Here is a 57,671-nt window from a genome sequence, read left to right as displayed (position 1 = left end):
GCCAAAAATATTTCGTTGCCGACAAATCTGGGAAGTCTCAGCCAACAAAAATACGATTCTCTTACGCGTATACACGGAAGTGCATTTGACATCGCCTTGGCGAACGCAATGGCTCGCTCGCATCAACGGATGTATGTATTGTTTGAGAGGCAATCACTGGATGGTACAGATACAGAAATAAAATCCTGGGCAGCTGAGCAGTTGCCAGCGCTGAACAAGCGGCTGGAACTAGTAAAAAGCCTTCAAAGCGCCGAGTAATTTACGGCCAATGTCGGGATCAGGCACCCAATTCTATAAGTAAATTTAAAATAGCTTTCAGTACCATAAATGGAAATATTGATACCCAAAATGCTACGAAATAGCCAGGTAGATGAACTCAATAATGGCTTTTGCCTGAATACAAAAAATGAATGTTAGAGGCATCCATGACGAACTTTTAACAGATTCATCATGAATACATTGATGTCCCACTGATTGGCTAAGGGCTGCTGAGTATAGGGACTTTGGGGCATGTAAGGCGCCGGCCCAAATTCAGTGGTAATGGTTAGTAATGTTGCGTTTTGAAGGTGTATTTCGGCTACCTGATCCCACCACTTTAGGTGAGTGTGCAGGGCCTCACTCCATTCGGGGGCCCGGGGATCATTTACCTGTGGGCCTTGCGGATGTCCTACCCGGCTGTGAATATGGTCCGTGCGACTAAATGCCAGCGCAAGTGCCTCTGACTGATCAGTTAGCAGGGATTCGTGCACATTGCACCAATGCGAAATATCCAGACAAATACGCAAATCTGGCAAATGGCTGAGGTATTGCTGCGTTCCATGCGCTGAGAAAAGACTTTTCCCTCGATGTGTTTCATGAATAATCTTCACGCCTGACTCGGCGGAAATGCGCGTTGCGCAGGCAAATAGCCGACAATTCTGATCAAAAGTAAAATAATCCTTTCCGGTTTGGCAATTAATCAGCACCGGATTTTCTTCAATTAAATTGTGCAGATAATATTCATAGTTTCTCAAATGTTCGGTAAAATTACTTTCAAAGGACTGATAGTACTGACCAATAAACAGGAGAGAATTCTCACGAAGCACTCGTCTGAATTCGGCTTTCTGATGCGTGCCAATAGGTGCCTCCATTTCAATTCCATCGTATCCAACCTCACGCACATTTGCACAAAAGGTTTCAAAAGGCAGGGTATTTCCCCAATGAGGGGCAAAAAATTGTAAAGCCATATCGTTAGAATCCCACCAGGGAAGCCCCCCCAAAATGGGTGGGGGAGGTTTTAATAAAATTAAGTATGTATTGCGGGTGATCGTCCTTTATAAGCTACATTTCAGTTTGAAAATACATAAAAAAGCAGCAGGATATTGGAACTGTTCATTACCAGTACAAACAAAATCCGCTCCTGGTTTCCCGGTTATTTTAAAAAAAATATTTACCTCAGAAAATAAAGTTAAGTTGCTTTTTATAAATGGCCGAACTGCTTTTTTAAACGTAATTTAGTATCCGAAAAAAGCCCTGGCAACATGTGTACTACTGTTTAATCATGTAAGAATACCATTCGATGTTTACCTCCGACACTATTGGACATTTCCACCCGCTAATCATTCATCTCCCTATTGGCATTCTGCTTTTCGGATTTCTGCTTATGCTGATGCAGCACGTACGAAAAGTTGATCTTGAAGCAGCCGTTTCTCTTGCATTTCTAACGGGTAGTATAACTGCGGCAGCGGCCTGTGTTGCCGGATGGTTGCTTGCTCAATCGGGTGAATATGAGCCTAGCCTTGTCTCCTATCATCAGTGGACAGGGTTGGCCACTACGGCTCTGGGTTTTCTGACGTTTTTTGCAGGGAAGTATCGAATTTGGCTGGCTGCAATTACCGTAATTGTACTGAGTGTCGCCGGGCATTTTGGTGGTTCTTTAACCCACGGAGAAGATTATCTTTTTTCATCAAAATCTGTATCTGAAATCGATCAGAAAGCAGCCTTTGCCGAGTTCCAGGCTCTGGATTCCGGCGCGGTTCACTCGCAGGTAGCCAACACGCAGAAATCCGCCCCTATGGTCTTTGTGTACCGGGATGAAGTTGTGCCGATTTTGAAAAATAAATGTTACAGCTGTCATTCGGCCACAAAAATGAAAGGGGGATTACGGCTAGATTCAGAAGAATTTATAAAAAAAGGAGGCAAAAATGGTCGGGTGCTTCTGGAAGGGCATCCGACGGATAGTCCGCTAATTAAAAACCTGTTACTTCCCATCGAACATGAGGATCACATGCCCCCCAAAGGCAAACCTCAGCTTACCCGGCGGGAGATTTCTATCCTGCATGCCTGGGTTAGCCGTGGGGCATCTTTTGTGCCGCAGAAGGAAAAGGCAGAAAGGCAACTCCTTGCAGTTTCTGGTGTGCCGGTATTGTTGGATTCCGGGATAACTAGCGAGGTAATAAATTCTATTCCTTCACAGGTTCAGCTCGAACAACAGATTTTGCTGAAAGACCTACCTTCGATACCCGCAGAACGTGTTAAGGTTTTGCAGCAGAAAAATATTTTGATAACCCCCATGAAGGAATCATCTTCCTTTGTTACAGTCAATTTTGTCAATGTAAGTGCCTATGAATCCTCACTTTTGGACGAAATGATGCCATTGGAAAAGCATGTGATGTGGTTGCGGATGCCGGACAAACCGGTTACTGATGAGGATGTTAGAAAAATAAGTACATTTAGTAATCTAACCCGCCTGCACCTGGAAAATACTACCATTACGGATCAGGCGCTGGGATATCTGAAAAATTTGCCTCACCTGGAACAGCTCAATCTTTACGGTACAGCTATTTCCGACGTAGGGTTGAGAGATTTGGTACTTTTTCCTGCCTTACAAGTAGTTTACTTGTGGCAAACCAACATCACGGAGGATGGCGTTGCCAGATTGAAAAAATTACGTCCGGAGCTGCGGGTCGAAATTGGGGGATTTCGATTTATAAAACCGGACACAAGTACTATTCAGAAGTAATTTTATGTAAAAATAAATAGCAAGGCTATGAATTTTTCTCTTCTCATATGGCTCGGTGGTTTGCTTGGGATGGCGGTTTTACCACCCCCGGAGCTTCCCCGGGATGTAGCCGACGAGTATAAAAAACTCACGTACGCTCTGGATTATAATCAGCATGTAAAACCGATTTTATCCGATAAATGCTTTGCCTGCCATGGCCCTGATAAAGCCAAACAAGAAGCCGGGTTGCGGTTGGATCTGCCAATCACCGCCTATTCACCGCTGCCGGAAAGTCCCGGAAAGGTGGCGATTTCGCTCGGTAATCTTAAAAAGAGTGAAGTTTTTTACCGGATTTTGTCCAAAGATCCGACCTATGTTATGCCCACTCCTAAATCTCACATGAGCCTTTCAGCCAAAGAAAAGGCCATTCTAATCAAATGGATAGAACAAGGGGCGGTCTATCAAGTGCATTGGGCTTTTGTGAAGCCGGTAAAAAAAGCGCCGCCATCTCTACCGGCTACTTCATCATCCGAATTGTTGCCAATCGACGCTTTTATACAAAGTCGTTTGGCGCTGGAAGGTTTGCAATCTTCGCCACTTGCCGATAAAGAATTGTTGCTTCGCCGGGTTTCGCTTGATTTGACGGGTCTGCCTCCCACAACTTCCGAAATTGATTCTTTCCTGGCTGATAGCGCTGCGAATGCATACGAGAAACAGGTGGATCGCCTGCTGAATTCTCCGCATTTTGGAGAAAAAAAGGCGACCGATTGGCTCGACCTTGCCCGCTTTGCCGATTCCCACGGCTATACCGTGGACCGTCTGCGGGACATGTCTCCTTACCGCGATTGGGTCATCGAGGCCTTCAATCAGAATATGCCTTACGATACCTTCATTCATCAGCAATTGGCAGGTGATTTAATGCCGTCGCCTTCCCGCAAAATGCTCATTGCCACTGCTTTTAACCGCAATCATCCCCAAAATATGGAAGGTGGAATCGTGGAACAGGAGTTTCAAACCGAATACGTGATGGATCGTACCAATACGTTTGGAGATGCCTTTCTGGCCATGTCGGTGGGCTGTGCCCGTTGTCATGATCATAAGTACGATCCGATTTCGCAGAAAAATTACTACCAGTTATTTAGCTTCTTTAACAATGTACGCGAAGCCGGGCAGATTGCCTGGAACGATGATTTGCCTACTCCAACTCTGCTGCTGCCGACAGAAGCGCAGGAAAAAGTTTTGGATTTTATTAAACAAAAAATAACTACACAGCAGCAAACGGTTCAGCAATTAATAATAGATTCAGATAGTTCATTTGAAAATTGGCTACAAAGCAATGACTGGAAAAAACTTGCGACGCAGCAGATTTCGATGGCAAATCTATTGGGATATTATGACTTCGAAGATTCGCTCAACAATAGCCTCAACCCTGTGCAGGCAGGAATCATGAAGCGGGATGCGGGTACAATAGGCGATAAACCAATGCTACAAAAAAGTGAAGGTGGACAAGTGCTTTTGCTGGACGGCGACGTGTATCTGGATTTAAAGGATGTTGGTGTTTACCGAAAGTCAGACGCATTCAGTATTGGCGCATGGGTGCAGATCCCCAAAGAATTCCGGGAAGGGGTGATTTTTCATAAAAGTAATGCCGAGAGGCTGTATAATTTTAAGGGCTATCATCTCTTGATGAAAGACAACCGGCTGGAAGTTACGCTTGCGCACACGGCCCCATCCAACGCCATTACGCGACTAACAACACAGGAAATTCCGCGGGATACCTGGATTCAACTGACTATGACCTACGATGGGTCGTCAAAAGCGGCAGGGTTAAAGCTTTACCTCAATGGTACTGAAATGCAGCTTGAAACGGTAGTGGATCAGCTGTACAAAGACATAATTTTCTTCTCCAAAAATGAACCGGCACTGCAAATCGGCGGTTGGTGGCGGGGACTAGGGTTTAAAGGGGGCAAAATTGACAATATTGCTATATACAGCCGGGCGATAACCCCTTTTGAAATTCAGATTTTGTCCCAAAAAGCATCCTGGAAATCGCTTGCAGAACTGTCAGTTGTGGCCTTAAATGCATCACAGAAAGAGATTTTGCGGCAATATTATCAGTCGGTGGTAAGTCCGCAACTGTTGGCTGCACGAGCAGAATTGCAACATCTACAAGCGCAATTGGCTGATTCTAGCGAGAATATCCGGGAGATCATGGTGATGCAGGAAATGCCAACGCCCCGAAAAACGTTTCTGCTCAACCGGGGTCAATACGACGATCCGGGTGAGCCTGTACTTCCAAATACTCCCGAAAGCATTCTTGATTTCCCCGAAAATCTACCTAAAAACCGCTACGGCCTGGCCCAGTGGCTGACCCACGGCGACAACCCTTTAACCGCGCGGGTAGCTGTCAATCATGCCTGGCAAAGTTTCTTTGGGGTAGGACTGGTAAAAACAGCCGAAGATTTTGGCAATCAGGGCGAAATGCCCTCTCATGCCGAGTTGCTGGATTGGCTGGCCGTTGATTTCCGGGAATCTGGTTGGGATATTAAGCGCCTGAACAAACAAATAGTGATGTCTGCTACCTATCGGCAGGACTCCCGCACAACTGCCGAAATGCGGGAGCGAGATCCCGAAAACCGCCTGCTCAGCCGTGGACCAACTACCCGACTGACTGCCGAAATGATCCGCGACAATGCTTTGGTCGCCAGTGGTTTGTTTAAAAATACCATTGGCGGAAAAAGTATCAAGCCCTACCAACCTGCGGGTTTGTGGGAAATAAACAGCTCGCGCTACGAGCAAGATTCAACCGATGAGATTTACCGCAGAAGTCTGTACATACTGGTCAAACGTTCCGTACCCAATCCAACGCTTGGTACTTTCGATGCGCCATCCCGGAGTGGTTGTACCGTTCGCAGACAAGCCACCAACACCCCTTTGCAGGCACTTGTCACACTCAATGATCCCACCTTTATTGAGGCAGCCCGGGTGTTGGGGCAGCGAATGATGAAGCAGGAAAATCCGCAACAGGCCGTTGCCTTGGCCTACCGGGCACTCACGGGGCGGAAACCCACGGAAGGTGAGATTGATTTACTGGTCGATTTGTACCAAAAGGAACAGGCACGTTATCTGAAAAATCCTGAGAAAGCCATCGGTTGGCTGAAAACAGGTTTGGCAAAATCTACCGATGACACGCCCGAGGCACTCGCAACACTGGCAGCCAATGCCGTAGTGGCCAGCACGATAATGAACTTGGATGCGACCATCACCAAACGCTAGTGTACGCTATGAAACATTCTCATCCCGAAGAGTTTAGACTCCACACGCCCGAGTTTTCAGAACTGCATCGTAAGCTGGATCGGCGGCATTTTCTATCCAAAACCGCTGCCGGACTTGGGGCTTTGGCCCTTGGTGGTTTGTTAAATACTTCTGCGGCCGGAAAGTCCGTTGAACAACAGGTTCTTGATGCGCTGCCTCGGCTGGCACCCAAAGCCAAACGCGTGGTATATCTTTTCATGAGCGGCGGTCCCTCTCAATTTGAAACCTTTGATTATAAACCAAAACTGACGCAAATGTTCGGGCAAGGCTTACCCGATTCCGTACGGAAAGGTCAACGACTGACGGGTATGAGTGCCAATCAGGCCGTGTTGCCGGTGGTTCCATCGACTTACGATTTTAAGCCTCATGGAAAAAGTAGTACCTGGGTAAGTGAACTATTACCCTACACCGCTCAGATTGTGGACGAGCTGTGCATCATTAAATCCATGTATACCGAACAGATAAATCATGATCCGGCCATTACCTTTTTTCAAACGGGTCATCAGCTGCCGGGCCGTCCGTCCATCGGCTCGTGGGCGAGCTATGGATTAGGGTCAGACAATCAAAATTTACCTGCATTTATTGTCCTGGTTTCCAAGGATGCTTCCAAAGATCAGCCGTTGTACGCCCGTTTGTGGGGAAATGGATTTTTACCAACCGAGCATCAGGGCGTTCAGTTTCGTTCCGGAACTGATCCGGTTTTATTTCTGAATAATCCCGAAGGCTACGATGGGGCCGACCGACGGCAAATGCTGGACTATCTGTCTAAACTCAATCACTTACAAAACGACGTTTGGGGCGATCCGGAAATCGATGCCCGCACGGCCCAATACGAACTGGCCTTCCGCATGCAAACCTCCGTGCCCGAGGTGATGGATACGACCCGCGAGCCCGATGAAGTTTTTGAACTTTATGGTCCTGGAAGTCGGGATAAAGGAACCTACGCAGCCAACTGCCTGCTGGCCAGAAAATTACTTGAAAAAGATGTACGATTTGTGCAGCTGTACCATCAGGGCTGGGATCATCACGGCTCCTTGCCTAAGGGCATGCAGCACCAATGTAAACAGACAGATCAGGCAACTGCCGCTTTGTTGGTAGATCTTAAACGGCGGGGACTGCTGGAAGATACCCTCGTGGTTTGGGGCGGTGAATTTGGCCGAACCGTTTATTCGCAGGGAAAACTTACCCGAACTGATTACGGTCGGGACCACCACCCGCGTTGTTTTAGCATGTGGATGGCCGGGGCAGGAGTGAAGGCCGGGACCACCTATGGTGAGACGGATGATTTTAGCTATAATATCGTAAAGAATCCGGTGCATGTACATGATTTTCAGGCTACTTTGCTCCATTTGATGGGAATTAACCACGAGCAGTTGACCTATAAATACCAAGGACGGAGGTTTCGGCTGACGGATGTACATGGAAAAGTCATTCAGGGTATTTTGTCTTGAGGTATTACAGCCTGTGTTTTTTCATATTGACTTTTCACCCCAAATCTTTATTTTTGACGCGTTCAGGAAATGGTGTCTTCCTGCCGAAACCGCCCGAAAGGGCTGATGGCGCCTATTAGGATCAAAGTCAATTTGTTCAATTAATAGGTATATCTTTCAACTATGTCAGCATCTCGTTTTCGCCTTCCTGCTTTTCTGGTAGACTTTTTCTGGAAATTCCCCCACGTTTTCTTTTTGTTAAAATGGCTTCTGATCTCCGGCATTGTTGGGGTATTGGTCGGTTCGGCTTCGGCCTTTTTTTTGGTTTCACTCGACTGGGTAACCAACTGGCGCGAGAGCCACGTTTGGATTATAGCCTTTTTGCCTGTTGCGGGTTTTTGCGTGGGTTGTTTGTATTACTATTTTGGAAAAACCGTAGAGGCGGGCAACAATCTGCTGCTCGACAACATTCACCGGCCCTCCGGAATCATCCCATTCCGAATGGCTCCCTTAGTGCTTTTTGGTACCCTGGTCACGCATCTTTTTGGCGGATCTGCCGGACGTGAAGGTACGGCCCTGCAAATTGGCGGTTCCACGGCCGATCAGCTCACAAAACTCCTTGGCCTGCGTCCCCGAGACCGGAAATTTCTGCTGATTGCCGGAATTGCCGCGGGCTTTGGGTCCGTATTCGGGACGCCGATGGCCGGCGCGGTGTTTGGTCTGGAAGTATTTTTGGTAGGTAGCCTGCGCTACAACGCTCTGATTCCGGCTTTTGCTGCATCCATTTTTGCCGACCTTACCACCAAAGCCTGGCAGGTTGGGCATACGCACTATCAGATTCCAATTGTGCCCGAACTTACGCTGCCGTTTGTACTGTATGCCGCTGGGGCCGGAGCAGTTTTTGGCCTGTGTTCCATTGTTTTTGGAGAATTGACCCACGAGATTGGTGCCTATCTTAAACGCATACTCGCTTTTGCTCCCCTTCGTCCGCTGGTCGGCGGAGCCGTAGTGGCACTTGCCGTATGGGCTTTGGGAACTACCAAATACATCGGACTGGGCATTCCGACTATTCTTGAATCATTTCAAACCCATTTGCCACCCTACGATTTTCTGATAAAAATTTTGCTAACGGCCATAACACTCGGTGCCTCATTCAAGGGCGGAGAAGTAACCCCATTATTCTTTATTGGAGCTACTCTTGGAAATGCACTATCCTACGTATTGCCACTTCCGGTTGGTTTGCTGGCAGGTATGGGCTTCGTGGCTGTTTTTGCAGGAGCCACCAATACCCCGCTTGCTTGTACGATTATGGCCCTCGAACTTTTTGGCGTTGCCTGCGGTCCGTACGTGGCCATTGCCTGCATAATTGCTTATGTATTTTCCGGGCATCGGGGTATATACGGCTCGCAACGCATCGGGCAATCCAAGCATCTCATTTTCTCCAAACAGGAAGGACAATCACTTGCTGAGTTAAAACTTTTGAGGAGAAAAAGGAAAATTTAGCCTTAGGTAGTTTCGTTTTTTATCCCGCTTATTTGTTTATTTAATTCAGTATAATTGACACTTTTAACACTAACCCTCTGACCGATTCATGCGTACTAAACTATTCTCTTACCTGAATTTAGATAGTGATGTCGAAAATTTTGATTCGATTCACGCTACCATTGAACGGGACATAAATTTTAAGGGGACCAATCTCTGGATTCTTTCCTTTGCCATCATTGTGGCCTCCGTGGGGCTCAACATGAATTCAACCGCTGTCATTATCGGCGCAATGTTGATTTCTCCGCTGATGGGCCCGATCAACGGAATGGGGTATAGCATTGCAACCTACAACCTGCCGCTGTTTCGCCGCTCGCTCAAAAACTTCCTGTTTGCCGTGGCGGCTAGTTTGGTAGCCTCCACGCTTTACTTCGTTATCAGCCCGGTTTCTACGGCACATTCCGAACTTTTGGCACGCACAAGTCCGACGATATATGATGTGATCATCGCGTTTTTTGGCGGTATGGCGGGCGTTGTGGCCATTAGCAGCCGCTTCAAAGGCAACGTTATTCCGGGGGTTGCCATTGCCACGGCGCTGATGCCTCCGCTATGTACGGCGGGCTACGGATTGGCCACGGGGCAGTTTGTCTATTTTTTCGGAGCGTTTTATCTGTTTACAATTAACACAGTATACATTGCCATTTCATCCGTAGTGATTTCCCAAATCCTTAAATTCCCGATACGGACGGTGGTGGAAGAAAAAGAAAAGAAACGGATCAATCAATGGATTACAGTTATTATTATCATTACGCTCATCCCAAGTCTATATTTTGGCTATGAACTCGTGCAACGGGAGCGATTCAATGAAAACGCTGATCGGTTTATCAAAAGTGTCAGTATTATTGAAGGCAACTATTTGTTAAATCAGGATGTAAATCCCGGCAAGAGAACCATTCGTTTGGTGTATTGGGGAAATTCACTTTCGGAAAAACAAAAAAGATCTATTATTGAGCGCGCCAGTTCATTTTCGCTGGATAGTAGTTTGATTCAGCTGGAACAGGGATTTTCACTGCTTGATGAGAAAAAAAATGTGGATGAAATCAGCAAACTCAATAGCGAAATTAACCGACTGAAAATGGTATTGAGTAAAAAAGAACAGGATGCGGATAGCTTGCGCATTCGACTTGAAATTGGAAAACAGCTGCTGACCGAAGTGAAAGCATTTTATCCACAGGTTACTACTTGTTCCTATGCCGAAGCCAAGTCCTACGATGATAGTACTAAAAAATATGTACAGGAACCTTTGGTCATTTTTATTTCCAGGAAAGAAGATTTTTCAACCGCCGACCGTGCAAAACTCCAAACCTGGCTCAAAAATCGTCTGAATAATAAAACGGCGCGGGCTTATTTTGAAACCCGGAAGTAAGGGAAATAACCTTTCAGAAGAAGTTGATACCGTTCTCAAAACCAGCTCAGACTGTGCTGTAAGTGCGGGATGGCGACATCGCCTATATGTCGTGCGTATCAAAATGGAAAACTTACGTTAACCAAAAATTGCCGGGGACGTAACGAAAATATAGTGGCGGAGTAGGAAAGAGCATTGGCCGATAGATACACTAGCTCTTTGGTGTTGAACACATTATTCAGGCTTGCTGCTATATCAATCTTTCGGTTAGGCAGAGTATACCGAATGTTAACATCGGAAAAATGCTGTCGATTTTGGTAGGCAAGTAGTTTGTTTTGATAAAAATCTGTGACAATTCCCATGTAAAGTTGTTTGACCGGATAGATTCCTGCCCGTAGTGTATTCTGATATTGTACACCCCGCTCCAAAGCAATGGTATTGACTGAATTACGTATCAAATTGGTTTTGAAAGTATATTCTAAATCAAGCCATTTGGTGAGCGTTCCTGATGCCTTAAAAAATGGGCTCGCAGCTTGTGAATATAGGGTTTGGTCTACCTCATTTATGCGCTGAGGTACCATTAGCCAATTTTGCTCGTAGCCCGCAGATACCTGCGTTTTCAATGCTGCTATGTGTTTACCAATCTGCGTTTGCAGCCATCGAAATCGGGATACGTTACGATAGGCCAATGCAGTTCTGACAATTACCCCTGAATTTCCTAATTCGTTGGTTAGCAGGACATTATTTGTGCTCAACTGTTCCAGTACCAGGGCATTTGCAAACAAACCAGTCAATACATTCCGATAGCGGGTACTCCACGTGAGGGCAATCAGGTCTGATACAGGTAATGGCGTATCTCTCCGCTGTAATGTACGATAGTTTCGCAAAAGGAAACCTTGCTGTAAGTCTTCTGTCTGTCCAAAGCGAAGGCTACGCCGGGCTGAGGTGGACATCTGCCAGTTTGAAGAAAAATTGTAACTTAAATTCAAGGCAGGTTCCAGACTCAGGCGATTGACGGACTGCTCCTGATTTTCCGGAAAACGGATAGAAAACTGATAGTTTGTCAGGGGTAAAGTAGCTGTCCATCGCCAGTTATTTTTTCGATACTCCACCATCATTCTTCCACCGATTTTTGTTAAAAACCACCGAATGTCGTTAAAAAAATCAGGTAATGCTTGGTTCATTTGACGCATCGAATCCTGCAGGAAACCCTCGCTACCTAAGGTTTGATACTGAATTGTTGCATCAAGCGTCGGTGTCAGGGTATAGAATTGGCCGTATTTTTTGGTGAAAGAAAGGCTGTTGGACGAGGTAAAGGTTATCATTTGTACATCCTGAACAAGAGACCTCCACCGACTTGAATCGACGGCAAAACCCGTAACATGCGCCGGTTCCACCCATAAAGACTGTGGATTCCTGAGAAAGGATGTGTAAGACTGATGCGTAAAAAGTTGACGTCCCATCCGCCAGGTATTGGCGTAGTCATTTTCCAGCGACCACCCTCGTTGCTGCTGTTGCTGAAAAATGGGGGTGTTGGAAAGTTGCAATCGTCCCTGTTCGCTGTTCCATCTTCCCCTAATTATCAGCCTGTTGGTAAAATATTTTTGGGCTTCATTTTTCCTGACCAGAAATTCGGTTACTGCGCTGTGGGTATGTGCTCTGATTCGGTTTTGTTCTTCGATACTAATTGTCTCAGAGGCTGTCAAAAAGGTGGTTCTTTGTTGGCTGAATTTTTGTTGCCAATCGTTCAGGTAGGATATGTTTAGGCGTAATTCAAAATTGCCGGGCAATTTTCGCAGCAGGTTTACCGAGGCCACATGGGCAGAATTGCGCAACCAACGTAAACTCGAAAAAGGTGGTGTGGGAATGGGGAGTACAGCTCCGATTTTTGTAGGTGTTTGAAACTGCCTTTTTTGACTCTGATCTGCCTGATGAAGGGGTTCATCCTGGGTTAGTACCTGCAGCTGTCTGCTAATATCATTACCTGAGTTGGTCGTTTGATACGAAACAAGCATTTGTAGTTTACGCGTCAAAAGCAACGGTGTGGCCGATACATCCCACAACATGGGACTTGCGCCCCCTCCAATCCGAGCCGATCCTGTTGTTGCAAGGGCGTTTTTTAGTTTAATGTTAATGGCTGCACTTTCTGAGGCCACCAAACTATCCAATATACGTATAGGTTGATGATTTTCGATTACCTGTACTTCCGTAACCGCCCCTACGGGCAGGTTTTCATTGGCAAGATTGTAGCGCCCGCCGAGCAAATCCAGGCCTTCAATGTAGTAGGTATTGATTGCTTTACCCTGATACATAATCCGGCCACCCGGCTCAACAGATACACCCGGTAGCCGTTTGATTACATCGCTCAGGGTTCGGTCAGCGGCAGTTTTAAAGGCGCCCACCTGATAGCTGAGTGTGTCGCCATCTTTTCGGATCGGGTCGGGAATTACCACTACCTCTTTTAAGGCAATCGCCTGTTCCCGCAGCAGAATGGTGAAATCCTGTGAACGATTGGGGATTTTTTTTTGATAGGTTTCATAGCCCAACTGCGAAACCTTTATTAACAGACTATCCACTGAGTTCTGAACACTAAGCCGGAATTTTCCTTCTTTACTGGTTGTAGAAAATGCGATAATTGCGGGATTTTCAGGTAATTGTATCGTGATAGTGCTACCGGGTAGCGGTGTTTGGACCGCAGCTGAATCGCTCACAATTCCTGTCAGTACCGTTTGTGCAACGGCCTTCCGTTGGCATAAAATACAGAATAGTCCGAGAATGAGTAGCCGAAATGATGAACGTAAATTCATACTATGTCAGGAGAAGGGTACTATTTTATGGTCGGGACAAAGTATAGTCGATGACAGACTACTTTTTTGGAAGCTCCATCGGATTAGTGATCACTTTGTCTTCACGCAATCGATCCATTTCCTGCGCAGACTGCTCCACACCTCCCACAGTATAGGTTAAATTGATTCCCATACGTTGAACCATCTGATGAAATGAATCGTCGGCTTCTTTTTTGAGTGAATAGAACTTGCTTTTGGCGACATAGGTTCGTTTTTCCTGTGGTAGATAAATCGCTTGATTGGTTTTAATTGCCCTGAATTCAACCAAAGAAAAAGTGTAATGCCTTCTTGAATCATACAGCCTGACAATTAGCCCCGGCAGGCCGCCGAACTTATAAGGCCCGTCGGCAATGGGGAGTTCGGTTGTAAACCACGCTACATAGTCCCTGCCTTCGTAGGTTGTAGTCGCTTTCTGGCATAAGTAGCCCGCAACTGTCAAGGTATCAGGCAACAGCACCCAATCGGAAACTAGGGCCTCTTTATAGGCAATTCTATCTTTTAAAATTTGTGATTCTACGGTTAGATTTCGTTCTGAAATATCCTTACGAATCACATAGTTGAATTTAGATTTTGGGGCCTTCTTGATGATTTCAAGCGCATTAAAACTATCCATTGTCCAGACCTTTCTGGCCACAAAAAGTGAATCTTTAACATACCCGGCATAACTTTGAAACACCGAAATATCTCGCCCGATTTGCAGCGTCATGTATTCCTGCTGAGTAAGCTCTTTCGTGCCAGAGTCGGGCAGGTAGGTGAGTTGATACATAACCTTATAACGCAGGGCATCAACGGCTTCATAGTGCTGTGCTAATGCGGCGTTTTGCAGAAATTTAATCAGGAGTAGTACTGCTGTAAAAAGGTGGCACTTTTTCATGAGTGTGATGAATGAAGTTAGAAAGGGATAGAACTAGTACTGATTTTTACCTATTTCCGACACTTTTTATTAATCTAACCAATTGTTAGGGATTATCGGATCTGTTAGGATGGAAATATATAAAATATATTTAACTAAAAGAAAACTTTATATAAAAGTTGCGCCCATTGGTTCCCACTATGGCGATTAAAAAAAGCGATTGAATTTGTCATTTACAACAAACCCAATCGCTCTAAACTAAATCTTCATCTATTAATCTTTCTGGAAATTACCATTAACCAAACGCCAGATTTCCAAAGGATTGGCAGTTTTTAATTCGTCTGGTAGGAGATTTTCCGGGAAATTCTGATAGCTCACCGGGCGGGTAAATCGGTAAATCGCCGCAGTCCCTACCGAGGTACTCCGCGAATCGGTAGATGCCGGAAAAGGCCCGCCATGCATCATGGCGTGGCATACTTCTACTCCCGTCGGGAAGCCGTTGATCAGCAGGCGCCCGACTTTCTGCTCCAAAAGATCAATCAAATCGGCATACTCAATCAGGTCTTCGGGTGTGCCATGAATCGTGGCCGTAAGGTGACCTTCAAGATTTCGGGCAATGTCAAATAACTCTTCTTTGGTTTGTGCTTCAACCAATACGCTCGCAGGACCGAATATTTCTTCGGAAAGCGCCGGATTGTTTGCTATGGCCTGGGCATGCGTTTTAAACAAAACCGGTGGCACGGCAGTAAAACCCTGAACATCCTGTCCCTGCACGAGTAGTTCTACTTCGGCATTTCCCAAATGATGCTCAACGCCTGATTGGTAGGCTTTTTGGATACCGGGTGTGAGCATTACTCCGCCCGAAGCGACCTTAAACTGTGTTTCTACATCCTCTATAAACTGACTGTATCCGATGGTGTTAGAGGCAATCAGCATTCCGGGATTGGTACAGAACTGTCCCACGCCCAGGGTTACCGAACCAGCAAATTGCTGGGCAATTGCAGCGCTTTTTTCCTGCATGATACCCGGCAACACAAATACCGGATTGGTACTGCCCATTTCGGCGTATACCGGAATCGGATCGGGACGATTGGCGGCCAAATGAAACAAGGCCATTCCGCCCTGATACGAACCCGTAAATCCAACAGCCTTAATCACCGGATGTTTCACAAGCGCTGCTCCTACATCGCTGCCGTTGCCGTGCAGTAGCGAGAATACGCCATCGGGCATGCCGCTGTCCTGAGCGGCTTTTTGAATTGCCCGACCGATAAGCTCAGACGTACCGGGGTGAGCAGAATGTGCTTTGACTATAACCGGGCAACCTGCTGCCAACGCCGAAGCGGTATCACCTCCGGCCACAGAAAAAGCCAGCGGAAAATTGCTGGCACCAAAAACGGCTACCGGTCCAAGGGCCTTATGCATCATGCGCAGGTCTACTTTGGGAAGTGGCTGACGATCCGGCAGGGCTGTTTCGATGCGGGCATTTACCCACGAACCCTCACGCAATAGTTGCGAAAACATGCGTAGCTGTCCGGTGGTACGTCCGCGCTCGCCCTGAATCCGGCCTGCGGGAAGGCCCGTTTCACTCGTGGCAACTTCAACAAGCAGTTCGCCCACTGCGTCAATTTCTTCGGCGATTTTATCCAGAAAATCCGCTTTTTCAGCACCTGATTTTTTACGATATACTTGAAATGCTTCGGCTGCCTTTGAGGTAGCGGCCTCTAATTCGTCGGATGTTGCTTTATAAAAAGCAGTTGGCAGTTTCTCTCCGGTGGCCGGATTGATCCCGTATAAAGAGCCTTCGCCCTGGGCTGATTGCGAAAAGCCAATGAGTTGATTTCCATGCAGTGTCATGCGTAAATAGGTTTTTGGGTGATTGTATTGGTTAATGTTCCGAGGCAGTCAAAGTTGTTCCTAACCTGATCGCCTGCGACACGTGTAAATTCCGAGGGCGCAAGTATTCCTGTGCCGGACTTCAAAAACACTCCCAGTACAAAGGTAGTTTCCCGGAACAGATACTCTACCAATTCGTTTGGAGTTCGTCTCATTATTTTTACGGGAATACTTTCATCATCAACAATCGCTTCGTTTCAATACTACTCCTTCGTTTTTCCTAAACGTTTGGCTTCGCATGACTTCTACTAATGTTCTATCCATTAGCTTTGTAAAATCTTACATTGCCAACCCGATCGTTTTTCCCATGAAGGCCATAGTTCTGCAAACACCCGGAAATTTTTTAGTGATTGAAAAAGATACACCCACGGCGCCACAGCCGCACGAAGTTCTCCTTAAAGTTATTCAACTTGGGGTTTGTGGAACCGACCTGCACGCGTACCGGGGAAGGCAACCCTTTTTTACCTATCCCCGGATTTTGGGACATGAAATAGCCGCCGAGGTGATAGCTGTTGGTGCAGAGGTGACCCACCTGCGGGTTGGCGACCGCTGCGCGGTGATGCCCTACCGAAATGAGCAGGAAGATCAGGCCGTTCGGCGTGGAAAAACCAACTGTGGCAGTACGTTGCGGGTGCTAGGCGTTCATGAAGATGGCGCTATGCAGGAGTTTATTACATATCCGGCGGAACTTGTTTTTGCGGCCAATGAACTTTCTGCCGATCAAATCGCTATGATTGAACCGCTAGCCATTGGCAGTCATGCTGTGGAGCGGGCCGATATTTCGCCTGAGGATACCGTACTTGTTATTGGCGCTGGCCCCATCGGAATCGGAACCGTGGCTATGGCGCTGTTGAAAGCTGCCCGAGTGCTGGTTTTGGATATGAATCAGAACCGGTTGGATTATATTAGCCAAAACTACCCGTCGGTCAGCTGTATTCTGCTGAATAATACAGTAGAAGACTCTCTGAATGAACTACTGGACGGGCAACTTCCTACGGTAATTCTGGATGCAACGGGACATAAAGACTCCATGCAGAAATGCCTGGAATACATTGCGCCGGGGGGCACGATTGTATATATCGGGCTTTTTATTGGCGATGTAATCTTTCACGATCCGCTGTTTCACCGAAAAGAGATTACGCTTAAAGCTTCCCGAAATGCCCTTGCCACTGATTTTACCAAGCTCATTAGGCTTTTAAAAGCGGGTCTTGTGTCGATTGACGGCTATATCACTCACCGTCTATCCTTTGATGATTCGCTGGAAGCTGAGTTTAATAAGCTGTATTTGCCTGAGGAACGGGTAATTAAAGTAGTCATTGAATTTTAATTAAGATTTATCATCCAGCCGCCGGGAAATTTTTTCGGCGGCATTTTTCAGCTGTAACACAATTTCTTTTTTTCGACTAGCCGTACACCGTATTTCTGGCAGAAATATTCCGACAGCAGCCAATACGCGGTCATTTTTGCGAACCGGAACAGCCAACCCAACAATATGTTTGACTGAGTAGGTGACAACAAGTTCCTGCTGAATAATCTTTTGCAGTTCTCCTTCTAAGCCCTCCTGTGTGGTGGCTTCTTTCCAGATACTTTCCGTGGGCAGGCCATTGGTTATCACAAAGCGTTCACGATCTTTTGGGGATAAATAGGCCAGTAAGAGCCTTCCGGTAGCGGTCTCGTATACATTACGTTCGGTCCGACTGCGTACTTGCAAATCCTGATCGCTGTGTACCAGGTGCAAAATATAGCGTTTTTGATTGCGCAAAATACCCAGCAGCGACGTCTCGTTTAATTCCTGCGTGAGTTTTTCCATCACATCACGGGCGGCTGTAATCAAGTGATGATGATACGAGTGATTGTTGGTCAGGTTGTAGGCCATTGGCCCGAGCCGATAGCCTTTTTTGCGACCGAGATGCTCGACATAGTTTTCACTGACCAGCGTTTTTAAAATATTGGCACAGGTAGCCTGATTCAGACTCAGACTATCTGAAATTTCGGTTAACGTATAGGCACGTTCCTGATCCTGAGCAAGGTATTCTAAGACATGCAGCGCTTTGATGACAACTAGTACCATGAAAAAACAAATGAGTAAACGTGGCGATAAAACAGCAAGAGCGGCCAGCGTGGCGGGCCGCTCCAAATATACTGCTTTTGGCTTATCGTCCCATCCACCCGCCATCTACGGTAAGGATACTGCCGTGTACATAACTTGATGCCTCCGAGGCCAGAAAGACCGTTACGCCCTTAAAATCATTGGGTGTACCCCAGCGATCAGCCGGGATTCGTGATAGTATTGAAGCGCTCCTCACAGGATCGTTGCGAAGCGCTTCGGTATTGTCCGTGCTAATGTAGCCTGGCGCAATGCCGTTCACATTAACACCTTTGGCGGCCCATTCGTTGGCCAGGGCTTTAACCAAACTACCGATTGCCCCTTTACTTGCAGCGTAGCCCGGTACCGTAATTCCGCCCTGAAAAGTAAGCAGCGAGGCGGTAAAGATAATTTTTCCGCTCCCTCGTTCAACCATTTCTTTGCCCAGTTCCCGGCTGAGGATAAACTGAGCGTTCAGGTTAGTTTCAATGACTGTATCCCAATATTCATCAGGATGCTCTACGGCAGGTTTGCGCAGGATAGTACCGGCATTATTGACCAAAATGTCAATTACCGGAAAATCAGCTTTCACCCTTTTGATAAAATCATATAGCGCATTGCGGTTACTAAAATCGCAGGAATACCCTTTGAAATCCCTTCCCAGAGCACGCACCTGCTTTTCTACGGCACTACCTTCGGATTCCAGTGTAGCCGACACCCCGATAATAGATGCGCCCGCTTCGGCCAGAGCCAGGGCCATCGCCTGACCAATTCCCCGTTTACAGCCCGTAACCAACGCTGTTTTTCCTGTTAAATCAAATGATTGTAGTATTGTCATTGAATAAGATAGTTGAAGTTAGAAATTAAGACAGTTTTTAATGCTGATCAATTGTTTTTAGTAACGTTTATCACTAATGATACTACTTGTTAATTACATGTTTATCTTGTAAAAATTAAAAAACATGAAACAAAATTGCATTATTTATTGAATTTCCCTGAGAAAACTAGATAAATGCCAGAAAATAGTTTCTCAAATTTGGTAGTCCCAGGGTTGTATTATAATATTGTATGAATGAATTATAATTCAATATTAGTAAATAATATTAATCCCTGATCATCCTCACGGCTGAATTTTTTCAAGTAGTACTACCCAAATCAGCGATGCAAAACCGAAGGACTTTTCTGAATCAATGCGCAAATGGCGGTATGTGGGTGGCCATGGTGGCACCGTACATGCGAGTCAGTGGCACGGTCGCCGAAAAATCTTCGCCATACCTTCCTTTACAATCAAATACGATGGAAGTAGCCCTCCCGCCGGGTAGAAGGGTACCGTTTGGCTGGCCCTATTGGCGCATTGCCTCCAAAGAGCAGGGGCTGTTCCTGCATCTTTCAGAGGTTTCAGCTCATAGCCCCTCCAAGATTTTTCTGCGGTTGATGGTCGCATTAGATACCCGGGATAAACGCCGGGTTTTGGTTACTTTGGGACATACTGGACGGATTATTGGCAGCTTGAATATTTGGTTTGCCAGTGCGTTACAGATATTTGAATGTACCCTTGATGCAAGCTTAGCGGAACTAAAACAATCTGGAATCTATCTGCAAACCGACCATGATCAAGAGCCGTTGTACGTGTTGGCAACCACTGAAAGGACAGGGTCGCATGTATTTGTGTCGCCGGTTGGGCGGAGGAATCAACCAAAGGAGGCTTTTCTGGAATCGCTTACTTCCCTACGTTCACTGCATCCGTTTGGATGGATGGAAGGATGTACGATGGATGGATTGTATGCTTTGCAGAAGGCAGGCAGGCTTACAAAGCGATTTGATTTTCAAGAGCGCCTTCGGCTTTTTTTGCCAGATTCAACACACCTGATTTACGAGAATCCTGGAACGGAGCCTTCCGACAATGTATTCAATAACGTGGAGGCGGGGCTTCCTTTTGCGGTCATTTCCAGAGTATTGCCCCTACATTCGTCCGTAAAATTATTTATTGATTTCGCCAAAAGCCGCTTTACCAATGGAAAACTGAATTCTCAATCTCTCACTACCGAGGGCTGCTATACACTGGCGTATCCGTTAGTGGTAGTCGGTCAGGCATTGGGCGATTCTGATTTGTATGAGCTTGCGCTGCTTGAACTGGAAGCCAGAATAAAGTTCTTAACCAGTGTTGACGCCGTTTTTCAGCGTGGACAAATTGATGGGAGTGGTCGTGGTTTTCGAAATTGGGGCCGGGGCTTTACCTGGTTTTTGCTGGGTATTGTTCGTACGGCTGCCGTTTTAAAGGAAGACAAATCGTTTAGACAAACTAACCAGCTAAATTATCTGCGAGAGGTTTTTGAAACTTACGCCCGGCTGGCCTTGAGTCATCAACGACCTGTCCACAGCTGGGGGGCCTACCTGGATTTGCCCGAAACCGCTTTTGATGCTTCAACCACGGCGGGGTTGGGAGCTGCGCTTGGGTATGGAAAGAAAATGGGTTGGCTGACAGATCTACCTGAGCATCGGATTAAGAGCATTCGTTCCCGACTTGAAAAGAATTTCACAGCCGATGGATTGCTGACCGGAAGTTGTCAGATTAATAGGGGGAGGAGAGGCTCTGCAAAAAAATGAATACCGGGTAATTTCTCAGTACGTCATGGGGCTAATGGCGCATATGTATGCATTTTGACAAATTAGAAGTGCCTATAAAACAGAATTTTAAATTAATTATTTTTCAATCCCTGTCTGACGTATGAAAAACTTTATAACTCAAAGAATTCAGCAAGCCTGGCTGGCTGCTCTACTTTTGTGCCTATGTGCAAATCCGGGTTACACCCAATTTGTTCCTGAAAACCTCAAAGAACTGGGAACGCTGAAAACGCGCTCTGCCAAAGAAATAAAATCGTCAACCTGGTCAATTGGCGGGGAAACCATGGACCGCGATTACACGGATTACCAATCTTATAAACACTACCTCGAACCGCTGGGCGCCAAGCGCATTCGGTTGCAGGGAGGATGGGCCAAAACTGAGAAAGTAAAGGGGCAGTATGATTTTGCCTGGCTGGATGCAATCATACCTGATGCCTACGCTCGCGGAGTAGCGCCCTGGGTGGAGCTAAGTTACGGCAATCCGATTTATGAAGGAGGCGGAGAGGCAAAACTGGCGGGTCGTATCCCTACGTCTGAAACGGCTCTTGCAGCCTGGGATGCGTGGGTGAGCGCCATGGTAAACCGCTACAAGGGGCAGGTAATTGAATGGGAAATCTGGAATGAACCGGATTTGAACAAACTGAATAAAGGCGAAGAGTTTGCAGATTTTTATATCCGTACTGCCCGGGTCATTAAATCCATTCAGCCACAGGCACGGCTATTGGCTTTGGGTATGGCGGGAGTACCACAGTTGGGCTTTCTCAAACCGTTTATGGAGCAGATGAAAGCTAATAATGCACTGGATTTGATTGACGTGATTACCTATCACGGGTACGCACCAAACCCGGATACTTCGTACCCTAAAATTGAAGAGATGCGGTCTTTTGTGGCAACCTACAATCCTGCCATTTCCTTCATGCAGGGAGAAAACGGAGCTCCCTCCACGCCAAGCGCGGTAACGATTGGTGCCTTGCGTCAGTTCGACTGGTCGGAGCTTAGTCAGGCTAAGTGGGATTTACGCCGGATGCTTGGAGATCACGGGCGTGGTATTGCCACGAATCTGTTTACCATAAGTGATATTCATTATGCCGCCGGCGATCACATGGTTGGTGTAAATACCAAGGGAATCTTAAAAACCAATCCTGACAAAACAATTGACCGACCGAAAGTAGCCTACCGGGCGGCTCAGCACGTATTTACACTTTTTGATTCACAGATGCAGGCACAGCTCAGCAAGCGGCCCCAAACGAATCATCCCGATCAATCGGCTTTTGTTTATACGCACCAAAAGACCGGTCGCAGCGCTGTAACGCTGTGGAATCACTCAGCCCGACCAGCCGAAGAATATACTCCGCAGCTCACAGCCGTAAACGTTCAGGGTAGTTTTCGCAAACCCGTTCTGATCGATATGATTTCGGGAAAAGTGTATGAAATTCCAAAAAATCAATGGAAAAAGAAGGGAAAAGACTATACTTTCATGGACATTCCGGTGTCTGATTATCCGGTTGTTTTAACCGACCGTGCGGTAGTTGATTTAAAACCCTAATTGAGTCGACGGGAAATTTGTCGGGCAGCCAGTTGACTGGCCTCAATCATTTCCTGCTGCCGGGCAAGGGTCCAGCGGTAGTCGGGTAAAAAAACGCTTAGACCAGCCACCACGCTGCCTTTTGAATAAATCGGGACCGCAAATCCCCGAACGTGACGATCAGTCATGTGGGTAAACGATATGCCTTCCTGACGAATTTTTTCGAGTTGTTTTTTTAATTGAGAAAAAGAGCCGGCTTTTTCCCAAAGTGACTCCGGCGGAAATCCGTTGAGATCTACAAAACGTTCGAGTTCCTTATCCGGAAGGTAGGCTAAAAGCAGCCGACCGCTTGCGGTTTCGTAAATGTTACGTTCCGAGCGCACCTGCACCTGAATTTCCTGATTCGAATTCACAACGTGTAGAGAGTACCGTTTGCCATTGCGCAACACGCCTAAAATGCAGGATTCATTAATCTGCCGCGTAAGATCTTCCATCAGATCCTGCGCAGCCGTGATTAACTCCTGCCCGTAGGCGGAGGTATTGGTCAACTGGTATGCTGCCGGTCCCAGGCGGTAGCCTTTCTTTTTGCCGATATGTTCGAGATACCCACGGGCCACTACCGTGTTGATAATATTGGCCGTCGTAGATTGATTCAGCTGCAGGCTTTCAGATATCTCCGTCAGCGTGATTGCGTGTCCGTCACGCTGGGCCACCAATTCCAGAATATCAATGGCCCGAATAATTACTTGTACCATACTGTATTATTGTTGGAGTAAAAATAGGCACAAATACCACAACAATGCAAGAGTATATAAATGGAAAATATGAAATTTTTTAAATGAAACCCTTTCAAATCGGCTTAAAATGAAGGTTTTTGGTGAAAAATATAATTAAAAATTAAAAAAATGTCATTTTGATTGTATTTCAATTCTGTGTTTCATAATATTGCATTGTTGTAGTATTATTCAACTATGTAACAGTATATAAATATGAAAAAAAGTTACCTTGTACAAAAAGGGCTTCTTCTCTGGGTGTTTCTGCTGATTTTTACCCTTTCGGCAGCTGCCCAGACAATTAGCGGAAAGATTGTCGACGAAACCGGGGCAGCACTTCCCGGGGTTAGTATAATTGAAAAAGGAACGGTGAATGGAACAAGCTCAAGCACCGAAGGAAACTATTCACTCACGGTAGGCTCGCCTGGCGCAATTTTGACCTTTTCTTTCATTGGATACACCACTAAAGAAGAAGCCGTAGGCAACAGAACAACTCTGAACGTGACACTGAATGCCAGTCAGTTAGCTCTTGAAGAAGTAGTTGTAGTTGGCTACGGAACGCAGAAAAAGAAAGACCTGACGGGTTCAATCGCTTCGGCGGATTTGGTAGCTTTCAAGGAATCACCGAACGTAAGTATATTGCAATCCTTGAAAGGTTCGCTTCCTGGTCTTACCATTGGACAAACTAATCAGGCAGGTGAGGAAGCCTCCATCAATATACGCGGAACATCTACCCTGAACGGTAATACTTCCCCACTCATTATTGTGGACGGAATCATATTCAATGGCCGTTTATCAGATATCAATCCGGTTGACGTGGCCAGTGTTGATGTTTTGAAAGACCCCAGTAGTAAGGCGGTTTATGGGTCTCAGGCCGCCAATGGTGTTATTTTGGTGACTACTAAAACTGGCAGGGCGGCTACAAAACCCTCTATAACGTATTCGGGCAACTATGCTATTTCTTCTCCGACAATCAATGCCAAATTGCTGCGCCGGGATGCTTTTCTGGAAAAAATTCGGGACATCAACTATCTTAAAGCTTTTACGCCCGAATCGGGCTACACGGAGGCTGATCCGGCATGGGCATTTACTAATTCCGAACTATTTCCTATTTCGCTGACAGGCGTAAATGCCGGTACGGATTATGACTGGTACGGAGAGCTTACCCAAAATGCGCTGATCTCAAACCATAACCTGAGCATTTCCGGTGGGTCGGAGAAAACCAACTATTACATGTCAGGCGGGTATACAAAGGAAAAAGGGTTTATCAAAAATGACGATTACGCCCGCTATACGATGCGAATAAACCTGGATACCGAGGTGACAAAATGGTTGACCGTTGGCGCCAATACGTCGGGTGCATTTACCAATTTCTTTAATGATGCACCCAATATGAATTCAATTGTGGGTACAAACCCTTTGGTGACTCCCAGGGACGAAAATGGGAATTTCATTATTAACCCTATTGGCGATTTTCAGGTAAATCCATTTCTGAATGCCGAAAATGATCGGTACGAAGTCCAAAGCCGGCTCGTAGGGAATTTCTACGGCATTGTCCGGATTCCTTCCATCCCCGGATTTAGCTACCGACTGAATTTTGGCCACAACCTGAAATTCTTCAAAAACTACTCGGCAAGTATTTACGGCGCGGGTTTAACGGGCTCAGCGGCAAAAAATGACGCTACTTCCTACGAACAAACCCTGGATAATATTTTTAACTATTCCAAAACCTTCGGAAAGCACGGTCTTACCCTGACGGGCGTGTACGGATATAACGTAGCCAATTTCAACCGCACCGTTGCGTCGGGGACTGGTTTTTCAGATCTGAACCTTTCGTACAATAGCCTGCAACAGGCAGAAATCCAGAAAATTTCCTCGGAAGCCTGGGAAGAGGCGTTGCTCTACCAAATGGGAAGTGTGGCTTATAACTACGGGAGCAAATATCTAGTCAAAGCAACCGTTCGCCGGGATGGTTTTAGCGGTTTCTCCAAAAATAATAAAACCGGTATTTTCCCATCGCTTGGTCTTGGCTGGGTTATTTCGGAAGAAAATTTTTTCAAAGTACCAGGGATTGAATATCTGAAAATCAGAGGTAGTTACGGCGAAAATGGAAATAAAGTTGGCCGCTACAGTTCACTGGCACGCGTATCTTCCGACGACGCTTCCAAATATGTTTTTGGTGATGGTGGACTAACCTCTATTGGCCGGTCAGTGGCTTCACTGGCAAACCAGGATCTCAAATGGGAACGAACACGCGGGATAAACGTAGGGCTTGATTTTGGAATCCTGAAAAATAAAATTGACGGAAATATTGAGTACTATAACTCCAATACCTACGATCTTTTGTGGCAACAAACCTTGCCCCAAACATCTGGTTTTGCCAATGTATTTACGAATCTTGGGCAAATCAATAACACCGGGCTGGAATTTATGCTCCACGGTGCGCCTATAAAAACAAGTGCATTAACCTGGGATGTAACGTTCAATTTTAGCCGAAATAGAAATAAAATCGTCACCATTTTGGGTGAAGATCTGGACGGAGACGGCGTGGAAGATGATCTCATTGCGAGTGGCCTCTTTATTGGAAGACCCATTGGAACTGTTTTTGATCTTAAAACTGACGGGATTTATAGTCTGACCGATGAAAAACTGCCTGGTTTTCAACCCGGAACTTACCGGTTCATTGATGTAAATAATGACGGTAAAATTGTTCCGGCTGATGATCGCCAAATTCTGGGGAATACCGAACCTGCCTACCAATTTGGTATACAAAATACCATAACCTACAAGCAATTAACCTTTCGTGCATTTATCAATTCCATTCAGGGTGGGAAAAGCAGTTATATCAGTCCCAATTTCCCTGCTGGCAACTACGGAACTCCCGGGAATGCTACCAACTCCAACTGGTTTGATTTTACTGATTTTTGGTCGCCAAGAAATCCAGACGGAATTCACCCCAATCCATGGGTACCTACGCCTGCCGGTGGCAGAGAATACTTCCAGCGCAATTTTGTGCGTCTGCAGGATGTATCACTTGCCTACAACTTTACCGACAAAATGGCGCGCAAAATAGGTGCTGCCAATTGTAAATTCTTTGTAAGCGGAAAGAACCTTCTGACATTCACAGACTGGAAGGGATGGGATCCGGAAGTAGGTTTAGGTGTAAGCTCAGTCAATGCCTTTCCGGTATTGAAGTCATATTCTTTTGGTGTAGAAGTCACATTCTAATGTTAAAAAAAATGAAAAAGAACATATTTAAAATGATCCTTTTATCCGGTGTGATGCTACTGCATTCGGGTTGTCAGGAAGAAGAATTTTTGAACGAAGTCCCACTGGATTTTTATAGCCCGGAAAACTCCTTCATTACCGAAGGTAACTTTACTGCCGCACTCACTGATTTGTATGCCCGGGTACGCGCCATTCAGAGTGTGGATGGGGGAGCAAGTCTTTACTCCGAAGTACTGGGAACCGATTTAGCTTTTAATGCCCGTTTGGATCAGGCACGTATCGGCAGCTATCTGGTAGCAATCACTCCGCAGGGTGAGATTCCCCGGCAGCACTGGATTCGGTGGTATAAGGTAATTTCCAACGCCAATACCATAATATTCCAGACTGCAAACTTCCGCACTTACGGATGCTCAAAAAAGGGTAATCGGTGGGGAAGCGAAGCTTTTCAGAGCTTTTGCCTACCACAAACTCGTGCACCTTTTTGGAGGAGTTCCGCTGATAATTGATGAAGTGACAAGCCCCAAAAGCGATTTTACCAGAGCTTCCCGCGATGAAGTTTTAAGACAAATCATTCAGGACGCGACTGATGCAGCAGCCTCCTTACCGAACGTGGGTGCGGTAAAAGACGGTAAACTTAATAAAGCGGTGGCCAATCATTTGCTGGCCGAAACCTACATCGTTATCAAAGAATACGACAAGGCAATTGCCGCGGCAACGGAGGTTATTCAAAATTCAAATTTACGTTTGATGACCGAACGTTTTGGTAGTTTGAGAACTCAGCCTGGCGATGTTTACTACGATTTATTTAGGGTAGAAAACCAAAATCGGGCGGCCGGAAATATGGAATCCATTTGGGTCATTCAGTACGAATTGGATGTAATCGGGGGTGGTCTTACGTCCTCGGGCAGCGCACTAAACAATCTTGAACGTTCGGTTGCACCAGCCGTTTTTTCAATTTCTGATCCTTCCGGAAGAGGTGCAATGCTGGACAACGCCTCGGCTTCAACCCTTAATGGCGGCGGACGCGGGGTTTCATTTGTCAGGCCTTCGGATTACTATTTGTACGATGTATGGGGTCTTGATCCCAAAAAAGACAACCGGGTTTTGGACCCTGCTGTTACAGATATTCGGACTTCGCCATTTAACATTGTTCGCGATTTTATCTATAATAATCCAGCTTCGCCGCAGTATTTTGGAAAAAGTCTACTTGATTTTCCTGCGCCAAACTGGCTGTCAGCCGGCTGGCGGTGGTACCCTTATCCATCCAAAGTAACCACGCCGGGCCAACATCCTGCGGGATTAATTGCCGATGCTACCAAATTAACTTTGCGAAATACGGCAGGTGCTACTTTTCGGGACATGTACATGATTCGCCTTCCTGAAACACTTTTCCTGCGGGCAGAGGCATATCTGCTCAAAGGAGATCTCGTCAATGCAGCAGCCGACCTGAACGCAGTTCGCGCCCGGGCAAAGGCAGCACCGGTTTTGCCTTCCGAAGTAACGCTGGACTATATCCTGGACGAAAGAGCCCGTGAATTAATGTTTGAAGAAGACCGCCGCCTGACGCTTAGCCGCATGGGTAAACTCGTGGAGCGGGTCAGAAAATATAATCCGCTCAATAGTGGTAACATTAGCGATCACCACGCCCTTTTTCCAATTCCTTTTTCGGAAATCGAAGCCAATAAAGATGGAAATTTAGAGCAAAATCCTGGCTATTAAATGGTAGTTCATCATAGGTTAATTTAATTCAAAAAGGTCGGTAACCTTTACCGGCCTTTTATTTCAACGTCTCAAACCATTCGGCAGCAATAGTTTAATTGGAAAATTGTGTTGTTTGAAACTCTTGATTAGCAATCATTAATATGACCAATATGCCTAATCCTTGGAAATGAATATTTTATGAAACAATTAGTCAAAAGTCTTTTTGCCTGCCTTTGGGTGTTATCTCTTCTGTCCGTGGACTGTGTCTCACAGCCCATGCATAACTATGAACCCAAAAACACGCAGCCTATTGGTACAGAAGCCATTGCCGAACTCGCCATCGAACGCGGCATGAAGGAAGTTGATCTGGGTATTTATGGAGGCACGCTGTTCATGCATGGCATGAGCGAGCTGGCAGTTTTACAAAAAGCCCCCAAGACTTTACAGAAAACCATTGAGATCTTTGACAAATTCAAAAGTAAAGAAGTTAAAGGCCGGGGCAGTTTTATTAGTTATGAAGCGGGCGGTAGCGGCGTGGCCTATTTGAATTATTTAAACAAAACTCCGCATTTAACGGAACATGTCTATGCCTATGCTGACAAGATGTACAAAGGCCAGAAACGAACCTCCGAAGGCCTGATGACCGCTCCATGGCTCAAAGATAGCCTTGATCAGTTTATGATCGATTGCGCCTTTGCCGTAACTCCTTACATGTTGTATGCGGGGTTGAGCATGGACAAACCGGAATACGTGGATTTTGCTGTTTATGAGACCATGGAAATGTTTAAGATTCTGAAAGATTCCAACGGATTGGTACATCAGGGACGGGGGTTTCAGGGTTTGGGAAAAATTTCGGAAGATAATTGGAGCCGTGGAAACGGCTGGGGCGCGTTTGCTCTGGCGTTTTTAGTTCGGGATTTGCCCGATACTCACCCGAAAAAGAAAGAAGTAAATGAATTGGCAAAAAGCTTTTTTACGACCATTCTGAAATTTCAGAATCAGGAAGGTCTCTGGAACCAGGAAATGACCGAGCATACTTCCTACGTAGAAACATCCGGCAGCGGTTTGATGCTCTTTGGTTTGGGCGTATGCCTTGAAAAAGGTATCCTTGACAAGTCCTATTTACCACAGTTTATAAAAGGTTTAAGTGGGTATACCTCATACATTGCCCCCGACGGCTCCATAAGCAATGTAACAATTGGGTGTCTATGTCCAGGAAAAGGAACCAAAGAAGATTACATCAAACATCCCTGGAAACTCAATGATATTCATGCGTTTGGTCCTGTCGTACTAGCCTTTACGCAGGCAGCCAAAATGGGTATTAAGGAAATCAGGCCTGCTAAAAGTTTAGGCTGCTACGTTACAGATTTTGGCAAACCCATCAGGCCACAGGCGTTTGTTCGCTACATGCCCGAAGCCAACGGGAATATCTGTTGGGAAAACGACCGTGTAGCCTTCCGGGTGTATGGTCCGCCTGTCAAAAACCGGGTAAGCAGCGGAATTGATATTTGGACTAAATCGGTTGATTATCCCATTATTTCAAAATGGTACTATGAAAATACCATGGGTAAATCTTATCATCTGGATCATGGCGAAGGGAATGACTTTTACCATGTTGCCTACGGAAGAGGACTGGGTGGTACGGCCATTTGGCAAAATGGTAAACCTTACATTTCGCAGCCTTATGCTACCCATACTATTTTGAAAAATACCGAAGAGGAAATAATTTTTGAACTCAATTTTGATCCCTGGGAGGCAGACGGCATTCTGGTCGGTGAGAAAAAGGTAATCAGTCTGAAAATGGGCTCGAATTTCTGCAAAGTTACCAGCACATTTACCACCGATTCACAAAAGCCCTTTCTGGTAGCCCTGGGTATTTCGTATGCTACCGAGCCCGAGGTGGTGAAAGATGCAAAGAACGGCATGCTGGCCCTTTGGGAATCCTATGCTCCAAAAAACGGTGAACTGGGAACTTGCATCCTGGTTAAACCAACTGAGCTGGAATCATTTGCTGAGAACGAAAAAGAAAAGTTTGTACTTGTGAGAACGAGCTCCGAAATACCCCTTACTTATTTTGTAGGAGTGGCTTGGAGTAAAGCTCCACAGATCAAAACCATGAAAGAGTGGTTTGAGTACGTATCGCAAAACCTGGTAGATTTAACCAATCCCTGAAATTGAGTATACTATGAAACGATTGCTAAGAGGTTTGTTTGTTTTACTTTTTGGAATACATCCAACAATTGCACAAAATATAGATACGTCCGAAAACCGGGTACAGACCAGGGTTGATATTGCCTTAAAACGTATTGGAACCATCAAACCCAAAACCACGGACCAAATCCAATCGTCCAACTGGATTATTGGGTGTGAAACTCTGGACCGGGATCTGACTGATTACGAGCAGTATAAAGAATATCTGGTGCCCCTTGGAATCAAACGGTTGCGTATGCAGGCGGGTTGGGCCAAAACCGAAAAAAAGAAGGGTGTCTACTCCTGGGAGTGGCTGGACAAAATCGTGAACGACGCCCATGCCCGCGGGCTTAAACCATGGCTGGAAACTTCCTACGGCAACCCAATTTATCCCGGTGGGGGAGGTGTGAACCTGAGTGCGGGCATTCCGACTTCGCCCGAGGCCCTGGCAGCCTGGGATGCGTGGGTAGAGGCACTGGTCAGGCGGTACAAAGATAAGGTAGATGAATGGGAGGTTTGGAATGAACCGAACTTTGGGGATAATACAATCAACCTGCCTGAAAAAGTCGCCGAATTGAATATTCGTACCGCCGAAATCATTAAGCGCATGCAACCCCATGCCCGAATTTCCGGATTATCCATGGGTCATATCGACCTGAACTATGCGGATGTGTTTTTCAAAACGATTCATGAAAAAGGCAAAATGTCGCTGTTTGATAACGTGACCTACCATGACTATGTCTATAATCCTGATTCAAATTATGGTAAAGTGTCAGATCTTCGGAGAGTTCTGGATCGCTATGCTCCACAGGTAAACCTTCGGCAGGGTGAAAACGGTGCGCCTTCCATGGGAGGCGCCAACCGGGGTGCCATTGGCGATTATGACTGGTCAGAAGTCTCGCAGGCCAAGTGGATTATGCGCCGCATGCTGGGCGATTTAGGGCATGATATCGAATCCAGTATTCTGGGGATTATCGAAATGAATTATGGCGCTACGAGCGGGCCCATAACCCGCATGAATGTTAAAGGAATTATTGAGTCGGACACATCCAAACGGGCCATTCGACCCAAAATGGCCTATTATGCCATGCAGCACGTAGCTTCGGTATTTGATGATCAGTTGGTAAGAATAAAAAATCTTCATGATACGCACAATACCAACGCCCCGGTAGCGGCCGGATCGGTGCATTATAACAAAGGCACCGATCGAAGCCTGTCGGTATATGCATACGAGCACAAGTCGACCAAAAACCAAGTGTTTGCCCTTTGGATGGATGAGTGCATTCCAACCAACTCCAACACAACAAAAACCATCAATTTCACGATTCTGAACAGCGATTTCGATCAACCCGTCTACGTAGATATGTTGACCGGAGCGGTATACGAACTGCCGGATAGCCAGCAGGTCATTAGCGGAAACAAGCGCACCTTTAAGAATATTCCGGTGTATGATAGTCCCATTCTGATTGTGGATCGATCGTTGATTCCCTTTTAAAAAGCTGAGAAAGAACCCTGAATAGTATAGACCCGACGACGACGACATCAATTTTTAAATTACCTGATCGACTAACTCATGAACCAACTCCAAACCCTGGATTACTTTGCCATAATTTTATACATGATAATGGTCTCAGGTATAGGTATTTATCTGGGTAAATTTGTAAAAAATATTTCAGATTATTTCAAAGGAGGGAATTCAGTTTCATGGGTGGCCAACGGCATCAGCAATTTCATGACCATGTTTAGCACCTCTATTTTTGTGGCCTATGCGGGCATTGCCTACACGCACGGATTGGTGGCGCTGACGGTGATTTGGTGCGCAGTGCCGCCATCCGTATTTGCTGCGCTCGTGTTGGCCAAGCGCTGGCAGCGGGCAGGAATCATTAGCCCGGTGGAATTTTTAGAAACCCGTTTCAATGCGCCCGTTCGGCAGGTACTTTCGTGGAGTGGGGTAGGTTTTAAAGTTTTGGACGAAATGATCAAGCTCTACGCCATTGGGCTTTTTGTTGCCGCTGCTACAAATAGTTCTCTGGAAATGTCGATTCTTTCCTGTGGACTTGTGGTGCTTGTCTATACGGTGGCGGGTGGCTTGTGGGCAGTGCTCGTGACGGATGTGGTACAGTTTATCATTTTAGGTTTGGCCACGGTCATTCTGCTTCCGCTTTCGCTTCAGGCTGCTGGCGGGCTTTCCAATATCAGTGAGCAATTACCTGCTCACCTGACCTTTACCAACGGCCCCAAAGGGGCGCCGCTCTATCTTTTTGTGTATTATCTGATGGTTTTGGTCAAATTTTGTGGGAATTGGGCCTTTATGCAGCGGTTTTATAGCGCAGAAAACGAAACGGATGCCCGCAAAACCGGTTGGCTATCGGCTTCTCTGTTTTTACTTTTTCCCATCATATTTTTAATTCCGGCCATTGCCGCACGGATCATTATTCCTGATCTACCCGATCCCGAAATGGCCTACGTGAGCATTTGCCTCAAACTTTTGCCCCAGGGATTGATGGGCCTGATGATTGCAGCCATGTTTGCGGCCACCATGTCAACGCTCAGTTCAGAGTACAACGTGACGGCCAGTGTAATTACCAGCGATATTTATAAACGCATTTTTAAACCCACGGCCAGTAATAAAGAACTATTGCTTGTAGGGCGACTGTCCACTATTGTCCTTGGTTTGATGGTGACTATTGGTGCACTTTTTGTCGGTGGATTTGGGGGAGCCTTTGAGGCCAACAAGTTGTTTACCGGGCTCTTCGCTATTCCTATGGTTATCCCTCTGGTTTTCGGTATCTTAATGCGTAAGCCAACACCAACAGGAGCCATTGCAGCCGTAGTGATCGGTATGTTGGTAGGATTGCTGCTGAACGGCTTCACGGGCTTTTCCTGGGAAATCGCCACGTTGATTGAAATGGTTGTGTGTTTTCTGGTTTTCTGGGCCTCAGGATATTTTACCAATACCAGCGAAGCTTACCGGGTGCGGGTGGCGGCGTTTTTTGCCAGACTTCGGGTTCCGGCACAAAAATCTGCTTCTGAATCTGATAACTCCATGCAACCTATTTTGCAGCGACTTTACGGCATTGCCCTGGCTTGTACGGGCTTTTTATTTTCAGTTTTGTCGGTACCCTCATTGGCAAATTATAGTGGGAAAATGGCCTTAGGAGTTGGAGTTTTTTGCCTGATTACCGCATTTTTTATATTTAAATTAAAAAGAAAAACAAAAGAAAATCTATAAGTTAATTAGTAACACCATGACCTATCTAACCAATAAAGTAGTCGTAATTACCGGAGCGTCCAGCGGAATCGGGCGTGCTACCGCCGAGCTCTTGTTGCAAAAAGGCGCCAAAGTTTTCGATTTCAGCCGAACCAATCAATTGTCTGATCAGATAAACCACGAAAATCTACGCTCCTTTCGGGGAGATGTGAGCAGCGAAGCGGATGTAGTTGCCGGTTTTTCGGCCTGCGTCGAAGCTTTTGGCACGGTGGACGTACTGCTGAATAATGCCGGACTTGGCCTGATTTCGCCCGACTTAGCCACGGCTGATCTGGATGAATTTCAACGCATGATGGATGTGAATGTTCGCGGGGTATTTTTGTGCAACCGCGAAGCGCTCAAAATTATGAAGCCTCGTCAATCCGGTCATATTCTGAGCGTTATATCGATGGCCGGGCAGCGCACCAACGCCAACGCACCCGTGTACTGTGCATCCAAATTTGGGGCCCGTGGGCTGAGCAGCGGACTGGCCGATCAGGTTTTGAAACTTGGAATTAAGGTTACGGATATCAATCCCGGCCCTACTGACAGCAACTATTGGGGCGACCGCAAGGTGCCGCGTGAAAAGTTTCTCAGAGTCGAAGACGTTGCCCGGGCCATCGTATTTGCCATCGATCAGCCTCAGGATGTGCTGCTTCGGGAATTGAATTTGGATAACATGAAATTTTTAGCCTAACACTTTCAGTATGAATTTTAACGCAACAACCGATACACAACTTTTCCCGATTCCGGTGGCCGAAATGCGGGAGCGGTACCTGCGCCTGTACACAGGAGCAGTCAATGATGTGCTGCGCTTTAACTACGGAATGCACGCAACAAGCCTGCCCTCGTCCTACGCTCCCTTGCGGGAGGAAATGAAAATGGCCGGCCTTGCCTTTACTATCAAAGGTGCACCGGATATTACTACCGATGGCGAAATGAGCATGCGGGCCGAAATGCTCGAAAGTCTGCAACAGGATTCGGTGGTTGTGTGGGATTGTACGGGTGACACCGTGACCTCTCAGTGGGGCGAGGTAATGACCATGGCTGCTCTAAGGGCCGGTTGCCGGGGAGCCCTCATTAACGGTATCCGGGATACACAGGCCATTCTGGAACAGAAGTTTCCGGTTTTTTATAAATACAAATCCAATACGGGTATGTTGGGCCGTTTCAAGATGTATTACTACCAGAAACCCGTGCTGATCGGAGAAGTAATCATTCAGCCCGGTGACTGGATTTTTGGTGATATTGACGGGGTCATCTCCATCCCTCAGGCTATTACCTACGATGTTTTGCTCGCAGCCGAAGCAATTCTGAACCGGGAGGAAGATATAAAGAACATGGTTGAAAGTGGAATGTCGCCTACGGATGTTGTAAAAAATGGGGGGTATTTCTAAACCTTAGTTGCGTTGCGTTTCAATTCAAATCAACAGGTTTTTAGAAATCCCTTTTTGCTAAACAAGATCTCATGCGAATTTTTCTAACTCAGGCCGAACATACCCAAATCCTACTACGGATCAAGGAACGTGATCCGGTTCTGGCTATTTTTTATGATGCGTTGCGTCAGCGGGTGTATGCCCGGGTGGAGCGTAAAAGTCTGGCCGAAATCGGCGATACAACCGCCTGGTACTACCCGGCTGCCGAATATCTTTCAGATGCCGCGATGCTGTACGCGCTAAAACCCGAAGCAGCCCTTGCGCAATGGCTGCGCTCGATGACACTGGAACTAGCCCGGGCACCGATCTATGACTGGGTCGGCCCAGCTTTTCGCAGTCACGCCGAGCCATTAACCGGGCATCTGGAAACAGCTCATCTTTGCTGGGCGCTTGCCTCGGTGGTGGATTTGGCCCCTGAGGTTTTTCAAAATCAGGAGGAGCAGGAAGTACGTGTAAGTTTGCGTGAAAAGGGATTGACCCTTTGCCAGCGTTGGCTTGCGGCTAATTCGCATTTGGCCAATTGGCGTGGCATCCTGACGTCGGGAGTTGTGGTAGCCGCCGCTGTGCTTGGCGATGAGCCGATACTGGACGAATATTTACCACTTTGGAAGCAATGCTCGCAGGCTTTTCAGCCCGATGGTTCCTATGCCGAATCACTTCAATACGGCAATTACCTGGCCTTTGCGCTGATGTTGGCCTACGAATCAGTAGTGCGTAAGTATCCTGAAAAAGTCCGCGAGCTACCCATTGAGTCCTATGGCAAAGGACTATCCTGGATTACGCAAAGTATGTTCTATGACAAACCTGCCGAAGGCTGGGGAAGCATGGAACCCCGCGCCCGGGCGGCTAATTTTAATGATTCGTCAGCACTTTTTCGGCCCTCAGCAGATTTGCTGTTGCATCTCTCCGCACGATTGCCCAACAGCCTGGAAGGTGGCCTGGCACAAGGACTTTTTGACAACTATTACGCGCCCGTTCCCTACCAGGGACCGCACGATTTGGCGACTTTTGGAATGGTCAACGATTGGGGATTTCTGACCCTTCCGTTGCTTTTACAAGCAACCGAAGGTTTGTCCCCTAAATCGGCAGATTTACCCTTGACCCAAACATTTAGCAACGGGCATGCTTTCATGCGCGATGCATGGCCTGCCCAAACCATCGTAGCTATTAATGGTGGTGGAGAAGGTCTCTGCGGACCGGGCCACCTGCACGGCGACCTCAATTCATTTATTGTGGCCCACCGCGGTGAGCGCCTGCTGACTGATCCCGGCCACAGTTGCTACCGAAATCTGATTCATGGCCTGGAAAGCTCCTCGCAGACGCACTCAACCTGTACGTTTCTGGTCGAAAAAGATGCATTGGGTTTGCAGGAAGATTTAGCAAAAGCCACGCTTTTGGAACAAAATTCGGTACTGCCGCGCCGGATAATTTCGCCCGATGGCACAATCAGTGAGCCAATCAATCGAGGGAATAAGAAATTGATTGCGCAGCGAAGCGGACTGGTGTCGGTGATAGGTGCAGAGGTAGCAGCTGCCTACGGCGTGCCTTTAATTGAGTTTAGCCGGCTTTGGCTACTGGCGGGTTCCAACGTCTTGTTTGTTGTTGATACTATTGAGGCTACCCAACCTATAACCACCATCTGGAATTGGCTGGTCAATAACCGTGATTCACGAACAGTTGCTAAAAATCAGGATAATTGCCTGGAAGTCAAAAGAAACGAAGCGGGTATGAAACTTTTCCATACGGGCAAAGGCGGGTGGAGTCATCCGGTCTATGGCTATGTACATGATGCCTATCATGTGGAGCCGAATCAGCGGGGAGAGGGAAAACCGGGAAGTGGACTGGTCTACCGATTTACTGAATCTGAACCTGTCGCCAGACGAACCTTTGTGCATGCCATTGCACTGGATAGAGCCGCATTCATAAACAGTTGGCAGTTGCAGCAGCAGGAAAATACGTACGCACTTTCGGATGGAAAACAATGCTGGACACTAACGGTGGAGACCGGATCTGGCACTCTGTTGGAGTTGATGTCAGAAAATGGTACACAATGGGTTGTCGAAGAGCAAGATAGAGTATATCAGCTCAATCAGTTCTGATAAAAGTGAATGTTACTGATCTTTACAAAAATAATTTGACCAAATAATCATAGCATGAAAGCCTTATTATATACAGGAAATAAAACATTTGAGATACAACAAACCGATCAGCAACCTTTGCAAGCCGGGCAGGTTCGTTTAAAAGTGGCCTACTGCGGTGTGTGCGGAACTGATGTCCACATTTATCATGGTAACATGGATAAACGCGTGCAGATTCCGCAGGTTATTGGGCACGAAGTATCTGCCGAAATTGCCGAAGTTGGCCCCGAGGTCACCGACTGGCAAGTGGGAGACCGGGTGGCGGTTCGGCCCTTACAACCCGGTGCGGTTGATCCCTCAGATCATGGATGCAGGCATATTGGCAAGAATCTGAAATTTATCGGCATTGATACTGCCGGTGGCATGCAGCAGTTCTGGAACGTCCCTGCCCATACGTTGCATCGTCTTCCCGAATCTCTCTCCCTTCAACTGGGCGCTTTGATAGAACCATTGGCAGTCGCCTGCCACGATATTCGTCTGGCTGAACTTCTGGTAGATGAGTACGTGGTGGTAATCGGTGGAGGGCCGATCGGGATGCTGATTGCGCTGGTCGCCCGGCAAAAAGGCGCCAAAGTATTGCTTTCAGAAATCAATACCGCCCGTCTAGAACTTGCCACTTCACTTGGACTCGCCACCGTAAATCCCAAATCCCAGGATTTGGTTGCAACCGTGGAGACCTTCACCAACGGAGCCATGGCCGATGTGGTATTTGAAGTATCGGGGGTTCAGGCAGGCGTACAGGCGATGACGCAGCTCCCGCGCGCCCGCGGCCGGATTGTCATGGTCGCAATTCATCCCGAGCCCAAACCCGTAGATCTTTTCCGGTTTTTCTGGCGCGAGCTCAAACTCATTGGCGCTCGTGTGTACGAACCACAGGATTTTGAAGAGGCCATTGCCCTGGCTGCCAGCGGCGAGCTTCCCCTGGAATCTATTATTACGGAAGTCGCTCCACTTTCGCACGGACAACAGGTCTTTGAGGCGATTGACAACAATCCTGCCGGATTAAAATACTTACTGGATTGTTCCCAGGATTAATCTTTTTCCAAACTGACACGTGCCGGCACGTGTCAGTTTATACTTCTGTAAAAGCTGCTGTGTTTCTTGCCACAAAATCAGCAAAAGTAGCAGGCTTTTGGCCGGTTATTCTCTCCACCCACCGGCTTGTTGGTGGAACCTTCTGGAAACGAGGCAAATAGTGAAGCATAATAAGTACCAATATCAGCATAACCGGCACTTTTTCTTTTCTTTTCAAGTAAAAAAATTGAATCAGATTTGGTGAAATATAGCGAATTGAACGTCCGGTAAATTCACCGATTGTATCCACCATTTGGGCAAAAGTCAGCTGTTCCTCATTGGTTAGATCAAACGCATGGTTTTGGTACTTCTGAGGATTTAGCAGCACGCAGGCGGCAACGCGGCCTATATCCTGCGCATCAATGACGGTAAATTTGGTTTTACCAGCCGGAATAACCACTTGATGTTTATGTACAATGTCGTGCCGAAAAGTAGTTGTAAAGTTTTGGAAAAAATAAGCAGGTCTGAGAAACGTGTAGCCAAGCCCGCTTTGAACCACCAGTTTTTCGATGGAGTGATGCGGAATTAAGCTACTATTTTCCACACCTTGTACCGATAAGAATACCACATGCCTGACACCGTTCTGTTTGGCAGCAAGAATAAGCGGCTCAAATATGGCAGAAACATCCGAAATGTGGGGAGGACGCAAAAGAAATAAAACAGTGCATTTGCGCAGCGCCGGTGCGAAGGTGTTTGGATTCTCAAAATCAAAATGTACCGGAATAATGCCAGAATCCGCAGCCAAAAAACTCTCTTCACCCATTGTGCGAACACCAACTACTACTGTTGCAGTCGTGGAGAAGACACGCAGCGCCCGAATCACCTCCCGCCCGATTGTCCCACTTGCGCCCGTAATGAGAATTGTTGACATAGTGGCTCTTTTAAATGGATCAAAAAGCCTACATCGAAAGGCTCGATAGTAAAGCTTACTCTACATAAAGATATAGAAATTGGAATCAAACTTTGCCCGAATTTTACTTTGTGGGAAAATATCCAGAATAACCCGGGGAAGAATACTACATTGTCTTTGAGTTGTTCTAAATTGGCCCAATTGGGTAGCCTCAGGCTCGGTATTTTTGTGGGGTGGTACAGCTTTTGTAGAATTAAATTTTATTGAAATACATCACCTGCCTATCCCCTTAGCTCTATGATTTCGGGAAATAGTAACCTGCCTGATTTTAACAATCGCCTGCGTCAAATTACCTTTCTGCTCCTGATTGGAGCCATGTCGGTTCTGCTTTTTTCGCAGCTTTATCTTTTTTTTCCAGGATTTCTTGGCGCCATCACGCTATACATTATCAGCCGCCGATGGTTCTTTTTTTTAACTGAAAAAAAATCCTGGAACAAAACCGTCACCACGGTGCTCTTTATGCTCGTCTTTCTGATATGTATCGCCGCGCCCATTTATTTTTCCTTTCAATTGCTCTATACCAAAATTCAGGAACTTCTTTCGCAGCCTCAAAAACTGGAAGAAGGATTGGCGGTGGTGTCGGCACAAATTGAGAAATGGACCGGAGAAGATTTTATATCCGGGGATCATATTTCAGATATTCAAAATGAACTCGCCCGACTCATTCCCAATCTGCTCAATAGCTCGGCCACAATGGTAGGTAATCTTTTGATTGGAATATTTTTGGCCTATTTTATCTTCAAAAACGGCCACCAAATGGAAGATACACTTATAGATTACCTCCCACTACGGGAAGTAAATCAGCAACAGTTTGCCGAAGAAACGCGTAGAATGGTCACAGCCAATGCGTTGGGTATTCCGCTGATTTCGCTGGTGCAAGGCGTGTGTGCGCTGATTGGCTACTGGATTTTTGGAGTCAACGATTTTGTCCTGCTGGGATTTGTGACGGGTATTTTTGCGTTTTTTCCCGTAGTCGGTACGGCGATGATATGGCTGCCAATTGTTATTTATATGTTCTCGGTAGGTGACACGGGCAATGCCATCGGTTTAGGGATATTTAGTGCTGTTATAACTGGAAACGTGGATTATCTGGCAAGGGTAACTTTGCTGCAACGCATTGGAGACGTACATCCGGTAACCACAATTTTGGGGCTTATTGTCGGTTTGAAGCTGTTTGGTATTTTGGGATTTATTTTTGGCCCGCTGCTGATCAGCTATTTTATACTTCTGCTCAAAGTGTACCGGAATGAGTTTGGTTCAAGACATTCGGGGAAAGGTTGATGCAAAAATAATTTCTCACACGAGTCGCTCCAAAAAAGAAAGTAAAATTCAAAGCAGACCATTCACACGGATTTTGTGAGGCAAGTAACCAAAGTGTTTTTTGAACGCGGCTGTGAAATGAGTCGCATGTTTATACCCCATTTTTTGGGCAACTTCCGCAATTTTCGATTCCTTTTTCATAAGCTCTTTTCGGGCTGCTTCCATCCGAAAATGATGCAAATACCCAAATACGGTCATTCCGAAAACTTCTTTAAAACAGCGTTTTAAATTGTATTCATTGGTCCCGACCTGATGCGAAAGATCTTTTAAGGAAAGCGGTTTTTCCAGATTTTCAACCAGATATTCACGCGCAAGATGCATTTTTTGCACATCCGTCTCCGGTACACTCACCGCCGAGGCGGCAAGGTCATTGGTTTCTGCCTGTTCTAATTGTAGTGCAAGCAGTTCAAGTACTTTACCTTTCAACCAAAGTGAGTGTCGGTAGGATGTGAGCGGAGGATGAAGTAAATCATACAAAATGGTGAGCATTTCGGACGTAAGCGGCTGTTGTTGCTGAAAGCTCACCGGCTCGGTCTCCATTGTCATTTCTTGTAATGCCTCTACAATCGGATGATTTAGGGGAAGATAGTTTTGCAAAAATGGCAATGAAAATGCCAGGCAAAGATGCTCAGTTTCCTCTTTAACGGGCCAATTGATGTGTAGCGTTCCGGCAGGAAGGAGCACAAAACCATAGTGCTGCGTATGCATTTGTACAAAAGGGGCCGGATTGCAACTACACGAACAGTAGGCCTGATTGTGAATTGACAGCGAAAGCAGCAGCAGCGGATCGTCTGTCCTTACCGAAAGTTGAGCCACCTGTACCAGGCGAAAATGTCCATACCAAACTGAGAAATCCTCATAACTCCATTCTCGAAATCGTCGGTTCGCGTCGCTTGAAAGTTCTTTGTTTTCTCCCGTTGACTGAGTTTCAATATTGGAAAAATCCCATTTGCAAAGCGAGGAAATCTCTTTTTGAGTACTCTCAGGCTTATTTTCTCCTTCTATCGTCATTTTTTTTCCCTTTCACGTCTTTCGTTTCTGAAATCGACGGTTACCTTTGCATCCATCAATTTTTATTTAGACTCTTTATAAACAATATTAGTCGATACAAATTGATTTTCAAATTTTCATCAAAAAATAAATCCAGAGTCCAGGGACACAAAAGAATAATTAAAGCTCATTACTACCTGGAATTAGTCTTAATAATAATTAAAATACAGCTTACTGATTGAAATGAACTTTTACAAAACTGCACAACTTTTATTGCTATTGCTGCTTGGAATGTCCTGCTCACTCGTTGCACAACGTGTGAGTGTCACAGGCAAAGTCCTCGACCAAAATTCCGGCGAGCCTTTGGCTGGAACCACCATTTTGGTACGCGGTACATCGGAAGCCACCTTAACGGATGCCAACGGAGCATTTAAAATCGATGTCGCCGAGGACGCCGTACTTGTAGCTTCATTCATTGGTTTTGAAACACACGAAGTGGCATTGGCAGGTCGCAGCTCACTGACCATTTCGTTGAAAGAAAATGTAAACATGCTGTCGGAACTAATCGTAACCGGCGCTTTGGGTATTCGCCGCTCCTCAAAGGAACTCGGAGCAAGTGCGCAGGTAGTCGGCGGTGATAATCTTAATCAGGGCAAAGTCATCAATCCGCTCACGGGTTTGAGCGGTAAAGTATCGGGACTACGAATCAACATGTATGATAGCAAGGTCGATCCCGAAATTCAAATAAGTTTGCGGGGAATGCGCTCACTGAGCCGAAGCAACGGAATTGATGGCCGTAATCCCAACGCCCCAATATATGTAGTGGACGGTGTGCCAATACCCAGCATTTCGCGCCTGAATCCCAATGATATTGAATCGATTACGGTTCTGAAAGGCGCCAACGCCGCCGCCCTGTACGGATCAGAAGGTGTGAATGGAGCGCTGATGATCACGACCAAATCGGGCCAAAAAGGAAAAGGGAGGGTCACGATCAGCAATACGACCACCTTTTCGCAGGTGTACCTTCTGCCACAAGCACAAACCCGTTTTGGCCAGGGAATTAACGGGGTTTACAGTCCTGCCGAATACGTTTCGTGGGGTCCTGAGTTTGACGGTACCATGAAAGACTTCGGCGGGGTGCTGCCCGACGGTTCTCAGCCGCAAATGCTTTTCGCAGCGCCTACGACCGACAATCGTTTAGGCATGTTTCAGACCGGCCTGAACCAGCAAAATGATGTATCCTTTTCGGGAGGAGATGAAAATGGCACCTATTTTTTATCCTCACAATATGTGAAAATAAAGGGAATTATTCCGGGTGACGAAAGCGACCGTATCAACCTGCGTTTTAACGGTACGCGCCGCTTTGGAAAATTAAATACTTCGTATACAGTAAATTATGCTCATTTTTCTAAAAGCATGACCCCGGATGGTCCCTGGATAACTTCCTATCAGCTTCCGGCAAATATAGATTTTTCTCAGTTTAAAGATTGGCGCAATCCGCTTTCCATTGGCAATCCGCTCAACTACTTTACGGCAATTTCGGGCGTTAGGAATCCATTTTTTCTGGCAGAAAATTTCCGCCAAAACGCCCAACAGCAAGTGCTAAACGGGAAAATTGAGCTGGATTATTCCTTTACTCCCTGGCTGAAAGCGATTTACCGGGTAGGTTTGTACAGCCTTTCCGAAGAAACCCGCAATACAACCGGCAAATTTGCCGCCACCGGCACCCGAAATGTGAATGGCGCTGTAACTGACGGTACCAATTCGTACCGCCGATTGAACAGTGATTTTATCGTGACAGCTACCAAAGATTTCGGAAAATTCAATACCCGCTTACTTCTTGGTCAAAACCTGCGGACAGACGATAAAAAATCTACGAGCATTGGTTCGTCGAACCTGCTATATCCCGATCTGTTCAATCCCGATAGTCGGACGGGCGAGCTTAGCGGGAGCGTGGCATTGACTCAATACCGTGCGGCAGCCGCTTACGGGGAGTTTACTGCGGGCTACGATAACTTTCTTTACCTGACTTTTACGGGTCGTAATGACTGGGTGTCGGTGCTGAGTCCTGAAAATCGGTCGTACTTTTATCCGGGTGTAAGCGCGTCCTTTATCGCGAGCGAAGCACTCGATTTTCTTAATAAAAGCAATACCATTTCGTTTGCCAAACTGTATGCTTCCTGGAATAAAACCGGAAACGTCACGCTTACGCCTTATCAACTCAATAACGCTTACTCGCAGGCTAATGGGTTTCCGTTTGGAAATATCATCGGATTTTATCCTTCTTTGACTAATCCCAATCCTTCCATCAAACCCGAATTTGTGACTTCTTTTGAAACGGGTTTTCAGCTGGGCTTGCTTAACAACCGCCTGAATATCGACGGAGCCTACGTATTTTCTGAATCCAACGGACAAATATTCAATGCCAATGTGTCGCGTGCCACGGGCTACAATACGGCCTATATCAATGCCGGAACCATGACAAATGATGTGGTTGAGCTGGGCATTAGCGGGGATGTCATTCATAGAAGCAAACTGAAATGGAACCTTGGTTTTAACTTTACATACATTAATAATCAGGTAAAAGAGCTTTACGACGGAGCAACTTCCCGCCAAAATTTCCGCCAATCCTACGCCATCATTGGCAGGCAGTACCCTACGCTGATTGTGACGGATTACGAACGGGATCCGCAGGGAAGGGTGGTGATTGATGCTGCTACGGGCAACCCGCTCGTGGCCGCCGCTGCCGATACCGTTGGGACGCTCGTGCCGCCTTATCAGATGGGTATCAGTTCTTCCTTTAAGTGGAAAGGACTTTCCCTGGGTCTTCAATTTGATTGGCGGATGGGCGGATGGATGTACTCGGAGACGATTCCCCGAATGTACACTGCCGGTACACATCCGGCCACGGTGGCCTACGACCGGCAGCCATTTATCTACCCGAATTCAGTAATAAAGACAGAAGACGGTACGTACGAACCCAATACAAGCGTGTATTCGGCGGGTGACCGGGCCTATTGGCAGCGTCAGGGTGCGGTGCAAAGCAACACAATGGCACCTTCCAATTTCTTCAAATTGCGCGAACTTAATCTAAGCTACAATCTTCCCAAAGCATTGCTGGGCGGTCAACGGTTTGTGCGCGAAGCAAGCATTGGTTTTGTAGCTACCAACCTGTTTATCATTCGCCACAAAGACAACGATCAGGGAGATCCTGAATATTTGTACAACAATACCGATGGCTATTCGAGCTTCCGGCAGGTGCCTCCATACCGTACATACGGCTTTAATTTAAATGTTTCTTTTTAAAAAATCACCTTCATTTTGAAGTAGAAAATAGTACAAAATACTTATGAATCAGTTTGTTAAGATATTTCTCTCCGTACTTTTCCTTACGACGCTGGTCAGTTGTGATGAGTTCCTGGATGTAAACCAAAATCCAAATTCTCCCGGTTCGGCAACTTTGCCTCTGAGTTCCAAACTATCGGCAGCTCTGGTTGCAACGGTCAATCTCGAAACCGGAACGATCAATCAGGTAGGTGCTTTTTGGGGAGGCTATTGGGGCACCAACAATGACGGAATCAATCAGTTTTTGGATTTGAAAACCTTCAACGGTCCTGAAATCCGTCATCAGCGTGACGGAATCCTGATTTGGGAAAATACCTTCAACGCCATGTTGTATTACAAACTGATTCAGCAGGAAGCCGAGTTGAAAGATGCCCGGTTTTATGCCGGCGTTTCAAAAATAATGCTCGGCTGGCATTTTCTGCGACTGGTAGATATATACAACGGTGTTCCGTTTGATGATGCGTTGACCAACACGCTTTCACCTGCCTATGAGGATGGGAAAACTGTTTATGAAAAAGCAATGGCCCTGATTTCGGCTGGGATAAGCGATCTGAAAAATACGCCCGCCGGTTCAGAAGCTGGTGCAGACGACGTAGTTTTCAAAGGAAATACGCTATCGTGGATAAAATTTGCCAATACCATCAAGCTCCGTGCTCTCATTCGTCAGAGTGAAGTAAGCAGTCAAAGTTCCTACATTGCCAGTCAGATTCAGTTGATTCAGCAGGAAGGAAGCGGGTTCTTAGGCAAAGGCGAGAGTGCGCTGATTCAGCCCGGCTACCTTGAAACAAGTGGTAAGCTTAATCCTTTTTGGGAAAACTACTACCGCAATCTGCAAGGAGTGAGCACATCCAATCGCGAGATGATCCGGCCCACGGTATACTTGATTGATCAGTATAAACTACGCAACGATCCCCGGTTGGCTAATCTGTACACCACCGTTGATGGCGAGTACAAAGGTGTCCTGTTTGGTAACCCTGAAACCTTACCCAATTTCGAGCGTATTGCCACCTCAGCTTTCAAAGGCCCTTTGGAAAATGATGGAAAACCGGCGGCTATTTTTAAGCGGTACAATCAGCCTTCGGTACTCATGGGCTCCTATGAAAGTCTATTTTTGCAAGCCGAAGCCGTACAGCGCGGATGGTTGCCGGGATCTGCTAAAGGCCTTTACGAACAGGCAATTCAGGATTCATTTGCTTACATGGAAGTTCCCGCATCAGCCTTTGCAGCCTATAACGCACAGGCAACTGTCAATTTTGATCAGGCTGTTGATAAAATCGAACGCATCATTGGCCAAAAATGGCTGGCGCTAAATAGCATTTCGAGCATTGAAGCCTGGAATGACTATCGCCGCACCGGTTTTCCCGATTTCCCCAATTCGCTCAACGCTCCTACACCCACTTCGCGACCGTTGCGATTTATGTATCCTGAATCTGAACGGATGACCAATAACGAGCAAACAAACCGTATGGGAAGTGACGAAACGCTAAAGGATCCGGTGTGGTGGGATCAATAGTGAACCCTTTTTTTAGAAAAATTGAATTACCTGTACCTTTGCAGGCCCGAAAATTCCGAGGTTTAATCAAGTAATAAAAAACATTTTCTTAACCCATCATGGCATCCAAAGAAACAGCCGCGACCGGTCGCTGGCCCAAAATCAGAAAGTTTTTAAACGATATTCACCTGTACCTGGGGTTGGCGAGCGGGTTAGTGGTTTTTGTAGTATGTCTGAGCGGGACAATCTACGTATTCAACACGGAAATCAGGGAAATGGCTACGCCTGAACTGTACAGCGTTGTGCAGCCCGTTCCGGGTCAGAATCCACTTCCGTTGGAGGAGCTCCTTCCGAAGGTGCAGCAGGCCACAGGGGGAAAAGTGCTTTCGGTAAAAATTCCGGCAGATCCGCAGCGTGCATATTTGCTGATGGTAAAGGAAAAGGAAGAAAAAGGGGAAAAAGAAGGCCGGTCTGAAAAGGCAGGAAAGGAAGAACGTGGGCAAAATCTGCAAACAGATAAAAAAGAGCAACAAGCTTTCCTTAATGAAAAACCCGAAACTGGAAAAAATCAAAAAGCAAAAGGCGCTGAGGCTGAAAAAGCAGGGCCGGGAGGTAAAGCGCCGGAAGGGCGCCGACCCTCTGGCAAAAGTTATATGGTAAATCCCTATACGGCCGAAGTACTGGGCGATGCCCGTGCTGAAACTTCCGCTTCCAAATTTATGCAGACCATGTTCAGTTTACACCGCTGGTTGCTTTTGGATAAGATAGAAGAACCAATTTTTGGCGAGATGCCCAATCGTACCCTTGGCAGTATCATTACCGGAGTTTGTACCATTCTCTTTACGTTGGGCGTCATTACGGGAATTTTTATTTGGTTTCCTCAGCGGCTAAAATCCTGGAAACAGGGACTTTCGATCAAATGGAGCGGGAGCTGGAAACGTACCAACCACGACCTGCACAACACGCTTGGGTTTTATTCCTGTATCTTGCTGTTTATCATGGGCGTAACCGGACCATTTTTTTCCTTTGAGTGGTACCGCAACGGCTTGCGGAAATCCCTGGGAACTTATGTGGCTGCTGATGCCCCCAAACCCGAAGCTCCTGTCTCGCAACTCCCCATGAACGCCTCTGAAAATCAGCCTGTTTCCTGGTATTCTTTCCTGCAAACGATTGATCAAACTCTGCCGTATGAAGGTGATGTAACGCTTTCACTACCCGCTGATTCTGCCGCAGCAATGATGGTGCGAAAAAACAAAACCGGTTTTTTTGCCCCTGCTGCCGCCGATCAACTTTACCTGGATCAATATACTGGAAAAGTGCTGCTGGTGGAGCGATTCAAGGATAAACCGTTCAACGAGCGGGTGTCGGCTTCCATTAAATCTTTGCACTTAGGAGATGTTTACGGTATGTTTTCCAAAATTCTTTACTTTCTGGCCTGCCTGATTGCTACGAGTTTGCCCGTAACCGGTACGCTGATCTGGATTAATAAAATGAAGAAAAAACCGGGCAAAAAAAGCAAAAGTAAACAACCCGCTCAGGTTTATTCCTGAGGTATTTATTAGCTATGTTTCATTTTACACAGGGTGCTGCCTTCTCAGGGCTGCACCCTTTTTCATAGGGTTGCGGTCTACATCACAGGGCTTTACACTGTGCTAGCTGATTTCGCCCTTTCGGGGCTGGGAGTAGTGGAAATTGAACTTTTTTTGATGATATCAATCTTTTTTTAGATTGTTCTAAAATATTTTTTGGAACAATTGCTGCTTTTGTTTGTGTCATTGTATATTTACACCTTTCACTATGAATCTTGTACGTATATGTTTGATTTGATAACGGAATATTTACAAAGTATCAACCCGGTTCTTGCCGCATTTTATGCCACTGTTTTTACCTGGTTGTTGACGGCCCTGGGCGCTTCTTTTGTATTTCTTTTTAAAACCATGAGCCGGGTTGTGCTCGATGGTATGCTAGGCTTTACAGGCGGGGTTATGGTCGCGGCGAGCTATTGGAGTTTGCTGGCACCGGCCATCGAAATGAGCGAAGGAGAAGGCTTTGTGAAGGTAATGCCTTCGGTTGTAGGGTTTTTACTGGGTGCACTTTTCCTTTTTGCACTAGACAAAGTTTTGCCTCATGTACACATTAATTTCAAAGAAACCGAGGGTGTAAAATCACCCTGGCAACGCACCACGCTGCTGGTTTTGGCCATAACGCTGCATAACATACCAGAAGGCCTGGCCGTAGGTGTATTGTTTGGCGGAGTTGCAGCCGGTATTCCGGAGGCCTCCATTGCGGGTGCCGCCATTCTGGCGATCGGTATCGGATTGCAAAATTTCCCCGAGGGGATTGCCGTAGCAATGCCGCTGCGTCGCATGGGCATGAGCCGTCGAAAGAGTTTTATGTATGGTCAGGCCTCTGCTTTGGTAGAGCCTGTGGCCGGAGTTTTAGGAGCATTGGCCGTGGCTTTTTTTACACCCGTGCTGCCCTATGCGCTGGCCTTTGCCGCGGGAGCTATGATTTTTGTGGTGGTTGAAGAAGTAATTCCTGAAACCCAGCAAGACAAAAATACCGACATCGCTACGCTGGGTTTTATTGGTGGTTTTGTGGTCATGATGACACTGGATGTTGCCTTGGGCTGATCCCGCCTGATTGGGTGCAACGAATTGGAACAAAAAAATACTTTACCTCGATAATCTGCTTATCAGTGTTCTCGGGTAAAGTATTTTTTATTAAAAACTACATCCTTACTTTTTTCCAAAAGGCCGTTGACTCGTAGCCTTTTCGGTTGGGAAATCAGCCGGAATCGGAATGTCTACTTTGCCCGTAGCGGCCCACTGTGCGCCCCGAAGCAGGCACGTAATAAAACCCACACATTCTACCGAATAGTCGACGTGGCCCATGGGTGTGTGGAAAATCCGGCCTTTTCCGTAGGTTAGTGTCAGCAGCATCGGCTCATGACGATCGGTTCCCCGGTTGCTTTTTGGTGAAAAAGCCGTGGCTAAAACCTCCATATTTTCTGCCGGGCCACGCAGACGGTCATACATTTCGTCTTTGGTATGCATCCATTTGAGAGGCATTCCTTTGGTTATGGGATGGTCGGGGTTGCGAATAGTGATCAAGAACTCCTGCTGTGCCCCATGCGATCCGGCATTTCCGGGAGCAGGATCTCTTACCAAAGTTCCTGCATCGGTGTAATAAACATAGGGACCGTCCTTTTCGGTCCGATTGCCCCAGCCACCCAGGCCAATCATCTGATTGTAGGCCGGCCAGTCTGGAAATGAATTGTTTGCCGCATGTACGACTACCAATCCACCACCTTTGGACATAAACTTTTCGAATGCTACCTGAGTTTCTTTGGGCCAGTCGGCAGCATTCCATCCAAAATTACACACGACCAAATCGTACTTGGAGAAGTCAGGTTTAAAACTGGAATCTGCCTTTGGCTTGGGCAAGGCCATTGTATTCTCTGTACCTTTCAAGGGAAAATCCGCCAGGAATTCGTCGCCTTTCCAGGTATAATAGGAGCGCTTTACATCCACTGAGAATTTTCCGGTTTCTTCCAGATAATGCTTCATCATGTAAGAAACCTTTGGCCATTGGTCATGATTGTTTTGACCATCCACCAGCAGGGTGCGAATTATTTTTCCTGACGATTTACGGGACTGTGCTGAAATTTGTTGTCCAACAACTATCCAAAGAAGCAGCAGAAGCAAATAACGGGTTTTCATAGGCAGGTTTGGTTTTCATAAAGAATCTAACCACAGAAGACTCAGTCAAAGTTTAATTACTTAAAACCACCAAAAAAATTACCCCCAAATTACAAGAGGTAATTAGAGGGTAGTTTATTGGAAAAACCAATTGTTTTTTCTAAAAATCAGTTCGTGAGTTGTTTAAGATAGGCAATCGTTTGCGGAACCTGTGTCGCGTAGGATGGGCTTTCGTCTTCAATATAAAAATGCTCAATTGAAGATTTACGAGCCGCTCGAAGCACCGAAGGGATGTCAATTTGTCCAGTGCCCAATGCTACATCATTTGTTACAGGAGTGCCGCCAGATAAATTCCCAATGACCCCTTTACGCAAATCTTTTAGATGCATGAGTTTGAACCTGGTGGGGTACTTGCTAATAAGCGCAGCCGGATCAGCGCCAGGAAAGTAGGTCCACAAAATATCAATTTCAAAACTCACATAGTCAGGGTTGGTTTGTTGAATGATATAGTCCATCAATGTTCCCTGTTCATGCAACTCAAACTCGTAGCCGTGATTGTGGTAGCAGAACGTAAGCCCATATTGCTCTTTGAGCTGTTTGCCAAACGAATTGAAGTCAGCCACAGTCTGTTTGGCAAGATCCAGTGTAAACGGTCCCTTGTGAGGGACCCACGCTACCCGAACAAAACTTGCTCCCAGTGTTTGTGCGTTCTTTCCAACTTCTGCCAGTTTATTTTGCAAGTCAGGATAGCCAACCCCAAATGAGGTGCAACGCATGCCACGCTCATCGAGTAGCTGCCGGATCTCGGCTGCCGTGCGGCCAAACAAATTGGAAAACTCCATATTCGTAATTCCCAGAGCCTTAATTGTATCAAGGGTGGCCGCTACATCTTTGGCAAAACTTGCGCGGTAGGTATAGGATACCATGCCGGGTGCCACGGTCATCAGCGGTTGATTGCTTTGTGCATGAGCGGATTGAAGCCCAATAAGGCCAATAACTAGGGCGGTTACTACCCGGGAGAAAAGACTTTTCATCGTAGATTTCTATTTTTTTGAGTTCATAAAGATACCCAATATAGCCTTCTCCCTGGATATTTATCAGCCAAATAATGTAGTTTGGGTAAGAAATGAATGTAAGCTTTCTGATTAGACTTTATTTTTTACCATACAACGGGCCACATGATCGGATATATACCATTCATAAGCATAGGACTCGGGGTCAATTTGGGGAAGAGCAAAAAGCCTATCAAAGGCTTCCTTGAAAGCGGGTACATTGTTCATAAAATCGTGAATCAAAATGCAGGTATAATCGCCTTTGGGAACGGTGAATTCTTCCAGATTTAAGGGCGTTAGATCCTCTTCGGGTAAGGCATTTGCCGCGGCTTTGTAAATCATTTCACTATTTTCAAGTACGGAAATTCCAAAATAATGCCGTTCGGGTGAGAAAGGCACAAGACTATGCAGCGTTTCGTGACATTTCTGAACATCCTCCGGAAAAGATTCTGCATACACACAATACACCAAAATGTCAGCAGGTAAATTGATCTGTTCCATGATTTATAATGACGTTTGATGGTAAAAACTTTACAAAAATACCCCTAACAAGTAGCATATTTCCGGCGTGAACGCGACAAAATTCCGGGGTGTATACGTCAGGCAGGATGGGTTTAATGGATGATAATAGGTCACAGATATTTATATTCTTGGCACTTTTCAATATTCAATTTACATTTAATAACTTTTTTGTAACATCATTTATAGCATGCCTTTGAACACCTTCGTGCATCTTTGTTTCTTCATCAAATAAACCTATCCCTTATGCCACAAGTATTTTACAAACAAACCCGCCGGTCTTTTCTCAGAACCACCGCCCAACTTGCAGGGGCGTATACAACTGCCTACGGATTGGGAGTTTCATCTGTTTTAGGTGCGTCAGCTCCTGATGAAACACCCATTGCCTTGCTGTCAGATACGCACGTATCGCAGGATATGCAGAATCAATACCGGGGATTTTTTCCTTACCAAAATTTACAACAAGTAGTCCCGCAGGTAGTTGCATCAAAACCCGAAGCGATGCTCATCAATGGGGACGTTGCCCGGCTTGTGGGCGAAAAAGCCGATTACAGCCTGGTAAAGCAACTATTGGAACCTGTGGCTCAACAAAACCCGGTATATATGACGCTGGGAAATCACGACCACCGGGAGCATATTCAGGAAGTTTTTAGCGTTTCAGGGCCTCTTCAACCCGTGAAAGATAAGCGTGTACTGGTGGTTGAGCTGCCCTATACCCGTTTTATTTTGCTGGATTCACTGATGTTCGTCAATAAAACACCGGGATTTTTAGGACAGGATCAGCGAAAGTGGCTGCAAACATACCTGCAACAGTCTGACCAAAAACCAACCGTCATTTTTGTGCATCATACCTTATCAGATAATGATAGCAGTCTATTGGATACTGATAAATTCTTTGCCATCATCCGTCCCTTTCGACAGGTAAAAGCCGTGTTTTATGGACATTCGCACGTGTATAGTTATGACACCCTGGACGGAATCCATTTAATTAATCAGCCGGCGGTGGGCTACAACTTTTCAGATGATCAACCAATTGGCTGGCTTTCGGGTAAATTTGGCAAACAAGGCGTAGACCTAACCCTTCATGCAATTGCCGGAAATAGGTCTGATGATAACAAAACCAAATCACTTGGCTGGCGGTAAGGATTCTATGACGGTAGCTTTAAGTACGGATGTGCTTTCTGTGTTACATTCATTCAACCTAACTATTTCTTTCCTATTACATGAAATATACTTCACTAATAATTTTCACGCTGGTCCTAAACTTGTTTGCATTTTCTGCTGATACGATTGCTCAAAATTCCTTTGTTTATGGTGATCCCTTGCCTGATGCGCCCGAACTTTCGCCACGGGGAAGCTATTCGGTTGGGGTTCAAACCCTTCAATTCACCAACAAAGGTCAGGTAAACATTCTAAAATCCAAAGGCGGAGTAGATACGCTCTACGACCGTTCGCTGACGGCGGAAGTGTGGTATCCGGCTATCGTGCCGACCGGTACGGTTGCCTTGGTAGACTATCAGGACGTTATGGGAACGGCCAATGATTCTAAACGACCGCTCATCCCCTTTACCTTTCCCGGAAGAAGTCTTCGTGATGCAGCGCCGTTGCGCTCAGAAGGTTCATTTCCACTCCTGATCGTCTCGCATGGTTATGTGGGCTCGCGATTTTTGATGACCTATTTAACAGAAAATCTGGCCTCCAAGGGATACATTGTGGTAGCAATTGACCATACGGAATCTACTTTTCGGGACGCAGCGCCTTTTACAAGCACGCTACTAAACCGCGCCAAAGATATTCTTTTTGTCCTAAACGAAACGGCAGAATTAGGCAAAGCCAACAGTAAGCATTTTCTGGCCGGAATTGTAGATGATACCAATACGGGAATCATCGGATATTCTATGGGTGGTTTTGGTGCACTCAATGCTGCCGGGGCAGGTTACAGTGAGCAGCTCTCCCGTACTTTTGCTGCAATGACGGGTGGAAGTAAAGCAATTGAAGGCCGTACAACTGCCAGTTCTCAATACGCCTCAACGGTAGATTCGCGAATCAAAGCCGTTGTTGCCTTTGCCCCCTGGGGCATGGAACGCGGAGCCTGGAACGCCGAGGGGCTCAAAGGTTTAACCGTCCCAACCTTCTTTGTGGCTGGTAGTCAGGATGATATTTCGGGTTATGAAAAAGGAATAAAGGCAATTTACCTGACCGCCACCCGTGCGCCAAGGTACCTGCTTACGTATGAAAATGCCCGGCACAACATAGCGCCAAATCCACCTCCTGCCGAAGCTTTGCAACCCGGACTTCCATTTGATGAATATTATCGCTATGCCGAACCTGCCTGGAATGAGCGGCGTATAAATAACATTAATCAGCATTTCGTGACCGCTTTTCTGGGAGTATATCTCAAAAAGAAAGACTATCAGAAGTATCTGAATTTGCCAGAAAATTCTAATGAAAAAGGCTGGACAGGTTTCAAAGGCAGGTCTGCCGTAGGTCTGCAATTGAACCATGCAGTACCGGAATAATCAGCCAAATGATGCAGGAAGAAGTTTTGTAGTACTTGTACTCTAAACTACTTTCTGCATAATACCGCTATGTGGTTCTCTCCAATACTTTTCCCAAAGCATCAGAAATACCTCTCGTTGATATTTTTTGGTTAATGAAAAGTCAGGATTTACCCTATCCATTTTGGAAAGCTCCTTATGTATGGTTTCCAATTTTTCTCTTAGCCCTATATCAAGAGTTTCATCCAATAAATAGGAGTTTACCATTTCGGTCAGGTTTTGCCAAATGGGTTGATTGAAACTAATTTTTGCCTGCCGAAGTCTGACGTTTTCAGGTAAAACACCCGTCATTGCTTCACGGAAGTTATAGCGCCTGATACCTAGTGGCCCAATTCTTAAGTTGCCAGGTATATGTAAGCTTAATTCAATAAAATCCTTGTCCAAAAAAGGGTGCGCGTACTCAATTCCAAAAGCAGCCCCGGCAAGATTGAAGGTCTCGTTCATTTCTAGTATGCCTGCGGAATGTATCCTGCGGAAGTGTTGCTGCATCTCAATCGAAAGGCCCGGGGGACAATAGGAGCTTTTGGGATGATTTTCTTGCTGATTTTTTCCTGAAAAACGTGCTAGAAGCCGAATCAAATGAGAAAATTTGACTATTCTGACTAATTCACCTACTGAAATACAATTATGGCTGATAATTTCCCAAAGGAATTTAAAAGCTGCTGTTAAACCGTTTTCTGAATACTTTGCAGCAAGCGCTCGGGTGATGTAGAAGATTCTTTTATCGAGATTGGTTGGTTGGGTACCTCCAAGTTTTTCTTTAAAATTTTCGAATTCTGAGTTTTTCAGTAGTGAGTATATGTGGGATATTCCTGTATCCACTACCGTATCACCTTCATGTCCCGTTAGAACAACAGTGACTCCCTTCTCTTTAAAATAACACAGTTCGGGCAAAATTTTTATACTCGTCGGGATAGTGCTGGGATCCGGCCGGTCAATTGACTCCTGAATTTTCAGAATACGGGGAATAGAATCGACCCTTCGATCGATCTGAAAATGGTTTTCCTGGTTAGATTGAATAATTGTACGGGCATAGTCCCGCTCATCGGCCTGATCAGAATCAGGATAAAAATGAACAGAAAATAAATTCTTTTTCAGCATATTGAGTTCAGCAATTTTATAGACCGAACTGGAATCAAGTCCACCACTAACATGAGCACCCGTTTTTAGTTGTAATCTTCTTCGGACTGCTTGTTCAAATACCCTTCGATATTCTTTAATTAGTACTGTTTTTGAGGTTAAATGACTGAATTTTTTATGATTGATTTTCCAATAAAATGTTTCCTCAAAAGAACTCAAATCAAGATCAAATTCTAAAAATGTAGCTGGAATTACTGAATAAATACCTTCAAAAAAAGTAGTTTTGGAATATGGCCTTGAATCGGTTGGCCATTGTAGATACTCATTACATTTTTCCTGATTTGTAATTTCAGGAATAAAATCAAGGGAAAGCAGAGCTTTGGGTTCGGATGCAATAGCTAAAAATTCTTTTTTTTTGAAACTGTAATACAGCGGTCGAATACCCATGTGATCCCTGATGAGCAAAACCTTTCGTTTGGTTTCATCCACGAGTACAATAGAAAAATCGCCAGTCAAATTTTCAATAAATCCGGTGGAAAGTTTTAAATATGCCTGATAAATTAGTTCATTTTCGGGTAAAATCAGAGAAGCAGAGAGCCCGATTTTTTCCAGAATTTCGGCCTGATTATCAATTCTTGCATCAGAAACAATCGTGATGCCATTTTTTGAAAATATCCGATAATCCGAATTGCTACTATGCTGCCCAAGTTTAAATGCAGGACAAATGTACAGTTCAGTACCTCCGCGATGAGCCAGTTTGCGGCCCATCTCTTCTATTTCTTCGGACTTCACATTTCCGAAAACTCCAAATAGTCCTTTCATTTACAGAAGGTTAAAATTCCTGAATTGTTCCTCCGTGGGCAGATAGCCATAAAGTTTTTGAGGAACGGAAAATAACCTGCCTTCCGCAAAGCGGATATTCCAATCTCTCATGCCGGGAATTATTGCTTTCACCACCGGCAGATGAACATCGCTTCGTGTAAGATCTTTGTAATAAATTGTCAAACCTCGTTGCCGGATTTCACCTTCCACCATTTTTAATTCCTCGCTGATGCTCAATACTTTATTTTCAACCGGCCAATTTGGTTTTTGAGGAAGATGAAAACTGATGGTTTGAGCTATGTCATCCGATTCAACGTGTGTTAATTTAGTCTTTTTTGCCAGGTGGTGCAGATATACCTGATTGAGTTCTCCAAAAGCTTTGTCGCACGCTTTTTCAATGGAGATATTTGAGGCGGTAGCCACGCAAAATGTACCGTCAGGATAGTCTGAAATGACGGCTATTGTAGGAATCTGAATATCTTGTGTACAGTCAAAAACGTATAGATTTTTTCCGGCTTTTTTATGTTCCTGAATCGCTGATTCGACTAATTTTAGATGCGCGAAATAGTGTATATCAATACCTGGACAAGGCAATCGGTTGTACCACCAGATGGCGAACGCATCCCGTTCCACTATTTCGTACAACGCATTTAAACGCGCCATTTCCGTGCTTGAACCGGCTGCGGTTCCGTTGGTAATCCAGGTGAAAAACCTTTCAGATGTAGTATCTTCAGCGGGTATTCCCAAATACAACAGGGCAGTTGGAATCCATTTCCTTTCGCCGGTCAGATTATCCTCCACTTCTGACCACGCAATGGACTCGCTTTCATCAAATGGTTTGAGCGGTTTTCCAGCATGACTTAATGCATTATTGCTGTCATATTGAAGCGAGCTAAAAAGCATCAGTTGATGCGGATGAATCGCTTTTTCTTTTAGCTCATTGTGAGAGGAAATCAAGTATTCATCTTCCCGATCACGGAAAATCTGTGAATATCTTTCCAGTGTTTCACAGAATGCTTTTGCGTCGGCAATCTCTTTGGTAGATCCATTCCCACTTGCTCTTGTTCTGGAAAGTAATGTTTCAACTTTTAATTGATTGGATCTGTATATCAAACCACCAGAACTTACCCATCCACCAAAGATTGTTTTTTGAGATTTTAATTGATCCACCAAACCAAAAGGCTTTTCCAAATGAAAAGAAAGTTTCTCAAAAACACTTAGAATATTAGCTGATAGTCTGTTTGAATTATTACTATTAAAAAAACTTCCTAAATCGGAATTTCCTATATTTGTGGAGAAACGATGGCGATTGATTATGAGTTTTCTGGTGTTATAAATAAGTAAAGTATTCAGTGATTCCCCGGAGTTTATAAACTCTGGCAGATAATCAAGAATTGCCGCAAAAAAATCAAAAGAAAGCGTTTTATTTAGCAATTCTTTCCGGTCGATTTGCCCTGCCAGTTGATCAAAATAGAACCTTTTAATTCGATTGAACAGGGCATAAAAATTTCCAGTTTCTGACGTATCAAAAACTGGAAATAATTTTATTTCGCCCGGAAATATCCAGAGTACAGTAAATTTATTACTCCTACACCGGAAAAGATCAAGGCTGATCAGGCAAGTTAAATCCGAAACCACATAAACTGTCAAAT

At 45.9% G+C, this 57,671-nt stretch carries 41 protein-coding genes and 1 riboswitch (2 of these 42 only partly in view); of the genes, 26 read left to right on the top strand and 15 right to left on the bottom strand.

Features of this window, described 5'->3' with window-relative positions; genetic code table 11:
- Nucleotides 1-258, top strand: the 3' portion of a protein-coding gene (locus EZE20_RS06270) for a DUF4142 domain-containing protein (protein WP_394345643.1). Its footprint begins 111 nt before the window's first position; the window shows 258 of its 369 coding nt (coding positions 112-369); its start codon lies off the left edge, out of view; it ends in the stop codon at nucleotides 256-258.
- Nucleotides 259-413: 155 nt separating this feature from the next.
- Here EZE20_RS06270 and EZE20_RS06265 read toward each other — a convergent pair whose 3' ends face one another.
- Nucleotides 414-1,226 carry a sugar phosphate isomerase/epimerase family protein gene (locus EZE20_RS06265; protein WP_132115637.1) on the bottom strand — a complete coding sequence of 271 codons (813 nt, stop codon included), beginning with the start codon at nucleotides 1,224-1,226 and terminating at the stop codon, nucleotides 414-416.
- Nucleotides 1,227-1,558: 332 nt separating this feature from the next.
- On the opposite strand from EZE20_RS06265, the gene EZE20_RS06260 reads away from it, so the two are divergent.
- The 5 genes from EZE20_RS06260 (at nucleotide 1,559) to EZE20_RS06240 (ending at nucleotide 10,633) form a co-directional block, all read left to right on the top strand.
- The gene (locus EZE20_RS06260; protein ID WP_132115635.1) at nucleotides 1,559-3,001 is read left to right on the top strand and encodes a c-type cytochrome domain-containing protein; all 1,443 of its coding nucleotides are present in this window, start codon (nucleotides 1,559-1,561) and stop codon (nucleotides 2,999-3,001) included.
- 27 nt (nucleotides 3,002-3,028) lie between these two features.
- Nucleotides 3,029-6,256, top strand: a complete 3,228-nt coding sequence (locus EZE20_RS06255) for a DUF1553 domain-containing protein (protein WP_132115633.1) — start codon at nucleotides 3,029-3,031, stop codon at nucleotides 6,254-6,256.
- An 8-nt stretch (nucleotides 6,257-6,264) separates the two neighbouring features.
- The gene (locus EZE20_RS06250) at nucleotides 6,265-7,746 is read left to right on the top strand and encodes a DUF1501 domain-containing protein (protein WP_132115631.1); all 1,482 of its coding nucleotides are present in this window, start codon (nucleotides 6,265-6,267) and stop codon (nucleotides 7,744-7,746) included.
- Nucleotides 7,747-7,802: 56 nt separating this feature from the next.
- A riboswitch (Fluoride riboswitch) is annotated at nucleotides 7,803-7,868 on the top strand.
- 40 nt (nucleotides 7,869-7,908) lie between these two features.
- On the top strand, nucleotides 7,909-9,228 hold the full coding sequence (locus EZE20_RS06245) for a voltage-gated chloride channel family protein (protein WP_132115629.1): 1,320 nt from the start codon (nucleotides 7,909-7,911) through the stop codon (nucleotides 9,226-9,228).
- Between the two features lie 88 nt (nucleotides 9,229-9,316).
- Nucleotides 9,317-10,633: a TIGR00341 family protein gene (locus EZE20_RS06240; RefSeq protein WP_132115627.1), complete on the top strand. Its 1,317-nt coding sequence runs from the start codon at nucleotides 9,317-9,319 to the stop codon at nucleotides 10,631-10,633.
- Between the two features lie 98 nt (nucleotides 10,634-10,731).
- On the opposite strand, the gene EZE20_RS06235 is transcribed toward EZE20_RS06240, so the two are convergent.
- The 4 genes from EZE20_RS06235 to EZE20_RS06220 form a co-directional block, all read right to left on the bottom strand.
- A complete protein-coding gene (locus EZE20_RS06235; RefSeq protein WP_132115625.1) occupies nucleotides 10,732-13,419 on the bottom strand; it encodes a peptidase associated/transthyretin-like domain-containing protein in 2,688 nt (895 codons plus the stop codon).
- 58 nt (nucleotides 13,420-13,477) lie between these two features.
- Entirely contained in the window at nucleotides 13,478-14,332 is an 855-nt protein-coding gene (locus EZE20_RS06230; protein WP_132115623.1) for a GLPGLI family protein, read from the bottom strand.
- 252 nt (nucleotides 14,333-14,584) lie between these two features.
- Nucleotides 14,585-16,165: an aldehyde dehydrogenase (NADP(+)) gene (locus EZE20_RS06225; protein ID WP_132115621.1), complete on the bottom strand. Its 1,581-nt coding sequence runs from the start codon at nucleotides 16,163-16,165 to the stop codon at nucleotides 14,585-14,587.
- Nucleotides 16,162-16,359: a hypothetical protein gene (locus tag EZE20_RS06220; RefSeq protein ID WP_132115619.1), complete on the bottom strand. Its 198-nt coding sequence runs from the start codon at nucleotides 16,357-16,359 to the stop codon at nucleotides 16,162-16,164. Before EZE20_RS06220 ends, EZE20_RS06225 begins: the two co-directional genes overlap by 4 nt.
- A gap of 83 nt (nucleotides 16,360-16,442) precedes the next feature.
- Here EZE20_RS06220 and EZE20_RS06215 point away from each other — a divergent pair, with 83 nt between their 5' ends.
- On the top strand, nucleotides 16,443-17,531 hold the full coding sequence (locus tag EZE20_RS06215) for a zinc-binding alcohol dehydrogenase family protein (RefSeq protein WP_228713587.1): 1,089 nt from the start codon (nucleotides 16,443-16,445) through the stop codon (nucleotides 17,529-17,531).
- Here EZE20_RS06215 and EZE20_RS06210 read toward each other — a convergent pair whose 3' ends face one another.
- Nucleotides 17,532-18,275, bottom strand: coding sequence for an IclR family transcriptional regulator (locus tag EZE20_RS06210; RefSeq protein WP_132115617.1), 744 nt, complete (start codon nucleotides 18,273-18,275; stop codon nucleotides 17,532-17,534).
- Between the two features lie 82 nt (nucleotides 18,276-18,357).
- On the bottom strand, nucleotides 18,358-19,122 hold the full coding sequence (locus EZE20_RS06205) for an SDR family oxidoreductase (protein WP_199879878.1): 765 nt from the start codon (nucleotides 19,120-19,122) through the stop codon (nucleotides 18,358-18,360).
- A gap of 329 nt (nucleotides 19,123-19,451) precedes the next feature.
- Here EZE20_RS06205 and EZE20_RS06200 point away from each other — a divergent pair, with 329 nt between their 5' ends.
- A complete protein-coding gene (locus tag EZE20_RS06200) occupies nucleotides 19,452-20,897 on the top strand; it encodes a glycoside hydrolase family 88 protein (protein ID WP_132115613.1) in 1,446 nt (481 codons plus the stop codon).
- Between the two features lie 121 nt (nucleotides 20,898-21,018).
- A complete protein-coding gene (locus EZE20_RS06195; RefSeq protein ID WP_132115611.1) occupies nucleotides 21,019-22,461 on the top strand; it encodes a GH39 family glycosyl hydrolase in 1,443 nt (480 codons plus the stop codon).
- Here EZE20_RS06195 and EZE20_RS06190 read toward each other — a convergent pair.
- Nucleotides 22,458-23,195, bottom strand: a complete 738-nt coding sequence (locus tag EZE20_RS06190) for an IclR family transcriptional regulator (protein ID WP_132115609.1) — start codon at nucleotides 23,193-23,195, stop codon at nucleotides 22,458-22,460. The two genes, EZE20_RS06195 and EZE20_RS06190, sit on opposite strands and share 4 nt — an antisense overlap.
- Before the next feature lie 234 nt (nucleotides 23,196-23,429).
- Between EZE20_RS06190 and EZE20_RS06185 the strand changes: the two genes are divergently transcribed.
- The 10 genes from EZE20_RS06185 to EZE20_RS06145 all read left to right on the top strand — a co-directional run bounded on the left by EZE20_RS06185 (nucleotide 23,430) and on the right by EZE20_RS06145 (nucleotide 38,191).
- Nucleotides 23,430-26,441, top strand: coding sequence for a SusC/RagA family TonB-linked outer membrane protein (locus tag EZE20_RS06185; RefSeq protein ID WP_132115607.1), 3,012 nt, complete (start codon nucleotides 23,430-23,432; stop codon nucleotides 26,439-26,441).
- A gap of 11 nt (nucleotides 26,442-26,452) precedes the next feature.
- Entirely contained in the window at nucleotides 26,453-26,947 is a 495-nt protein-coding gene (locus EZE20_RS24370) for a RagB/SusD family nutrient uptake outer membrane protein (protein ID WP_228713585.1), read from the top strand.
- On the top strand, nucleotides 26,865-28,160 hold the full coding sequence (locus EZE20_RS06180; RefSeq protein ID WP_228713597.1) for a RagB/SusD family nutrient uptake outer membrane protein: 1,296 nt from the start codon (nucleotides 26,865-26,867) through the stop codon (nucleotides 28,158-28,160). Before EZE20_RS24370 ends, EZE20_RS06180 begins: the two co-directional genes overlap by 83 nt.
- Before the next feature lie 180 nt (nucleotides 28,161-28,340).
- On the top strand, nucleotides 28,341-30,314 hold the full coding sequence (locus EZE20_RS06175; RefSeq protein WP_132115605.1) for a DUF4861 family protein: 1,974 nt from the start codon (nucleotides 28,341-28,343) through the stop codon (nucleotides 30,312-30,314).
- A 13-nt stretch (nucleotides 30,315-30,327) separates the two neighbouring features.
- The gene (locus tag EZE20_RS06170) at nucleotides 30,328-31,827 is read left to right on the top strand and encodes a GH39 family glycosyl hydrolase (RefSeq protein ID WP_132115603.1); all 1,500 of its coding nucleotides are present in this window, start codon (nucleotides 30,328-30,330) and stop codon (nucleotides 31,825-31,827) included.
- 78 nt (nucleotides 31,828-31,905) lie between these two features.
- A complete protein-coding gene (locus EZE20_RS06165; RefSeq protein ID WP_132115601.1) occupies nucleotides 31,906-33,564 on the top strand; it encodes a sodium:solute symporter family protein in 1,659 nt (552 codons plus the stop codon).
- A 16-nt stretch (nucleotides 33,565-33,580) separates the two neighbouring features.
- Nucleotides 33,581-34,279, top strand: a complete 699-nt coding sequence (locus EZE20_RS06160; protein ID WP_132115599.1) for an SDR family oxidoreductase — start codon at nucleotides 33,581-33,583, stop codon at nucleotides 34,277-34,279.
- Nucleotides 34,280-34,289: 10 nt separating this feature from the next.
- Nucleotides 34,290-34,979: an RraA family protein gene (locus EZE20_RS06155; RefSeq protein ID WP_132115597.1), complete on the top strand. Its 690-nt coding sequence runs from the start codon at nucleotides 34,290-34,292 to the stop codon at nucleotides 34,977-34,979.
- Between the two features lie 71 nt (nucleotides 34,980-35,050).
- A complete protein-coding gene (locus EZE20_RS06150) occupies nucleotides 35,051-37,117 on the top strand; it encodes a heparinase II/III domain-containing protein (protein WP_132115595.1) in 2,067 nt (688 codons plus the stop codon).
- Nucleotides 37,118-37,171: 54 nt separating this feature from the next.
- Nucleotides 37,172-38,191 (top strand): zinc-dependent alcohol dehydrogenase, encoded by a 1,020-nt coding sequence (locus EZE20_RS06145; protein ID WP_132115593.1) that lies wholly within the window; start codon nucleotides 37,172-37,174, stop codon nucleotides 38,189-38,191.
- Nucleotides 38,192-38,228: 37 nt separating this feature from the next.
- Here the strand turns inward: EZE20_RS06145 and EZE20_RS06140 are convergent, their stop codons facing one another.
- A complete protein-coding gene (locus EZE20_RS06140) occupies nucleotides 38,229-39,101 on the bottom strand; it encodes an NmrA family NAD(P)-binding protein (RefSeq protein WP_132115591.1) in 873 nt (290 codons plus the stop codon).
- 276 nt (nucleotides 39,102-39,377) lie between these two features.
- Here EZE20_RS06140 and EZE20_RS06135 point away from each other — a divergent pair, with 276 nt between their 5' ends.
- A complete protein-coding gene (locus EZE20_RS06135; protein WP_132115589.1) occupies nucleotides 39,378-40,421 on the top strand; it encodes an AI-2E family transporter in 1,044 nt (347 codons plus the stop codon).
- Between the two features lie 48 nt (nucleotides 40,422-40,469).
- Here the strand turns inward: EZE20_RS06135 and EZE20_RS06130 are convergent, their stop codons facing one another.
- Complete coding sequence (locus tag EZE20_RS06130; RefSeq protein WP_132115587.1) at nucleotides 40,470-41,471, bottom strand: helix-turn-helix transcriptional regulator; 1,002 nt, start codon at nucleotides 41,469-41,471, stop codon at nucleotides 40,470-40,472.
- 222 nt (nucleotides 41,472-41,693) lie between these two features.
- Here EZE20_RS06130 and EZE20_RS06125 point away from each other — a divergent pair, with 222 nt between their 5' ends.
- From EZE20_RS06125 to EZE20_RS06110, 4 genes are all read left to right on the top strand, one after another.
- On the top strand, nucleotides 41,694-44,756 hold the full coding sequence (locus EZE20_RS06125; protein WP_132115585.1) for a SusC/RagA family TonB-linked outer membrane protein: 3,063 nt from the start codon (nucleotides 41,694-41,696) through the stop codon (nucleotides 44,754-44,756).
- Nucleotides 44,757-44,799: 43 nt separating this feature from the next.
- Nucleotides 44,800-46,308 carry a SusD/RagB family nutrient-binding outer membrane lipoprotein gene (locus tag EZE20_RS06120; protein ID WP_132115583.1) on the top strand — a complete coding sequence of 503 codons (1,509 nt, stop codon included), beginning with the start codon at nucleotides 44,800-44,802 and terminating at the stop codon, nucleotides 46,306-46,308.
- A gap of 98 nt (nucleotides 46,309-46,406) precedes the next feature.
- Nucleotides 46,407-47,837, top strand: coding sequence for a PepSY-associated TM helix domain-containing protein (locus EZE20_RS06115; RefSeq protein WP_132115581.1), 1,431 nt, complete (start codon nucleotides 46,407-46,409; stop codon nucleotides 47,835-47,837).
- Nucleotides 47,838-48,101: 264 nt separating this feature from the next.
- Complete coding sequence (locus EZE20_RS06110; protein WP_132115579.1) at nucleotides 48,102-48,920, top strand: ZIP family metal transporter; 819 nt, start codon at nucleotides 48,102-48,104, stop codon at nucleotides 48,918-48,920.
- Nucleotides 48,921-49,025: 105 nt separating this feature from the next.
- Here the strand turns inward: EZE20_RS06110 and EZE20_RS06105 are convergent, their stop codons facing one another.
- From EZE20_RS06105 to EZE20_RS06095, 3 genes are all read right to left on the bottom strand, one after another.
- Nucleotides 49,026-50,009, bottom strand: a complete 984-nt coding sequence (locus EZE20_RS06105; protein ID WP_132115577.1) for a ThuA domain-containing protein — start codon at nucleotides 50,007-50,009, stop codon at nucleotides 49,026-49,028.
- Nucleotides 50,010-50,155: 146 nt separating this feature from the next.
- On the bottom strand, nucleotides 50,156-51,022 hold the full coding sequence (locus EZE20_RS06100; RefSeq protein WP_132115575.1) for a sugar phosphate isomerase/epimerase family protein: 867 nt from the start codon (nucleotides 51,020-51,022) through the stop codon (nucleotides 50,156-50,158).
- 111 nt (nucleotides 51,023-51,133) lie between these two features.
- On the bottom strand, nucleotides 51,134-51,541 hold the full coding sequence (locus EZE20_RS06095; RefSeq protein WP_132115573.1) for a transcriptional regulator: 408 nt from the start codon (nucleotides 51,539-51,541) through the stop codon (nucleotides 51,134-51,136).
- Nucleotides 51,542-51,805: 264 nt separating this feature from the next.
- Here EZE20_RS06095 and EZE20_RS06090 point away from each other — a divergent pair, with 264 nt between their 5' ends.
- Both EZE20_RS06090 and EZE20_RS06085 read left to right on the top strand, forming a co-directional pair.
- On the top strand, nucleotides 51,806-52,702 hold the full coding sequence (locus tag EZE20_RS06090) for a metallophosphoesterase family protein (RefSeq protein ID WP_132115571.1): 897 nt from the start codon (nucleotides 51,806-51,808) through the stop codon (nucleotides 52,700-52,702).
- Nucleotides 52,703-52,782: 80 nt separating this feature from the next.
- A complete protein-coding gene (locus tag EZE20_RS06085; protein WP_132115569.1) occupies nucleotides 52,783-54,078 on the top strand; it encodes an alpha/beta hydrolase family protein in 1,296 nt (431 codons plus the stop codon).
- 42 nt (nucleotides 54,079-54,120) lie between these two features.
- Here EZE20_RS06085 and EZE20_RS06080 read toward each other — a convergent pair whose 3' ends face one another.
- Together EZE20_RS06080 and EZE20_RS06075 are read right to left on the bottom strand one after the other, a co-directional pair.
- Nucleotides 54,121-55,965: an asparagine synthase-related protein gene (locus tag EZE20_RS06080; protein WP_228713595.1), complete on the bottom strand. Its 1,845-nt coding sequence runs from the start codon at nucleotides 55,963-55,965 to the stop codon at nucleotides 54,121-54,123.
- Between the two features lie 54 nt (nucleotides 55,966-56,019).
- A protein-coding gene (locus tag EZE20_RS06075; protein ID WP_165933421.1) for a YcaO-like family protein crosses the window boundary here: on the bottom strand, nucleotides 56,020-57,671 show its 3' portion. 112 nt of this gene lie beyond the right edge of the window; only the last 1,652 of its 1,764 coding nucleotides appear in the window; the start codon falls outside the window, past its right edge; the stop codon is at nucleotides 56,020-56,022.

The sequence above is a fragment of the Arundinibacter roseus genome, from assembly GCF_004348825.1.
Taxonomy (GTDB): domain Bacteria; phylum Bacteroidota; class Bacteroidia; order Cytophagales; family Spirosomataceae; genus Arundinibacter; species Arundinibacter roseus.
Note: the sequence above shows the minus strand (reverse complement) of the source record. Positions and strands in the feature narration are given on the sequence as shown.

Bases quoted from the DNA above. Each gene is read 5' to 3' on its own strand.
- EZE20_RS06265 (WP_132115637.1), bottom strand. From the start codon at position 1,226: ATGGCTTTACAATTTTTTGCCCCTCATTGGGGAAATACCCTGCCTTTT.
- EZE20_RS06260 (WP_132115635.1), top strand. From the start codon at position 1,559: ATGTTTACCTCCGACACTATTGGACATTTCCACCCGCTAATCATTCAT.
- EZE20_RS06255 (WP_132115633.1), top strand. From the start codon at position 3,029: ATGAATTTTTCTCTTCTCATATGGCTCGGTGGTTTGCTTGGGATGGCG.
- EZE20_RS06250 (WP_132115631.1), top strand. From the start codon at position 6,265: ATGAAACATTCTCATCCCGAAGAGTTTAGACTCCACACGCCCGAGTTT.
- EZE20_RS06245 (WP_132115629.1), top strand. From the start codon at position 7,909: ATGTCAGCATCTCGTTTTCGCCTTCCTGCTTTTCTGGTAGACTTTTTC.
- EZE20_RS06240 (WP_132115627.1), top strand. From the start codon at position 9,317: ATGCGTACTAAACTATTCTCTTACCTGAATTTAGATAGTGATGTCGAA.
- EZE20_RS06235 (WP_132115625.1), bottom strand. From the start codon at position 13,419: ATGAATTTACGTTCATCATTTCGGCTACTCATTCTCGGACTATTCTGT.
- EZE20_RS06230 (WP_132115623.1), bottom strand. From the start codon at position 14,332: ATGAAAAAGTGCCACCTTTTTACAGCAGTACTACTCCTGATTAAATTT.
- EZE20_RS06225 (WP_132115621.1), bottom strand. From the start codon at position 16,165: ATGACACTGCATGGAAATCAACTCATTGGCTTTTCGCAATCAGCCCAG.
- EZE20_RS06220 (WP_132115619.1), bottom strand. From the start codon at position 16,359: ATGAGACGAACTCCAAACGAATTGGTAGAGTATCTGTTCCGGGAAACT.
- EZE20_RS06215 (WP_228713587.1), top strand. From the start codon at position 16,443: ATGACTTCTACTAATGTTCTATCCATTAGCTTTGTAAAATCTTACATT.
- EZE20_RS06210 (WP_132115617.1), bottom strand. From the start codon at position 18,275: ATGGTACTAGTTGTCATCAAAGCGCTGCATGTCTTAGAATACCTTGCT.
- EZE20_RS06200 (WP_132115613.1), top strand. From the start codon at position 19,452: ATGCAAAACCGAAGGACTTTTCTGAATCAATGCGCAAATGGCGGTATG.
- EZE20_RS06195 (WP_132115611.1), top strand. From the start codon at position 21,019: ATGAAAAACTTTATAACTCAAAGAATTCAGCAAGCCTGGCTGGCTGCT.
- EZE20_RS06190 (WP_132115609.1), bottom strand. From the start codon at position 23,195: ATGGTACAAGTAATTATTCGGGCCATTGATATTCTGGAATTGGTGGCC.
- EZE20_RS06185 (WP_132115607.1), top strand. From the start codon at position 23,430: ATGAAAAAAAGTTACCTTGTACAAAAAGGGCTTCTTCTCTGGGTGTTT.
- EZE20_RS24370 (WP_228713585.1), top strand. From the start codon at position 26,453: ATGAAAAAGAACATATTTAAAATGATCCTTTTATCCGGTGTGATGCTA.
- EZE20_RS06175 (WP_132115605.1), top strand. From the start codon at position 28,341: ATGAAACAATTAGTCAAAAGTCTTTTTGCCTGCCTTTGGGTGTTATCT.
- EZE20_RS06170 (WP_132115603.1), top strand. From the start codon at position 30,328: ATGAAACGATTGCTAAGAGGTTTGTTTGTTTTACTTTTTGGAATACAT.
- EZE20_RS06165 (WP_132115601.1), top strand. From the start codon at position 31,906: ATGAACCAACTCCAAACCCTGGATTACTTTGCCATAATTTTATACATG.
- EZE20_RS06160 (WP_132115599.1), top strand. From the start codon at position 33,581: ATGACCTATCTAACCAATAAAGTAGTCGTAATTACCGGAGCGTCCAGC.
- EZE20_RS06155 (WP_132115597.1), top strand. From the start codon at position 34,290: ATGAATTTTAACGCAACAACCGATACACAACTTTTCCCGATTCCGGTG.
- EZE20_RS06150 (WP_132115595.1), top strand. From the start codon at position 35,051: ATGCGAATTTTTCTAACTCAGGCCGAACATACCCAAATCCTACTACGG.
- EZE20_RS06145 (WP_132115593.1), top strand. From the start codon at position 37,172: ATGAAAGCCTTATTATATACAGGAAATAAAACATTTGAGATACAACAA.
- EZE20_RS06140 (WP_132115591.1), bottom strand. From the start codon at position 39,101: ATGTCAACAATTCTCATTACGGGCGCAAGTGGGACAATCGGGCGGGAG.
- EZE20_RS06135 (WP_132115589.1), top strand. From the start codon at position 39,378: ATGATTTCGGGAAATAGTAACCTGCCTGATTTTAACAATCGCCTGCGT.
- EZE20_RS06130 (WP_132115587.1), bottom strand. From the start codon at position 41,471: ATGACGATAGAAGGAGAAAATAAGCCTGAGAGTACTCAAAAAGAGATT.
- EZE20_RS06125 (WP_132115585.1), top strand. From the start codon at position 41,694: ATGAACTTTTACAAAACTGCACAACTTTTATTGCTATTGCTGCTTGGA.
- EZE20_RS06120 (WP_132115583.1), top strand. From the start codon at position 44,800: ATGAATCAGTTTGTTAAGATATTTCTCTCCGTACTTTTCCTTACGACG.
- EZE20_RS06115 (WP_132115581.1), top strand. From the start codon at position 46,407: ATGGCATCCAAAGAAACAGCCGCGACCGGTCGCTGGCCCAAAATCAGA.
- EZE20_RS06110 (WP_132115579.1), top strand. From the start codon at position 48,102: ATGTTTGATTTGATAACGGAATATTTACAAAGTATCAACCCGGTTCTT.
- EZE20_RS06105 (WP_132115577.1), bottom strand. From the start codon at position 50,009: ATGAAAACCCGTTATTTGCTTCTGCTGCTTCTTTGGATAGTTGTTGGA.
- EZE20_RS06100 (WP_132115575.1), bottom strand. From the start codon at position 51,022: ATGAAAAGTCTTTTCTCCCGGGTAGTAACCGCCCTAGTTATTGGCCTT.
- EZE20_RS06095 (WP_132115573.1), bottom strand. From the start codon at position 51,541: ATGGAACAGATCAATTTACCTGCTGACATTTTGGTGTATTGTGTGTAT.
- EZE20_RS06090 (WP_132115571.1), top strand. From the start codon at position 51,806: ATGCCACAAGTATTTTACAAACAAACCCGCCGGTCTTTTCTCAGAACC.
- EZE20_RS06085 (WP_132115569.1), top strand. From the start codon at position 52,783: ATGAAATATACTTCACTAATAATTTTCACGCTGGTCCTAAACTTGTTT.
- EZE20_RS06080 (WP_228713595.1), bottom strand. From the start codon at position 55,965: ATGGGCCGCAAACTGGCTCATCGCGGAGGTACTGAACTGTACATTTGT.